The sequence below is a fragment of the Bartonella sp. CL266QHHD genome (assembly GCF_042195355.1).
GTDB lineage: Bacteria > Pseudomonadota > Alphaproteobacteria > Rhizobiales > Rhizobiaceae > Bartonella.
Window position 1 is genome coordinate 1 of record NZ_JBHIOD010000042.1, and the last position, 57,135, is coordinate 57,135.

General features: G+C 36.6%; 61 protein-coding genes, 1 tRNA gene and 4 pseudogenes (1 of these 66 only partly in view). 24 read left to right on the plus strand and 42 right to left on the minus strand.

Annotated features, from left to right (window positions below; all coding sequences use genetic code 11):
- From ACFIK7_RS05225 to ACFIK7_RS05305, 17 genes and pseudogenes are all read right to left on the minus strand, one after another.
- On the minus strand, positions 1-479 hold a 479-nt coding region (locus ACFIK7_RS05225; RefSeq protein ID WP_375663044.1), incomplete at its 3' end, for a phage terminase large subunit family protein.
- A gap of 39 nt (positions 480-518) precedes the next feature.
- A pseudogene (locus ACFIK7_RS05230) lies at positions 519-1,100 on the minus strand (hypothetical protein).
- 370 nt (positions 1,101-1,470) lie between these two features.
- Positions 1,471-2,052, minus strand: a pseudogene (locus ACFIK7_RS05235) (hypothetical protein).
- A gap of 3 nt (positions 2,053-2,055) precedes the next feature.
- A complete protein-coding gene (locus ACFIK7_RS05240) occupies positions 2,056-2,376 on the minus strand; it encodes a hypothetical protein (protein WP_273790989.1) in 321 nt (106 codons plus the stop codon).
- Positions 2,377-2,877: 501 nt separating this feature from the next.
- Positions 2,878-3,273 carry a type II toxin-antitoxin system HicB family antitoxin gene (locus ACFIK7_RS05245; protein ID WP_273790990.1) on the minus strand — a complete coding sequence of 132 codons (396 nt, stop codon included), beginning with the start codon at positions 3,271-3,273 and terminating at the stop codon, positions 2,878-2,880.
- A pseudogene (locus ACFIK7_RS05250) lies at positions 3,270-3,469 on the minus strand (type II toxin-antitoxin system HicA family toxin). Before ACFIK7_RS05250 ends, ACFIK7_RS05245 begins: the two are co-directional and overlap by 4 nt.
- A 67-nt stretch (positions 3,470-3,536) precedes the next feature.
- Complete coding sequence (locus ACFIK7_RS05255) at positions 3,537-4,073, minus strand: hypothetical protein (RefSeq protein ID WP_375631771.1); 537 nt, start codon at positions 4,071-4,073, stop codon at positions 3,537-3,539.
- A gap of 14 nt (positions 4,074-4,087) precedes the next feature.
- Positions 4,088-4,540 (minus strand): single-stranded DNA-binding protein, encoded by a 453-nt coding sequence (gene ssb, locus ACFIK7_RS05260; protein ID WP_375631773.1) that lies wholly within the window; start codon positions 4,538-4,540, stop codon positions 4,088-4,090.
- A gap of 141 nt (positions 4,541-4,681) precedes the next feature.
- Entirely contained in the window at positions 4,682-5,062 is a 381-nt protein-coding gene (locus ACFIK7_RS05265; RefSeq protein ID WP_375658270.1) for a helix-turn-helix domain-containing protein, read from the minus strand.
- 25 nt (positions 5,063-5,087) lie between these two features.
- Positions 5,088-5,954, minus strand: coding sequence for a DNA adenine methylase (locus ACFIK7_RS05270; RefSeq protein WP_375663045.1), 867 nt, complete (start codon positions 5,952-5,954; stop codon positions 5,088-5,090).
- A 104-nt stretch (positions 5,955-6,058) separates the two neighbouring features.
- Positions 6,059-6,577 carry a hypothetical protein gene (locus ACFIK7_RS05275; RefSeq protein WP_375663046.1) on the minus strand — a complete coding sequence of 173 codons (519 nt, stop codon included), beginning with the start codon at positions 6,575-6,577 and terminating at the stop codon, positions 6,059-6,061.
- A complete protein-coding gene (locus ACFIK7_RS05280; protein ID WP_375663047.1) occupies positions 6,564-6,911 on the minus strand; it encodes a hypothetical protein in 348 nt (115 codons plus the stop codon). The genes ACFIK7_RS05275 and ACFIK7_RS05280 overlap by 14 nt, the downstream gene beginning before the upstream one ends.
- Before the next feature lie 181 nt (positions 6,912-7,092).
- Positions 7,093-7,479 carry a hypothetical protein gene (locus ACFIK7_RS05285; RefSeq protein WP_273754097.1) on the minus strand — a complete coding sequence of 129 codons (387 nt, stop codon included), beginning with the start codon at positions 7,477-7,479 and terminating at the stop codon, positions 7,093-7,095.
- Complete coding sequence (locus ACFIK7_RS05290; RefSeq protein ID WP_375637867.1) at positions 7,463-8,674, minus strand: hypothetical protein; 1,212 nt, start codon at positions 8,672-8,674, stop codon at positions 7,463-7,465. Before ACFIK7_RS05290 ends, ACFIK7_RS05285 begins: the two co-directional genes overlap by 17 nt.
- Entirely contained in the window at positions 8,664-9,143 is a 480-nt protein-coding gene (locus ACFIK7_RS05295) for a crossover junction endodeoxyribonuclease RuvC (RefSeq protein WP_273790999.1), read from the minus strand. Before ACFIK7_RS05295 ends, ACFIK7_RS05290 begins: the two co-directional genes overlap by 11 nt.
- Before the next feature lie 81 nt (positions 9,144-9,224).
- Positions 9,225-9,662 (minus strand): hypothetical protein, encoded by a 438-nt coding sequence (locus ACFIK7_RS05300; RefSeq protein ID WP_273791000.1) that lies wholly within the window; start codon positions 9,660-9,662, stop codon positions 9,225-9,227.
- Between the two features lie 16 nt (positions 9,663-9,678).
- Positions 9,679-10,053: a hypothetical protein gene (locus ACFIK7_RS05305; protein WP_273791001.1), complete on the minus strand. Its 375-nt coding sequence runs from the start codon at positions 10,051-10,053 to the stop codon at positions 9,679-9,681.
- A gap of 83 nt (positions 10,054-10,136) precedes the next feature.
- On the opposite strand from ACFIK7_RS05305, the gene ACFIK7_RS05310 reads away from it, so the two are divergent.
- From ACFIK7_RS05310 to ACFIK7_RS05350, 9 genes are all read left to right on the plus strand, one after another.
- Entirely contained in the window at positions 10,137-10,754 is a 618-nt protein-coding gene (locus tag ACFIK7_RS05310) for a S24 family peptidase (RefSeq protein WP_273791002.1), read from the plus strand.
- Positions 10,755-10,998: 244 nt separating this feature from the next.
- Positions 10,999-11,373 carry a hypothetical protein gene (locus ACFIK7_RS05315; protein ID WP_375663048.1) on the plus strand — a complete coding sequence of 125 codons (375 nt, stop codon included), beginning with the start codon at positions 10,999-11,001 and terminating at the stop codon, positions 11,371-11,373.
- A gap of 63 nt (positions 11,374-11,436) precedes the next feature.
- Entirely contained in the window at positions 11,437-11,799 is a 363-nt protein-coding gene (locus ACFIK7_RS05320; protein ID WP_273791004.1) for an antA/AntB antirepressor family protein, read from the plus strand.
- A gap of 70 nt (positions 11,800-11,869) precedes the next feature.
- Positions 11,870-12,628, plus strand: coding sequence for an antA/AntB antirepressor family protein (locus ACFIK7_RS05325; protein WP_375663075.1), 759 nt, complete (start codon positions 11,870-11,872; stop codon positions 12,626-12,628).
- A 12-nt stretch (positions 12,629-12,640) separates the two neighbouring features.
- Positions 12,641-13,048, plus strand: a complete 408-nt coding sequence (locus ACFIK7_RS05330; protein WP_375643734.1) for a hypothetical protein — start codon at positions 12,641-12,643, stop codon at positions 13,046-13,048.
- 122 nt (positions 13,049-13,170) lie between these two features.
- Entirely contained in the window at positions 13,171-13,950 is a 780-nt protein-coding gene (locus tag ACFIK7_RS05335) for an ERF family protein (protein WP_375631107.1), read from the plus strand.
- A gap of 1 nt (position 13,951) precedes the next feature.
- Entirely contained in the window at positions 13,952-14,575 is a 624-nt protein-coding gene (locus ACFIK7_RS05340) for a lambda exonuclease family protein (protein WP_375663049.1), read from the plus strand.
- A 58-nt stretch (positions 14,576-14,633) separates the two neighbouring features.
- A complete protein-coding gene (locus ACFIK7_RS05345; RefSeq protein WP_375663050.1) occupies positions 14,634-15,122 on the plus strand; it encodes a DUF488 family protein in 489 nt (162 codons plus the stop codon).
- Between the two features lie 95 nt (positions 15,123-15,217).
- Positions 15,218-15,421, plus strand: coding sequence for an AlpA family transcriptional regulator (locus ACFIK7_RS05350; protein WP_005865986.1), 204 nt, complete (start codon positions 15,218-15,220; stop codon positions 15,419-15,421).
- A gap of 99 nt (positions 15,422-15,520) precedes the next feature.
- Here the strand turns inward: ACFIK7_RS05350 and ACFIK7_RS05355 are convergent.
- The 4 genes from ACFIK7_RS05355 to ACFIK7_RS05370 all read right to left on the minus strand — a co-directional run bounded on the left by ACFIK7_RS05355 (position 15,521) and on the right by ACFIK7_RS05370 (position 18,785).
- Positions 15,521-15,596 (minus strand) — tRNA-Thr (locus ACFIK7_RS05355).
- Between the two features lie 203 nt (positions 15,597-15,799).
- Entirely contained in the window at positions 15,800-17,158 is a 1,359-nt protein-coding gene (accC, locus tag ACFIK7_RS05360) for an acetyl-CoA carboxylase biotin carboxylase subunit (protein ID WP_273791007.1), read from the minus strand.
- A 14-nt stretch (positions 17,159-17,172) separates the two neighbouring features.
- Positions 17,173-17,670 carry an acetyl-CoA carboxylase biotin carboxyl carrier protein gene (gene accB, locus ACFIK7_RS05365; RefSeq protein WP_375643407.1) on the minus strand — a complete coding sequence of 166 codons (498 nt, stop codon included), beginning with the start codon at positions 17,668-17,670 and terminating at the stop codon, positions 17,173-17,175.
- A gap of 242 nt (positions 17,671-17,912) precedes the next feature.
- Positions 17,913-18,785, minus strand: coding sequence for a DsbA family protein (locus ACFIK7_RS05370; protein ID WP_273791009.1), 873 nt, complete (start codon positions 18,783-18,785; stop codon positions 17,913-17,915).
- Positions 18,786-19,129: 344 nt separating this feature from the next.
- Between ACFIK7_RS05370 and glpD the strand changes: the two genes are divergently transcribed.
- From glpD to cobT, 3 genes are all read left to right on the plus strand, one after another.
- Positions 19,130-20,659: a glycerol-3-phosphate dehydrogenase gene (gene glpD, locus ACFIK7_RS05375; protein ID WP_273791010.1), complete on the plus strand. Its 1,530-nt coding sequence runs from the start codon at positions 19,130-19,132 to the stop codon at positions 20,657-20,659.
- Positions 20,660-21,360: 701 nt separating this feature from the next.
- Positions 21,361-22,341 (plus strand): tRNA dihydrouridine(20/20a) synthase DusA, encoded by a 981-nt coding sequence (dusA, locus tag ACFIK7_RS05380; RefSeq protein WP_375663051.1) that lies wholly within the window; start codon positions 21,361-21,363, stop codon positions 22,339-22,341.
- Between the two features lie 393 nt (positions 22,342-22,734).
- Positions 22,735-23,742: a nicotinate-nucleotide--dimethylbenzimidazole phosphoribosyltransferase gene (gene cobT, locus ACFIK7_RS05385; RefSeq protein WP_375637612.1), complete on the plus strand. Its 1,008-nt coding sequence runs from the start codon at positions 22,735-22,737 to the stop codon at positions 23,740-23,742.
- 26 nt (positions 23,743-23,768) lie between these two features.
- Here the strand turns inward: cobT and ACFIK7_RS05390 are convergent, their stop codons facing one another.
- The 7 genes from ACFIK7_RS05390 to topA all read right to left on the minus strand — a co-directional run bounded on the left by ACFIK7_RS05390 (position 23,769) and on the right by topA (position 32,396).
- A complete protein-coding gene (locus ACFIK7_RS05390) occupies positions 23,769-24,260 on the minus strand; it encodes an Lrp/AsnC family transcriptional regulator (protein ID WP_015856433.1) in 492 nt (163 codons plus the stop codon).
- A gap of 21 nt (positions 24,261-24,281) precedes the next feature.
- Entirely contained in the window at positions 24,282-24,911 is a 630-nt protein-coding gene (locus tag ACFIK7_RS05395) for a uracil-DNA glycosylase family protein (protein ID WP_375637613.1), read from the minus strand.
- 28 nt (positions 24,912-24,939) lie between these two features.
- Complete coding sequence (locus tag ACFIK7_RS05400) at positions 24,940-25,503, minus strand: thermonuclease family protein (protein WP_375611942.1); 564 nt, start codon at positions 25,501-25,503, stop codon at positions 24,940-24,942.
- 331 nt (positions 25,504-25,834) lie between these two features.
- Positions 25,835-26,002 carry a 50S ribosomal protein L33 gene (gene rpmG / locus ACFIK7_RS05405; protein WP_004864083.1) on the minus strand — a complete coding sequence of 56 codons (168 nt, stop codon included), beginning with the start codon at positions 26,000-26,002 and terminating at the stop codon, positions 25,835-25,837.
- Between the two features lie 102 nt (positions 26,003-26,104).
- The gene (locus ACFIK7_RS05410; RefSeq protein ID WP_375663052.1) at positions 26,105-27,241 is read right to left on the minus strand and encodes an MFS transporter; all 1,137 of its coding nucleotides are present in this window, start codon (positions 27,239-27,241) and stop codon (positions 26,105-26,107) included.
- Positions 27,242-27,542: 301 nt separating this feature from the next.
- The gene (gene rnr / locus ACFIK7_RS05415; RefSeq protein WP_375663053.1) at positions 27,543-29,819 is read right to left on the minus strand and encodes a ribonuclease R; all 2,277 of its coding nucleotides are present in this window, start codon (positions 29,817-29,819) and stop codon (positions 27,543-27,545) included.
- A 3-nt stretch (positions 29,820-29,822) separates the two neighbouring features.
- Complete coding sequence (gene topA, locus ACFIK7_RS05420; RefSeq protein ID WP_375631116.1) at positions 29,823-32,396, minus strand: type I DNA topoisomerase; 2,574 nt, start codon at positions 32,394-32,396, stop codon at positions 29,823-29,825.
- Positions 32,397-32,657: 261 nt separating this feature from the next.
- Between topA and ACFIK7_RS05425 the strand changes: the two genes are divergently transcribed.
- Complete coding sequence (locus ACFIK7_RS05425; protein ID WP_005773510.1) at positions 32,658-32,864, plus strand: hypothetical protein; 207 nt, start codon at positions 32,658-32,660, stop codon at positions 32,862-32,864.
- On the opposite strand, the gene dprA is transcribed toward ACFIK7_RS05425, so the two are convergent.
- Genes dprA through ACFIK7_RS05445 form a run of 4 tightly spaced genes read right to left on the minus strand, consistent with a single transcriptional unit; the run spans position 32,794 to position 36,890 of the window.
- Positions 32,794-34,026 (minus strand): DNA-processing protein DprA, encoded by a 1,233-nt coding sequence (gene dprA / locus ACFIK7_RS05430; RefSeq protein ID WP_375637615.1) that lies wholly within the window; start codon positions 34,024-34,026, stop codon positions 32,794-32,796. The two genes, ACFIK7_RS05425 and dprA, sit on opposite strands and share 71 nt — an antisense overlap.
- Positions 33,983-34,615: a glycerol-3-phosphate 1-O-acyltransferase PlsY gene (gene plsY / locus ACFIK7_RS05435; RefSeq protein WP_273791019.1), complete on the minus strand. Its 633-nt coding sequence runs from the start codon at positions 34,613-34,615 to the stop codon at positions 33,983-33,985. Before plsY ends, dprA begins: the two co-directional genes overlap by 44 nt.
- An 11-nt stretch (positions 34,616-34,626) precedes the next feature.
- Positions 34,627-35,928 carry a dihydroorotase gene (locus ACFIK7_RS05440; RefSeq protein ID WP_375660767.1) on the minus strand — a complete coding sequence of 434 codons (1,302 nt, stop codon included), beginning with the start codon at positions 35,926-35,928 and terminating at the stop codon, positions 34,627-34,629.
- The gene (locus tag ACFIK7_RS05445) at positions 35,925-36,890 is read right to left on the minus strand and encodes an aspartate carbamoyltransferase catalytic subunit (RefSeq protein WP_375631119.1); all 966 of its coding nucleotides are present in this window, start codon (positions 36,888-36,890) and stop codon (positions 35,925-35,927) included. Before ACFIK7_RS05445 ends, ACFIK7_RS05440 begins: the two co-directional genes overlap by 4 nt.
- 125 nt (positions 36,891-37,015) lie before the next feature.
- Here ACFIK7_RS05445 and ACFIK7_RS05450 point away from each other — a divergent pair, with 125 nt between their 5' ends.
- Entirely contained in the window at positions 37,016-38,635 is a 1,620-nt protein-coding gene (locus tag ACFIK7_RS05450) for an acyl-CoA dehydrogenase family protein (RefSeq protein ID WP_273791022.1), read from the plus strand.
- Here the strand turns inward: ACFIK7_RS05450 and ruvX are convergent.
- Entirely contained in the window at positions 38,620-39,099 is a 480-nt protein-coding gene (gene ruvX / locus ACFIK7_RS05455; RefSeq protein ID WP_273791023.1) for a Holliday junction resolvase RuvX, read from the minus strand. The genes ACFIK7_RS05450 and ruvX overlap by 16 nt on opposite strands.
- A 147-nt stretch (positions 39,100-39,246) precedes the next feature.
- On the opposite strand from ruvX, the gene gatC reads away from it, so the two are divergent.
- Complete coding sequence (gene gatC, locus ACFIK7_RS05460) at positions 39,247-39,534, plus strand: Asp-tRNA(Asn)/Glu-tRNA(Gln) amidotransferase subunit GatC (RefSeq protein ID WP_273791024.1); 288 nt, start codon at positions 39,247-39,249, stop codon at positions 39,532-39,534.
- 31 nt (positions 39,535-39,565) lie between these two features.
- Positions 39,566-41,050, plus strand: coding sequence for an Asp-tRNA(Asn)/Glu-tRNA(Gln) amidotransferase subunit GatA (gene gatA / locus ACFIK7_RS05465; RefSeq protein WP_375631121.1), 1,485 nt, complete (start codon positions 39,566-39,568; stop codon positions 41,048-41,050).
- A gap of 96 nt (positions 41,051-41,146) precedes the next feature.
- On the opposite strand, the gene ACFIK7_RS05470 is transcribed toward gatA, so the two are convergent.
- The 5 genes from ACFIK7_RS05470 to ACFIK7_RS05490 all read right to left on the minus strand — a co-directional run bounded on the left by ACFIK7_RS05470 (position 41,147) and on the right by ACFIK7_RS05490 (position 46,005).
- Positions 41,147-41,857, minus strand: coding sequence for an ABC transporter ATP-binding protein (locus ACFIK7_RS05470; protein WP_273791026.1), 711 nt, complete (start codon positions 41,855-41,857; stop codon positions 41,147-41,149).
- Positions 41,844-42,626, minus strand: coding sequence for an ABC transporter ATP-binding protein (locus tag ACFIK7_RS05475; RefSeq protein ID WP_273791027.1), 783 nt, complete (start codon positions 42,624-42,626; stop codon positions 41,844-41,846). The genes ACFIK7_RS05470 and ACFIK7_RS05475 overlap by 14 nt, the downstream gene beginning before the upstream one ends.
- Complete coding sequence (locus ACFIK7_RS05480) at positions 42,623-43,681, minus strand: branched-chain amino acid ABC transporter permease (protein WP_273791028.1); 1,059 nt, start codon at positions 43,679-43,681, stop codon at positions 42,623-42,625. The genes ACFIK7_RS05475 and ACFIK7_RS05480 overlap by 4 nt, the downstream gene beginning before the upstream one ends.
- Entirely contained in the window at positions 43,681-44,757 is a 1,077-nt protein-coding gene (locus tag ACFIK7_RS05485; protein WP_273791029.1) for a branched-chain amino acid ABC transporter permease, read from the minus strand. The genes ACFIK7_RS05480 and ACFIK7_RS05485 overlap by 1 nt, the downstream gene beginning before the upstream one ends.
- 114 nt (positions 44,758-44,871) lie before the next feature.
- Positions 44,872-46,005, minus strand: coding sequence for an ABC transporter substrate-binding protein (locus tag ACFIK7_RS05490; protein WP_273791030.1), 1,134 nt, complete (start codon positions 46,003-46,005; stop codon positions 44,872-44,874).
- 323 nt (positions 46,006-46,328) lie between these two features.
- Between ACFIK7_RS05490 and ACFIK7_RS05495 the strand changes: the two genes are divergently transcribed.
- The 4 genes from ACFIK7_RS05495 (at position 46,329) to ACFIK7_RS05510 (ending at position 49,267) form a co-directional block, all read left to right on the plus strand.
- Positions 46,329-46,904 (plus strand): cold-shock protein, encoded by a 576-nt coding sequence (locus tag ACFIK7_RS05495; protein ID WP_273791031.1) that lies wholly within the window; start codon positions 46,329-46,331, stop codon positions 46,902-46,904.
- 251 nt (positions 46,905-47,155) lie between these two features.
- A complete protein-coding gene (locus ACFIK7_RS05500; protein WP_375660770.1) occupies positions 47,156-47,668 on the plus strand; it encodes a DUF192 domain-containing protein in 513 nt (170 codons plus the stop codon).
- The gene (locus tag ACFIK7_RS05505; RefSeq protein WP_273791033.1) at positions 47,665-48,438 is read left to right on the plus strand and encodes an alpha/beta fold hydrolase; all 774 of its coding nucleotides are present in this window, start codon (positions 47,665-47,667) and stop codon (positions 48,436-48,438) included. Before ACFIK7_RS05500 ends, ACFIK7_RS05505 begins: the two co-directional genes overlap by 4 nt.
- Positions 48,439-49,054: 616 nt before the next feature.
- Positions 49,055-49,267: a DUF3126 family protein gene (locus ACFIK7_RS05510; RefSeq protein ID WP_375643421.1), complete on the plus strand. Its 213-nt coding sequence runs from the start codon at positions 49,055-49,057 to the stop codon at positions 49,265-49,267.
- A gap of 43 nt (positions 49,268-49,310) precedes the next feature.
- On the opposite strand, the gene radC is transcribed toward ACFIK7_RS05510, so the two are convergent.
- From radC to sfsA, 3 genes are read right to left on the minus strand one after another with little or no spacing between them, the layout of a single operon-like run.
- Complete coding sequence (gene radC, locus ACFIK7_RS05515; protein WP_273791035.1) at positions 49,311-50,105, minus strand: DNA repair protein RadC; 795 nt, start codon at positions 50,103-50,105, stop codon at positions 49,311-49,313.
- A gap of 17 nt (positions 50,106-50,122) precedes the next feature.
- Positions 50,123-50,953 carry a type I methionyl aminopeptidase gene (gene map / locus ACFIK7_RS05520; RefSeq protein WP_375663054.1) on the minus strand — a complete coding sequence of 277 codons (831 nt, stop codon included), beginning with the start codon at positions 50,951-50,953 and terminating at the stop codon, positions 50,123-50,125.
- Entirely contained in the window at positions 50,946-51,662 is a 717-nt protein-coding gene (gene sfsA / locus ACFIK7_RS05525; RefSeq protein WP_375663055.1) for a DNA/RNA nuclease SfsA, read from the minus strand. Before sfsA ends, map begins: the two co-directional genes overlap by 8 nt.
- A gap of 278 nt (positions 51,663-51,940) precedes the next feature.
- On the opposite strand from sfsA, the pseudogene ACFIK7_RS05530 reads away from it, so the two are divergent.
- The 4 genes and pseudogenes from ACFIK7_RS05530 (at position 51,941) to ttcA (ending at position 55,527) form a co-directional block, all read left to right on the plus strand.
- Positions 51,941-52,778: pseudogene (locus ACFIK7_RS05530) on the plus strand (RNA methyltransferase).
- The gene (gene murI / locus ACFIK7_RS05535) at positions 52,771-53,598 is read left to right on the plus strand and encodes a glutamate racemase (RefSeq protein WP_273791039.1); all 828 of its coding nucleotides are present in this window, start codon (positions 52,771-52,773) and stop codon (positions 53,596-53,598) included. The pseudogene ACFIK7_RS05530 and the gene murI overlap by 8 nt, the downstream one beginning before the upstream one ends.
- 170 nt (positions 53,599-53,768) lie before the next feature.
- The gene (rpsD, locus tag ACFIK7_RS05540; RefSeq protein ID WP_273722651.1) at positions 53,769-54,386 is read left to right on the plus strand and encodes a 30S ribosomal protein S4; all 618 of its coding nucleotides are present in this window, start codon (positions 53,769-53,771) and stop codon (positions 54,384-54,386) included.
- A gap of 265 nt (positions 54,387-54,651) precedes the next feature.
- Positions 54,652-55,527: a tRNA 2-thiocytidine(32) synthetase TtcA gene (gene ttcA, locus ACFIK7_RS05545; protein ID WP_273791040.1), complete on the plus strand. Its 876-nt coding sequence runs from the start codon at positions 54,652-54,654 to the stop codon at positions 55,525-55,527.
- A 531-nt stretch (positions 55,528-56,058) separates the two neighbouring features.
- Here ttcA and rimO read toward each other — a convergent pair.
- On the minus strand, positions 56,059-57,135 hold the 3' portion of the coding sequence (rimO, locus tag ACFIK7_RS05550; RefSeq protein WP_375663056.1) for a 30S ribosomal protein S12 methylthiotransferase RimO. It continues 237 nt past the right edge of the window; the window shows 1,077 of its 1,314 coding nt (coding positions 238-1,314); its start codon lies off the right edge, out of view; its stop codon occupies positions 56,059-56,061.

Consider the following 57,135-nt stretch of genomic DNA (forward strand, 5'->3'; position numbering starts at 1 on the left):
TCCCATGTCAATTCGATTTCAGAAATCAGTTTCTTTTGTTTTCTGGCAATATATTTCATTGCTGTCTCTAACTGATCTTCTATACCAAATTCACGACGGTTCTGGATTTCTTCTGATTTCACCGTATCACTTTTGGCAATGCGTTCGCTTAAAGCAGGGCTTGCCATAATCATTTGGTCAAGACGGGTTTTGGACAATTTCTTCGCTGTCTCAACCGTTGGCGTCACATAAAGGACAGGTCCCGGACTATAATGAATGGCATAACCGCAAAAGTTCAATTCTGCTTCTGACATGCCGATCTGCGTCCCTTTCATGACAATTGTTATTTCAATTGGCACGTAAGAGGAAAGGTTATCCATGATTTCGCGCAAATAAGGGGTACGCTTTGTTCTCCAAAGCCCAGGCTCAGCACTTGCTACGGTGCTAAGGTATCTATTCCCGCCCATTGCGAAACCTTGTACGGTGGGTCTGGTTGTCATGCGTCATTGGCATTGGCGAAAAATTCTTCGACTGCATTGTCATCCATTATTCGTTTCTTGCAAGTTCTCTAACTCTGGAGAATGTGGATCATGACAAGGCACTGGAATATTAACCGCTTCAAGCAAAGCTGTTCTCATAGTGTAATCAATAGCACCAATAAGGCTGGCTGTATCACATCCAACTTGTGCAGCAATGCTTGCACCAAAACGATGAGGAAAATTCAACATATGACATTACGGTGCGCTCTTCCAAACTCACGAGCTGCCTTTTCATTTCTTCTCGATCAACAGTGGTTTCGCGTAGTCGTTCAAGGGCAATTTTTTCGCTTTCAAACGCAACTTGCATTCGCTCCAGTTTTATCTTGTATTCATTGGCTCCATCTGTGGAAGCTTGTTTGATCTTTGTCCGCGGTTGTCCATCAGGCGCTAAAAGTGAAGCAGGGCGCTTTGTTGGATTCTCATTCCAGATGGCTGTGGCAAGGGCTTCATTGACAGAACCATCTTCAAAAAGAGCCGTATCAAATTTACCTGTCTTTATCCGAGAAACCACCGCATTATGTGAAACACCCATCTCTTCGTAAACGCACGAACCGATATCCCCTCACGATACTTCTTATTCATAGTTGCTCCTTGCCTTGATTTTTTTCCCATCTTGAGGAATGGGGTTTTCGGCGTATCAGGATAAAGAAAGCTTTACGTAACGAACTGAAAAACGGGCTTCAATGCGATAAGGAGACATTTTACATATCATACTGTACACACTAAATTCGTTATTTATCAATGTGTTAAGTGTACAATGTACAGTCAAATTGAAAATTCTGTCGCTAGCGATAGTTCGCGCTCGCCTGCCCCGCAACAGATCCAACCCGCTGGGAAGTAGATTTTACATTGATTTTATTGTATTTTTTCTGAAAAAAACCAAAACGAAAGTGATAATCTGCTTTAAAAATTACAATTAAAGTGAGTAATGTGTTGACATAGCTTAAGAACATTATTTAGCTTTCTTATTGGCGGCATATTCTTGACGAGCAAGTTGGTACTGTATGCTTTTGATTAGTCTTTCATTGGCTTCGTTTACAATAGCACTTGCAATTTCTGGCTTGGACATCACTTTAGCAATTGAAGGTCCTTCTTGTTTTGCAATGGGGAATTGATCTCCGTCATCTCTTTGAAACACATTCCCTCCCATTTTCAATTCAACACGCTTTGGAAAATTCCCACCTTTGATAAAAGCATGGGGTAAGATTTCTTTCTTTCCAAACATTTTGTATGTTACGCTGTATTTTGTTTCTCTTGCTTGAAAAAATTTAAGAGGTATCGGTGTTCCAGAACCAATGATATCTGTCTCGAGAAACCTTGCTGTCGCTTTTTCTTTAATATACCCCCCCTTTTTTGACACGCTTTGATTGGGCAGATGAGATGTCGCAACTTGCTTTTCAGTAAAGCGTTCAACTTGTTTTGCTGCGGTGTTTAGAGCATTACGCAGAGCCCAGTTAAGGCGTGGTGCTTGAAGACTGGTGAAGGTATCTTTTGCCTGTTGAAGATACCATTTTTGGTGGATGATTAATTTCAACGTCTAAGCCTTTTTAGGGGTAGGTGTTGATGACTTGGAAGTTTTAGATTCCTTTGGTTTTTCGAGTGAGGTTTCCTCTGTCACTGGTTCAGATGATGTTTGTACAGCTTCTTGTTCTATTTTCTTAATTTGTTCAACCGCCTTGTCAGGTTTTGCTGTTGTCTTGACTCCAACAAAAGGTTTTACAGCATTAGCGCGCTTGAGACGTGCGTAGACTTGATTGGAAACTTCAACAAATGGATTATTGGGTGTTGATGGTTCAAATCGAACAGTGCTTTTATTGTCTCCAATAACACACATTGGCTTAGTGATGACAGCTTTCATCAGTGCTCCTTTTGAGTCATAATTAATGACATCATTAGTCAAATATTAATTTTTGTTATTTGAAAAATAGATTAGCCAGAACTAGCAAGAAAACAGGGCTTTCTAGCTACATTTCAAGTTCACATTTTACTGAATTTTTAAGGGATATTTTTGAATTTTAGACGCAATTCAACTAGTGCCGTGCTGTTATTCAATACTATTTTTTACACCATGTCAACAAAAAAATCTATATTTTTTATTTTAAAATAGAATATATAGATTTTTCTAAAACATTTTAGATTTTATAAATTATTGTGAAATTATTATAGGAGGGAAAGACAATGACAGGTCCAGAAATATTAGATGCCATGTATATAATATCAATGATAGTTATATCCCTCTTAACTATAGCGTTTTGTTTGCCTGCCGCCTTTTGATTTTCATTAATAGTTTTCGGATCATATGCAATTACACGCTTTTGCAAAAAAAATCGAGAGTGAGAAATTTTTCCAGATTGATGAGCTAAATATTAAGCTCGTGACGGGCTGCTGTTGCCAAAAAAGCAGATCTTGTTAAACCTCTCTCTTGTGCACAATTATCAATTGCACGTAAAAGCCCTCGTTCAATTGATATATTTGTGCGTACCACTTCTGCATCATTTTCAATAAAGGGGACTTGTATTAAAAAAGCTCCTTCTGACAAAGCTGTTTTGACAGATTCCCGTTGTATGACGTCTTCAAATTTTGAAGGAATAGGCACTCTATCTATATCTTCACAATAAAGTTGGAGTGCTTCTGTTGCATTTGCGATTAAATTTTCTTCCTCATCAGCAGCAGAAAAAAGTTCCTCAAAATCAGGAAACTGAACACCAAAAGCAGAGTCTTCATCTTTATGAACAAGAGCAAAAAATCTTTTCATTCTTCTTCTCCTTCTTTTAACCAGCCTGCTTGTTGTGCGATAGAACGTGCTGTACCAATCGGAAGATTTTTTTAGGATGTGGAACGATAACAACCTTATCATCTTTTTTAAATTTATGATGAGAACCTTTTACTTTGATAAGTTCAAAGCCATCACGCTTTAATTTTGCAATGATTTTTCGGCTATCTTGTTCCATTACCTAAACTTATAATGTGTAAATATATACACATTTTAATGATTTTTCATCTGATGTCAATTCTTTTTTAACGGCTAAAATGCTTATGAAGCGCATTAAGAACAATACGCAAAGAATTAACAAGATGTGTTAGCGATTGATCTTCTATAACAAGATATTGTAATGCAGCATAAAGATTATACTGTCTATAGAGGTGTTGTGTTTCTTTGATAATCTCTTTCGTCTCTTCATAACAATGAGTTGCTCTTTCAATCCACCGTTTTTGTGCCTCCTCATTTGATGAAGGAGTAAAGTTATCATAAATTGCATTAGGCAATCCTTTTGCACATAGGTAATTGTTTTTCACTTCAAGATATTTTTGCGCATCATCATATTGGTCTTGATTGATTTCGCCTTGCAAATAAAGCCGCCCGATATAGGTACCGGAAAGCGGACTTTTAGCCTCTTCTATGGTCAAGCCAAAGCGTTTGGCACGCATTTCAATTGCCAATTTATCCATGGGTTCATGCGGTGTTTTTGCTCGTGAGATGCGTCCGTTTGGTTCTCTGATACATCCTTTAATCCGTGGACGACCACGTTTTGCACGTTTTTTTCTTTTTGTCATATTTTTTTTTTCAATCAGAATGGGATAGCATTATTAAGAGATGTGCTATGATCAGCAGCACCTGAAGCGATGGCATAATGTTGAGAAGTAATGGGTGAAGGGGTAGGGGATGCTGATTGATCTTTCTTTGCATCAAGCAAATACAATTCGCCTTTGAATTGCGGTAAAATAATCTCTGTTGTGTAACGGTCATGCCCATTTTTATCTTGCCATTTGCGTGTCTGTAATTTGCCTTCTACGTAAACCTTTGAACCTTTGTTTAGATATTGAAGTGCAATTTTTGCCAAATGTGGATTAAAAATCATAACAGAATGCCATTCAGTCTTCTCTACTTTTTGATGTGTATTTTTATCTGTATAGCTTTCAGAAGTTACCATACGAAAATTAACCACTTCTGCTCCAGAATTCATTGTTTTGCTTTCGGGATTAGCACCAAGGCGCCCGATTAACGTCACTTTATTTAGCATATTTGTAGCCCCATTAGATTAGCAATTTATACATGAAAAATCCTAGCATAATTTGCATATTTATACAATTATTTCAAAAGGATAATATTAATTATTAACATATAACATTATGTTTTGTGATGTACGTATAAAATAAGGAGATCAAGGTATTTTATTTTGCAAGCAGCGTTTCTTTTCCGTTCTCACCATGAATTCCTTGAACACTGTTAGATCTTGTTGTGAAAGACACTTAAAATTTCTAACAAACGTGCTAATAATTTCACGGTTAAGTGGATCAGAAGAATTCATTATAAAATTCTTTCGGCAAATATCAGCCTCTTTTCTTAAAAGAGAAGCCATGTTTTGATCTAAAGCGTACAGCTTTATGATCTTTTCTTCCATTCCTACTGGAACAGATTTTTTGCCAATCTCAACAGAAGATAAAAATGCTACAGAGATGCCTAGTTTATCAGCCATATCTAAGAGCCTTTCAAAGTGATCAAGGCGAATTTTGCGTAAAGTTTTGCCAAATGGTGTAAGCATGTGATTAAAGCTCCTATTCATGCAATCAAGCTGCTTTGAGACGTGATATTGTGTTTTTTTCTAAGAATTGAGGCATTTTGATTTTTGGTGAAAAAATCATCAGTTCAGTAGCTTTCCTTTTCTCTTGTAGAGAATATTGTAAGCTAAATTCTATTGAGAGATATTGCCTATACAATAATTTAATTTCTTCAACGTTGTCATAAGTAATTAGCCAAGGTGCCGTCACATGTTGGGAGATGACATTCTCTAAATTGTAGTGATCATTAGCTTTGTAAAACCAAGTATAAAGACCTTTTCCTTTTTTAAAATAAGGAGGGTCCATATAAAAAAAGGTGTTTTCATCAGTTCCATAACACAGCAAAAATTCCCGTGCATTTAAACGAGTTAAATGTATTCTATCTTTTTGTTCACTTATGCGAAGAATGCGTTCAATTATATTCTCTTTGTTAAATCGGCAATCTATTTTATAGGCACCGCTTTGTCCTTTCCCTCCAATTGGTCCAGCATTTTTAATAATTCCAGATCTATTTGTGCGATTCAAAAAGAGTGCTGCAAATCCTGCGCTAAGCACATCTGCACTTGCAGGAGAAATTTCTTTTTGTATGTACCATTCTTCTAAGTTAATGGTCGTTGTATTGATTTTTTCTATTAATTCTTCTGTCTTGTGCAAAACGCAATACCAAAAGCTCCAAATGAACAGATCAATATCGTTAATGTGAATATCTTTAACATCACCATTAAAAAGAAGCTTTAGAGCAAGTCCGCACCCGCCAGCAAATGGCTCTCTATAGGAACAGCCATTTAATGCATTTTTCTCAAATATTTCTTTGACTTTTCCATACAGTGCAGCCTTACCGCCTGGATATCTCAATGGTGAGCAGACATGAGTCATTGTTACGCGCCTTTTTCAATGATTTTTTGATGTTTTTGTTGATTTCATCTATGAACGTTGAGAAGAGACAACGTAATCTGAACAGTTTTATAAAATCGGAAATTTTACTTTTGGTTTTTAACTGAGCACTGTAGTGTGTAAATAGATATATTTATTAAACTGCGTGTACGTAACATAAGGAAAAATACACAGACTAAAAAGGAATACCAAAGAGCAATATCTGAGTACCAAAGTACAGTATCCAATGGAAAAGAAAGCTTGTACTCCACGTACTTAGAAATGAAAGGTAAAGAAACAGTTTCCTTATAACTATTTGGGAAAATTAAAACGACAAGCGCTAAACTTATTAGCTTTAAAAGTCTGTGCATATACTGTTGTAAATCACGTGTTAATGTCTTCCAACCTGTTGTATTGCCGCGTTTGTATTTTGGATTGTTCTGCAACTCAAAAGGAATATGAGAATTGCATAAAATTGCAAAAACCGCTGTGACTATTACCAAAGAAACAGATGCGAATGTCAAAATACTTTGAATAAAGTAGGGATTTTTTTTAATTCCTAAAAAGCATAAAAATATAAAAGTTATAATGCCAAACAAGGCTCTTAGCTGTTTATCTGTAAACATATTTATTTCCTGCGGTTTTCGATAATTTTTTGATCTCTTTATTGATCTCGTCTATAAGAGGTTCGTAATTGAGAACGCTTTTCGGAATATTCCCACCGTAAACCCATGCTTTTACTTGCGCTTTGGTACTAAAATCCGCATTTTCTGGTGTGGTATAATACTGGCCGCCATCAAACTTTTCACATTCTCTTGTGCCATCTTCATGTTCGTAGAGGTTGTAAAAATACTCCTCTGCTCCATCCCCCCAAGGAACATAACCAACAGCTGTTGCAACAAACTCTTTTTGCATGGGTTGTTTACGCTTTTTTAAGAACAGGTCTTTTAATATTCTCATGTTTTTAGTCCATAATTTTACCAATTGGTCTATTTACCTAAAATTTGACCGTACAGAGCGTTTTATATTACAGATATGGTTTTATCGTAAAATCTTTAAATCGCTTTGTACGGTATCTTTTTGTCGATTTAAACACATACCTAATCGTAAAATGATCAGCACTTTTCACTAGTTTGCTGTTTTAAGCCGCTTTAGAATTGCTACTGTCATGACACTCTTCACTAGGCTTGCCTATTCTCATGAATGAAATGCGCTTGCCTCCTAAGGCTAGGTTACGCGTATTTTCAACTGCTGTAAAAACTCTCTCAGCAACACCATAAAGCCTGCTTTCTAAATCACGACAATACTGCGCAAGATCAGCACAAGAGGGGACAAAGGTTGTTGACATGCCTTTAGCTTCTCCACGTATAAGATTTTTAACAGCTTGCAACAAAGACCAGAGTGAAATGCCGTTAAGAGCTGCGATATAAGCCTTTGCACGCGCTTCTACATTTGAAACTTTTTGCATTGTCAAACCACCTTCAAGCACATCAAGAGCCTCTGCTATGTCTTCAACAGACGCTTTCACGGTAAGTAAGTTTTGAACAGTCTGATAAGCTTCTAAAGCTTGTTTCTCTAGGGTTGCTGTCAATTGAATGCCATTTCTCAAGGTCCATGGAAACTCCAGAGTTACACATTGCTCTATCTGTTGCACGGTATCTTGTAGAGGTGTCACTAAGCTGTGTTGCACCGATAAGATTACGGATTGTCTCTCCGGTACCACCACGAGTTCTTTGATCTTTTGAAAAGTTTCCATTGTTTCCACCATTGTTATTCGTGTTTTTCGTTTTTTCTAAATCCTCGATAGCCTTTCGCACCCAGTTACGCCATGTTGCTTGCCAATCGGTTTTGGTTGCATTTGCTCCGGCTTTTGAACGCCAATAATCTCTAAACTTTGCGATTTCGACTTTCACGCGCTCTGGAGGCAAGCCCTTTGCAATGGCAAAATCGTAATCGGGTTCAAAATCCGTAGGCAATCGACAGCCGCGATTAGCTTGCGCTCGTTTTGCTTTTTGGGAAACGTTCTCTTGCTCGTGAAAGGGAGGTTGGTTTTCTACACCCGTTGTGATTTGCTCTGATGTGCTCTCAACAGCAGCAACCTCTGTTGGCTCGTCAACCAAATCGATTGTTTCTAAATCTTCAGAACCAATTTCTTTTTTTGCTAAAACGATAGTTTTAGTTTTTTTATTATAACTGTTAATGTTATTGTTTATGTTATATATATAGGCATCATTAAGCATGTCGTAAGCATCATGCTTAGCATCCTTAAGCATACTCTTAGCATCATACTTAACAGATTTAGCATCATTAAGCATGGCTTTAGCATCATCACAAGCATCATTTGTATGTTTATCCCATCTTGCCTGCGCTGCTTTCTTTGCTCTCTCTGAGAACTTCTTTGACCGAGATGTCTTCGATACCTTATCTAAGCTTTCATTAGAGTTATTGAGTTCTTCTTCAACTTTTAAACTCCATAAACATCCATCGTCTAAACTTTCGATATGACCTATGCTTATTAAAACTTCTAACGCTTTAATAAACATTTTTACTGAACAGCCAGTGTAATTAGCCCAGACCTTCGTGTTATTTAAAAGCGGTTCTCCAGTATAAAGCATTTGCAAACGCAACTTTATATAAACATTGCATTCAATGGGAGATAAACAAGCAAGATCAAGAATCCACCTATCTGCAAACAGCCTCGTCCACGGTAATTTACTGGACATGTGTCCTCCCTTCTTTCATTAAATATAAAATTGCTAAAGCATCTGCTTCGTTGTCGTCTTTAGGCGTATGTCCTTTTGCACATACCGCCTTAATCATTTCTTCTTTTGAGGCATTGCCTTTTCCTGTTGTTGCCTTCTTAATTGTGCCAACAGGAATGCCTTCATATGGTATCTGATGATGTTCACACCACGCTGTTAAGGTTGCTAGAAAGCCTCCGTAAATATGAGAAGCGTCTGTATCCACATGCCGGCGCACCTCTTCAAAATACACTGCGTCAATTTCATCAACAGACCTCTTTAGTTCAGTAAGCCACCGTTTAAAGCGTAAATAACGCATACTACCGCCTTCAAAACGGCGTGGTTGAAAATCTTCTGTATCGCTTGTGATAAAACCATCCGCACCACGTATCGCCCAGCCTGTCTTGGTCCCTAGATCAAGACATAAAATGGTTTGTGCGTTAGTGATCATAATCCCCCCTTAAGGCTCTACGTATTTATATGTGCGCTATGACAGAGCGCGTAGTTATAAGTTTTAAAAAATTGGATTAACTCAATTCAGACACACACTGCACACATCATTTATTAATTCGATTTCTTCTTTTCTTTTTTCGATGAGTTTATCCCTTAAGAAATCAAGCCTATTTTTGACTAAGGCTATAAACAAGATCAGCTCATTTAAGCGATAAAAAGAAGACAACTCTTGAGAAAAATAATTATCAAACCAAGTTGTAAAAGCTTGCGTAAACACAGATAAAAACCATTGATTAAAATCATCGTACGGCAATAACGGAAAATATTTTCTATCATCACGCGCAAAGATACTATGCAGCATATAGACAAGACAACCTGTTGATGAGGGGTCTATGCTTATTTCAAAATATGCATCTTGAGTCGAAACGACACCATAATATATGTTTTTCTGTCCAATCTTATTAACAAGGTCAATCAACTGGACTTTGCTTATAGTGATCTGTGGGACATCTATCATCTCTAATCTTTCTTCTTTAAGAGTGTGTATGCTGCTGTTGCTGTTCATTATTATCTGTAGAGGCGGCACTCTGAGAAGATATTACTGTTTGTGATGTATTTGGTGTACTAACTTTCTCCACCAGATGAAGCGTATCTTTTCTTCGTTTTGTCATTGGACGAATAACTCTATGGGATTTACTCCCATAATTATGTAGGAACCAATCTAGCGTAACCCAAGATAGACCTTTGACTTTAGACAACTGAATAATTATATTCCAGTATTTTGGAGAAATACTATTGCGATCACGCATTTTACGCGCAGCCTCATAGCTACAACCAATTTCCTTTGCAAATTGGCGTATAGATCCCAAAGACTCAATCAAACTTTTGACATAAAAATCATTAACCATGACACATGCAGTACATTACGTACAATTTTAAATCAAGATAAAATCGTACACAATGAATTAAAAAAATAGTGGATAATGTACAAATGACTTATTTGCCAAAAGATAGACTTAAAATAGCGCGTAAGAATGCTGGATATGCGACACCAAGCGAAGCTGCGCGCGCTATACCAGCTCTTAATCAAAATACCCTAATTAGTCACGAAAATGGAAATCGTGGTATTTCGCGCCAAATAGCCGAACTCTATGGACAAGTATTTAATGTAGATCCGGGGTGGATTTTGTATGGCGAGTCTCCTCAAGAAAATCCTAACCTCAATATAAGTATTCCTCTCGTTTCATGGATTAGCGCTGGAGAACTAAGTGAGCAAGATGGGATAATGGATTTTTCAGATTATCCTATGACAGAGGCTGTTAATCTTCCTGCCGGTGAATGGATTGCTTTACGTGTAGATGGCGCATCTATGAATAAAATTAGCCCTCCAGATTCTATAATATTTGTAAATATGCGAGACAAAAAACTTGTACCTAATGCCTGCTATGTAATTGCAGATGAATCTGGACAAGCGACATATAAACGATATAGACCTAATGATGATCCTCCTTTTCAGCCTGCTTCATACGACAAAACAATAAAGGCTCCAAAACTTGAAGGCGCTATCTCTATAATAGGTCGTGTACGGCGCACTATTCTTGATATGTAAACATAATACGATTCTCTGTTCACGTTATCAATTAGATTGCCATCAACAGATTGAAGCAAGTTTGATTGATTTTTATCAGTAAACAGCAAACTTTTGATTCTCTAAATTATGCCGTGATTCGTCATTTTTTTATTTTTTAAAAAAATAGTACATTATGTACTTGACTGTATTTCGTGCATAGTGTACTAATATATCCATAAACCACGCACAAACAATCGCCAAGAGGCGTTAGGGAGGAAAAATTATGGATAAGCCAATTCTTATAAATTCTGATGAAATTTTATTAGTTGTCTATGGTGATGATCAAAACATTGGTCGATCGGGACCACTGGATAAAAGCCAAATTCTAAGCATTGTTGATGAGGCAGATGATGCAATCCAAATCTTTCGCATCAATCCTTCTGAAAGGAACTGTGAAGATATTTCTGAAGAAATCGAAGCGCCATATGTAAAAGAAAATATTGAACAACTAGAAGACGCTAGTGAGGTTCATAACTTTATACGTGAAAGTGATGTTTACAATAGACTTTTAGACGAGATCGCAGACGAAAAATATAATGATGAGATTTACGGTACTTACGAACAACAACACCGTTTGCGTCCTTGTGATGTGCTTTAAATTCTGAAGGGCGCATTTAAAAGCGCCCCCTTTAATCCATCAATAATTAATTAGAGTAAACTCATGAACACACATGACACTAATAAAGATAGTGAAGGATATCTCATACCTGAAAACGAGGTAGAAGACAAAATCGATTATGTCCAAATGGTCAATGCCCATGTAATGCATAGGCACTTACACTTGAAACAAGATTTTTCCACTTGGTTTAATGATTGTGTTGAAAAGCTTGATCTAAAAGAAGGCGTGGATTTGGTTTTTACAAAACAAGAATGGAACAGACAGAAGATTTGTCCAAAATCTGAAATAGAAACAGATAAAACCGATAATCATTACTTCAAAATTCACGCAGCAAGTAAAATCGCTAAAGCAGAGCGCCATAGAAACTATGGCAGAATATTATACCAAAACTTGTGTTTTCATTAATTAAGGGGGTGATGATGAAAAGCCTTATTATAACATCTGAAAAATATGAACTTTTTGAAAGGAGTTCATCATAAATACTCTCATAGAGATTAAAGAAAAAACCATTGATAAGGAAACTGTTCAGACAGTAAATGCACGTGATCTGCATGCATTCTTAGAGGCAAAACGTGACTTTTCCAATTGGATTAAGGACCGTATTACCAGATACAATTTTATAGAAGGACAAGACTTTGTAAAAAAACAAGATTTGCGGTCCCCAAAATTGGGGAGCGCAAAATCTAGAGCTGTTACAGCTATAGACTATCACCTCACATTAGACATGGCAAAAGAGCTCGCCATGGTAGAGCGTAATGAAAAAGGTAAACAAGCCCGTCAATATTTTATTGAATGTGAACGGCGTGCAAAGAAACCTTTAGACCTTGCAAATGCTTTAGAAGATCCTCTCTTTGTTAAGAAACTTCTTTTAGAAAGCGTCACACAATTAGAGACCTTAAAAAGTGAAGTGAGTATCCTTAAACCAAAAGCAGCTGCTCTTGAAAGTTTGCAACGTCACAACGGACTCTTCGGTCTTACAGAAGCCGCTAAAATACTCGAGATGCAACCAAAACAGTTCATTCTCTTCTTACAGCAAAAAGGGTGGATTTATAGACGTGCAGCAGGTGGAAATTTGCTTCCTTATCAAGACAAAATCCAAAAGAAACTTATGGATTGCCCAACCATTACACTTAAAACCGCAAATGGAATAGAAAAAGTCATTCCTTGCGCAAAAATCACAGCAAAAGGAATTGGTGTGCTGTCTCAAGAGCTTAAAAGACAAAGCATGCATTAAGAGGAGGTTATTATGATAAAAAAGAAATACGAACTGACAGACGCAACAATCGAAGTTAATGGCAGAACTCTCCACCGCATTCGCGCCTTACGAGACTTTGGAAACGTCGAGAAAGGCGATTTAGGGGGGGGTATAGAGCATGAGGGCAATTTAAGTCACGAAGGGGATTGCTGGGTTGGTGATAATGCATGGGTTTATGAAGGTGCCAGTGTTTATGATGATGCACAAATTTCTGATAATGTTCAAGTTTTTGGTAATGCAGAAGTTTACGAGGGTATACATTTTTATGGATATATAGAAGTTTACGGCGATGTACGTGTTTTTGGTAACTGCGATGCTATATACATTGCCAATGATGCAGGTGCTTATGGGTATGTTGATAATATTGACCTCACCTCAACTAGAGAACAAACCAGATGAAAAAATACCGACTACTAATCTTATAGTGTCTCTATAAGCCGTTTCTAACCACACAAACAACTTTTTAAAACATGCGTGATTCACGCCACAGGAGAATTGCGCTCAAATAGGAGGAAATCAAGATGAGTGAACTAAGTACCACACAAACGGAATTAGTGGAAACAACGAACGATTGTGAAATCAAACCTACAGCTATGGAGCTTCTTTTAGAAAGAGCTTTAGAAAATGATGTCGATATGGATCGTCTCAAGCGTCTTCTTGAATTGCGAGAACAAGAGATAAAACGACAAGAGCGCCAAAACTTTGTCCGTGATCTTTCGGCTATGCAAATGGAATACAAAAATATCGAACAAAACGCCATTAATACACATACTAAAAGCCTCTGTACCACGCTTGATAAATATATTGATGCTATCAAAGGACCTCTTGCAACACATCACTTTGCCTTGTTTTCTCGTATCAAAGACCAGAGTTCAAATGACATAACTGTAGAAATGACTTTAAAGCATATATCGGGCAATGAAATATCAACAGAAGGAACATTTCCTTTTGATGCTACAGGGAGCAAAAATAACATACAAGCGGGTGGTTCTACTCTCACCTACGCACGTAGATATCTCTTAGGCATGCTTCTTAATGTTGCAAGAAAAGAAGACGATACAGATGGCAACACGCTTCTTGCAGGTATATCTCCTGAACAAATGAATGAAATCAAAGAATTAATTAAAAAAATACAATCTGAAGAAAGTAAGCTTATCTCTTTCGTAGGAGCAAAAAATCTAACAGATATGTCTTATAAACACGCACAAATCGCTTTGTTTTCTTTGAAAAAAAAGCAACGTTCACAAATGAATAAAGCACAACAATCCTTACCACCACAAGAGCAACAAACGGCGGTGTGAGATGGAACAAAGAACAGCAGAATGGTTTCAAGCGCGCTTAGGAAAAGTCACCGCATCTAATGTTTACAACGTACTCAGTAAGACAGCTAAAGGTTTGCCTACAAGCAAATATGAAGATTACAAAACGAAACTCATGACAGAACGCTTAATAGGGGAAATAAGCCAATCTTATACAACACCTGCTATGCAATGGGGCATTGAACATGAAGAGAATGCCTTGAGAGAATATGAATTCATTTATGACGCAGAAGTCACAAGATGCGGGTTTATCCCACACCCAAAAATGGAAATGGCGGGGGCTAGTCCTGATGGGTTGATTGGAGAGGACGGTTTAATCGAAGTCAAATGTCCACAATCAACCACGCATTTGCGCTTCTTTATTTATGACGAAATCAAACCAGAATATCACGCACAGATGCAATTCCAAATGGCTTGTACAGGACGCAAATGGTGTGATTTCATGAGCTATAATCCAAACTTTGTAGGCAAATCTACTGGTTTGAGAATGAAAATCAAACGCATCCTCCGCGATGAGGAACACATTGAAGAGATTAATAAAGCTGTCGAAATCTTTTTAGGGGAAATAGAACAAGAGATGCAAAAGATTTTGACAAAAGCTGCTTAAACCTATGTGGGTGCTCTCTCCTCCCAGCACCCACACCCATTTACTAAGGAAATTAAACGTGTGTAACACCAAACATATTATCATACAGCCTGCTAAAGATGAGGAATTTTGTTTTTTTACCATTGGCTATGAAGGTAAGTCCCTTGAGGATTATCTTAGTTGTCTCATAGAAAACAATATCAAAACTTTATGTGATGTTCGTAAAAATCCAATAAGTAGAAAACACGGATTTTCGAAAAGACAATTAGAGAAAGCTGTGAGCAATATTGATATTGAATATATGCATATGCCTGAACTTGGAATTGCTTCTGAAAAACGAAGAAATTTGAAAACACAAAAAGATTATGACCGCCTTTTTGAAGATTATCAAAATACAACTCTCAAGAATAATTCTTGTTCAATAAACAAATTATATAAAATGTTTTTAAACAAAAAGCGCGTTGCAATCACCTGTTTTGAAGCCAATGTATGCATGTGTCATAGAGGACAACTCGCATTAGCTCTTACTCAATTGCCTGATTGGGAATATGAAATTAAGCACATCTAAAAAATAAACTTGCAAATTTTTAAAAGTTGGAGTGCTTCACATGCCTTCCAGCCCCCCACCCATTTAATTAACATAAAAAAGAGAAAGGTAATGAGATGATATTTGATGATGGAGATAGATATGTAACGACACGTGAGTGTGCACAGCTTTTTAGTGTATCCACAACAACGATTCGCAATTGGGTGCTTCAGGGGTTGTTTCCGGAGCCATATAAGCTAGGGAGAGCAGTGAGATGGAGAAAAAAAGAGATCTTAGCCTTCACTCCAAAGAAAAATAAGGAGCAAATAAGAACAAATTAGGTAAAATTATATAAACTGTAGAAGGTGGTCTAAAAGGTGGTCTGAAAATAGCTATTTAAAGAAAAAATCTATATATTTCAATATGTTTAAGAAATAAAATGGTGCCCCCAGAGAGACTCGAACTCCCGACCCCCTGATTACAAATCAGGTGCTCTACCAACTGAGCTATAAGGGCGTAACCATGTAGGGATTAGCACAAACTCACAAAAAGGAAAACAGAAAATTATCAAATTTTGTGCATATTAAGTGAAAACTATATAATAAATAAAAATAACTAACTTATTTCCTCTTTTACCACTTTTTACAGCAAGGTTGGCACTATCCTTATGTTGATATCTTATAGAATCTTTTATAAGAATGCACTATTTTGCTATCAAATTACGAATCTGAAGACTTTGATTGATGAGAAAGGTATTTTTCAAGCCAGTGAATATTATAATTACCATCAGCAACATCTTGATTATTAATAAGATCGCGAAAAAGAGGTAGTGTAGTTTTTATCCCATCGACGACAAATTCATCTAAAGCACGCCGTAAACGCATCATACATTCTAAACGGGTACGTCCATGAACAATCAGCTTTCCAATCATGCTATCATAGTAAGGAGGGATACGATAACCTGAATAAGCGCCTGAATCAACACGAATCCCTAAACCTCCAGGTGTATGAAAATGTGTAATGGTTCCAGGTGATGGCGTAAAGTTAATAGGATCTTCTGCATTAATACGGCATTCAATGGCATGACCAGAAAAACAGACTTCATCTTGTGTCACTGAAAGCTTACAGCCTGATGCAATATGGATTTGTTCATGGACTAAATCTATACCTGTAATTGCTTCAGTTACAGGATGTTCGACTTGTAAACGTGTATTCATTTCAATAAAATAAAATTCGCCATTTTCATAAAGAAATTCAATAGTACCAGCTCCACGATATCCAAGTTTGGCACAGGCATTTGCAACAATACTTCCAATTTTTTTCCGTTCTGTTTCATTAAGTGCAGGTGATGTAGCTTCTTCCCATACTTTTTGATGCCGTCGTTGAAGTGAACAATCGCGTTCTCCTAAATGAATAGCATTTCCCGCACCATCACCTATGACTTGAATTTCAATATGACGGGGTTTTTCTAAATATTTTTCTATGTAAACAGCGTCATCACCAAAAGCAGCTTTCGCTTCTGAACGTGTTGTTTTGAGAGCTATAGAAAATTCTTGTTCAGAATGAACAACCTTCATACCACGTCCACCACCACCGGCAGAAGCTTTGATAATAACTGGATAACCAATTTCACGAGCCGTGCGTAAAGCATCTGATTCTTCAGTGACGGCCCCATCTGAACCGGGAACTACAGGAATACCAAGTTTTTGGGCGGTTTTCTTTGCTTCGATTTTATCGCCCATGATTCGGATATGAGTAGCTGTTGGACCGATGAATGTAATATCATGGGCTTCTAGAACATCCGCAAATTTTGCATTTTCAGAAAGAAAACCATAACCTGGATGAACAGCATCAGCTCCTGTAATTTCACAAGCAGCAATAATTTGCTGAATACTCAAATAAGAATCGCGAGCGGGAGGAGGTCCAATACAAACACTTTCGTCAGCAAGACGAACATGCATTGCATCTGCATCAGCGGTAGAGTGAACAGCCACGGTTTTTATGCCAAGTTCTTTACATGCACGTAAAACGCGAAGAGCAATTTCTCCCCGATTAGCAATGAGGATTTTTCGAATCATGGTTGCCCCTCGCTTTATTCAACAATAATAAGTGGTTCACCAAATTCAACAGGTTGACCATCTTTGACAAGAACAGTGGTTACTGTGCCTGAGCGTGGTGATGAAATTTGATTCATTGTTTTCATGGCTTCAATAATAAGTAATGTCTCCCCTTCAGAAACATTTTGTCCTACTTCTACAAAAGGTTGCGCGCCTGGTGAAGGTGCAAGATAAGCTGTTCCAACCATGGGAGAGGTTATTGTGTTTTTTGATTTATCTTCTTGGATAGATTGTATAGGAGCTTCAGCTGTTGGAACTGGAGAAGATGTTACAGAAAAAGTAGGAGTAGAAACAGGAGCATAGATTGCTTGCTCAGAAGAAATTAAGGTATTTTGGCGTGAGACACAAATACGAAGCTCCCCTTGTTCAACTTCAATGTTCGTTAAATTTGTATCATTCAAAATTTCAGCAAGATCACGAATAATTTTCGTATCAATTGCGGTTTTTGCCGAATCCATTTTTTTTGTTGTCATTTTATTTCTAACTCCTTGATCAATGAAGATCGTCATTATCTCATTTTATGACCGAATATCTCTAGATTAGGGATGACATCTTTTGAGGCTTTAAAGATTTTTATTTCCTTTAAATTATTATACTTTGCAATTTAAAACTCGTATCTGCTTTACGCAAAATTGCACTTATAAGCCTGTTGTCAAAAAAGAGAAAGCATAAAATTACCTCATTTACAGTATTCTTTCTAAAATGGATCAGGAATTCACTGTGTATTGTCTATCGCTTGTTTTAGAATATCTTGTTTGGCTGCGCCAATGAATATTTTATTACCAATGATGTAAGAAGGTGTTCCCGTAATATGAAGTGTAGAGGCAATTTGAATATTTTCTTTAAAAGCGTTTTGCAGAGTGGGATCTTTTATTGCATTACGTAGTTTTTTTTCATCTGCTCCTAATGAAACAGCTACTTTAATAGCTTTAGCTTCATTTGCACGACCCTGATACATTAAAAGCGTTTTGTGAAACTGAGGATATTTCTCTGGAAATTGTTTTCGAAATGCGTAGGCAACAGTATGGGCTGCCATAGAATCAGAGCTTAAAATTGGTAAATCCTTGATAATAACCTTTAAATCTGGGTATTCTTTTATCAAGTCTTCTATATTTGAATAGGAAATTTTACAATATCCACAGTTGTAATCAAAAAAATTGACAAGCACTCTTTTACCATTTGGGTTTCCCAAAACAGCGTCATGAGGAGAATGAAAAATTTCTTTTTCTAACAAATGAATGACAGAAGTTTGTTTTTGGTTTTCGTATTCATTCTGTTTTTCCAGCTTATCTTGAAGAATAAGCTGCATTTCAATCATAATTTCTGGATGAGTAAGAAGGTACTCTCTGACAATTTGTTGAATATGATGAGAATCAGTATGTGGTATCATTTTTTCTTTAAGCTTAGATAAAAAGCTAGAATCTTCCAAAAGTTGTGTTTTAAGCTTTTCTAAGCTTAAATTATTTGCTGTTTTTGAGTGTGATGTTGCGTTTGATAAAGAAGGTAAAAAGATTAAAATACTCGACATAACTGGGACTAAAATTTTTGAAAGAAGTGTTATTTTCGAGTTTTGAGAGTGATAATTCATCTGTATACCTTCACATTTTCTAGGGTGTCATTGAGTGAACTATATGAAAAGCGCTCTCTATGTGCAATAAGCATTTAGCTATAGTGTGTCTTTAAGAATGAGAAAAAACATCAATTTTTCTCTAAAAAGATTTCATATGATGAACCTTGGTTTGGCAAGGATTATGTTTTGTAAAAGATAAAAAAAATCTCTTTAATTTGTCAAATGTTGTTTTGATGTATAAGGATATCAAAAGCTTTTTGTGCGTGTTTATTTTAGGAAAAAGTACGTTGATAATACAATGAAGAACACTTGTATTATTTTTTTCCTGTTGCTTTATTGAGTACTGAGAAAAAAATTAAATAATGAAAAGTGAAATTATGAAAACCACAACACATTATGAGCTGTTTATCATTGGGGGAGGGATAAACGGGTGTGGATTGGCAAGAGATGCAGCAGGACGCGGTTTTAAAGTGGGATTGGCTGAAATGAACGATCTTGCATCTGGGACCTCAAGTGCGTCAACAAAGCTTATTCATGGTGGGCTTCGTTATCTTGAACACTATGAGTTCAAACTTGTTCGTGAAGCATTGAAAGAACGCGAGATCATTTTACGCATGGCTCCACATATTGTGCGTCCTTTGCGTTTTCTCCTTCCTTATCATAAAGAATTGCGCCCTGCTTGGATGTTGCGTTTTGGACTTTTTATTTATGATTATTTAGGGAATTGGAATCAGAAATTGTGGCGCAGTAAAACGATTAATTTTTCACAAAAATTTTGCTCTACACTGAAGAAAGAATATCAGAGAGGTTTTGAATATTCTGATGCAAGAGTAGATGATGCGCGTTTAGTTATTGGCAATGCGCGTGATGCAGAAAAGAGGGGAGCTGATATAAAAGTACGAACAGAAGTTCTCTCTTTAAAAAAAGAAGACAATAAATGGCGTATCTTTCTTCAAGACAAGTTAAGTAGCAAAGAATATAGTGTCACAGCTTCTTATGTCGCGAATATGACAGGACCTTGGATTGATCATGTTTTGGCAAGCATATTAGATTGTAAAGAACATCCACCAGTACGGCTTGTTAGAGGTTCTCATATTTTGGTTCCCAAGCTTTATACTCATGATCGTGCTTATATTTTTCAAAATGGTGATGGGCGTATTATATTTGCTATTCCGTATCAAGAAGAGTTTACCTTGCTTGGAACAACAGATTGTAATTATCAAGGAGATCCGGCTGACGTTCATATTACTGATACAGAAATTGATTATATTTGTGCAGCAGCCAGTGAATATTTCATACAACCAGTGTTGCCTGAAACGATTGTCTGGTCTTACTCTGGAGTTCGTCCACTCTATGATGATGGAGCTTCAAAAGCACAAGAAATTACGCGCGATTATGTTTTAAAAGAAATGGGAACAGGAACAACACCAAAGATTCTTAATCTTTATGGTGGAAAGATTACAACTTATCGTAAGTTGGCTGAAGATGCGATGAAATTTGTTGAAAAAGAGCTTGGTAAAAAGGGAGCATCATGGACGGCTAAGGCAGTACTTCCAGGGGGTGATTTTCCCTATAACAAATTAGATACAATCGAAAATAGGATTGCTCTTTTGATGCCAGATTTAGATGCTTTTACACATCGCAGGCTTGCACGCTCCTACGGTACGGAAGCATTGGTGATCTTTGCACATGGTAAGGCAAATAAAGGAAAAAATTTTGGACATGGGCTTTATGAAGTAGAAGTAAAATGGTTGATGGAAAAAGAATGGGCTAAAGTATGTGAAGATGTGTTATGGCGTCGTTCAAAACTGGGTCTCCTATTTAATGAACAAGAGGTTGATACTCTTTCTTCCTATATGCAAAGCCAACAAGAGATTGAACAACTTTTATGATCATTTCATTTTACAGATTTTATCTGCAATATTGTAAAATATTTTTCTTAAAGAGGTACTGATATCAGTCATAGATATTAAAAAGGCAATGGCTGTCTATACCCTGATTTTAGTTTTTTTTGCAAGAATCATAAAATGGCAAAATTAGATAGAATATTTAGGATGAAATTTGTCTATCTTATAAAGTGAAATTCAAGAATGTTACCAAGAATAACTCATTGAAAAAAAATGATTTATAATTAGATTCATGTGAAATAAGGATTTTTATTCTTTCTTTAGGAGAAGATAAAGATACTTTCTGTAGCATTTATTTGCACAATAAGTTAAAAAAAATCTAAAGAAAATTAAATCTATTATAAAAAATTGTATAATGTGTTAGTTTAGCATTTATTATCTTAAATGCTGTGCTAAATCATGTAAGGATGGAGGCTTGATGAGCGTAAGAAGAACTTGTAAATGAGTTTTTTATATTATGGTGAAAATCTTCTTTTTTCATGTTTATATACCTGAACACTAATCTATGAGAAATGCAAAATTGTGTTTTATCATGATTGATTGTCGTAAACCTTGATATCAATTGAAAATAATGAACTGTTATTATACTCATGATAGTATAAGAGAATAAAATTTTCCGTAAACTAAAAGTAAGTATTTTTCTATGTATAAAGAGAGAGCTATAGGGACATGAGAGTAATACCCTCATGATATTTTACAACCTTCCATCGCCTATAAAATTTGCAGTAGCACCAATGCTGGACTGGACAGACCGACATTGCAGGTTTTTTTATCGTCTTTTAACGAAAAAAGCTCTCCTTTATACGGAAATGATGGTAGCAGATGCTGTCATTCATGGTGTTCGCGAACAATTGTTGGCTTTTAGCGATAAAGAACGTCCAGTTGCATTACAACTAGGGGGGGCTGATCCGAAAAAGTTAGCAGAAGCTGCACGAATTGCTGAGGATTTTGGCTACAACGAAATAAATCTTAATGTCGGGTGCCCATCAAATCGTGTTCAAGCAGGTGTTTTTGGGGCTTGTTTGATGTTACATCCAGACATTGTGGCAAATGCCGTGGAAGCGATGAAACGAGAGGTTACTATACCTGTAACTGTCAAATGTCGGATTGGAGTGGACGAACAAGATGAAGAGTTAGCGTTAGATCTTTTGGCTAATCAGGTTTGGAATGCTGGATGTGATGCGCTCTGGATACATGCACGCAAGGCATGGCTGCAAGGATTGAGTCCGAAAGAAAACCGTAATATTCCGCCCCTTAATTATGAAAGAGTTTACAAATTAAAACGTAAATATCCTCATAAATTCATTGGGATAAATGGTGGAATTAAATCGATTGATGAGATCAAAGAACACTTAACTTTCTGTGATGCTGTCATGGTTGGTCGCCAAGTTTATCATAATCCAGCTTTGTTAAAACATATTGATTGTGAACTCTATGGTGAGACGCAAAATAATCTGAGTGAGAGTGATCTTATTGAGGTTATGTGTGATTATGCAGCTAGACATATTGCATCGGGGGGGCGGCTTTCTCATGTGACACGTCACATGATTGGTTTATTTCATGGGCGGGGTGGGGCACGTCGATGGAGGCAAATATTATCAAATGATGCGACAAAACCAAATGCAGATATATGTATTTTAAAAGAAGCTTTTTATGCTCTCATTTAATAATAGCCTAATAATTAACATATATTAAAGTTGAGATCCTTTGCGTTTTGATGTCTTTGCGATAATTTTGATCTCTTCAATTTTATAAGTTTTTGAAAGTTTATAACTTTTATTATGCATAAGAATTGTTGGAATGTATATATTAAACGGCATGCTGATTATGCCTATTAAATAAAAAATAGGTTAAGGGTATCACTGTAAAGGTAATCATAAGATATTAATAACATTTTGAATCTTGCACGTTTGTTATTAGGGTTGAAAATAGAATGTAGAAATTATTGCTTTCATAGTATTTAACATTTTTAAAGCACTGTTAAAAAAACAATAAATTATTCATATCCTGTATATATGACGGGATTTTCATAAACATTGTAGATTTTAAAAGGTATCCTTATGACCGCTAGTCCATTTGATGATTTTCGTGCTTTGCTTACAAATTTACCTGTTGCTGATGAGTTTTCTATAATTTTGGCAAAAAAACGGCAAAAAGACTTAACAAAAGAGCAAGGAACATTAGGAAAACTAGGAGATATTGCTGTTTGGTATGCGGGGTGGAGGGGTACAGAAAAACCTATCGTAACGAGACCTTTGGTCGCTATTTTTTCTGGAAATCATGGTATTGTAGAGGAGAATATTACACCATTTCCACAATCTATGACACAAAAAATGGTAGAAAATTTTGCCTCTGGTGGAGCTGCTATCAATCAAATTTGTATTGCTTATGATCTTGGATTAAAAATATTTGATTTAGCATTGGAATATCCAACAATGAATATTACGAAGGATGCCGCAATGGATGAGCGGAGTGCGGCTGCTACAATGGCATTTGGAATGGAATCCATTGCGGGTGGAACAGATCTTTTATGTATTGGAGAAATGGGAATTGGAAACACAGCAATAGCTTCAGCTTTATGCTTAGCATTGTTTGGAGGGGAAGTGGAAGAATGGACAGGAAATGCTATGGAATCAGAAGGTGATTTTTATCAGCGTAAAATTGCAGCGGTTAAGACAGCTATTTCTTTGCACAAGGATTATTTCAATGATCCTTTTGAGATAATGCGTCGCTTAGGAGGACGTGAAATTGCTGCTATGGTTGGTGCTATTTTAGCAGCAAGAATAGAAAAAATACCCGTTATTTTAGATGGTTTTGTGGCAACAGCAGCTGCAGCGGTCCTTTATAAAATGCATCCAAAAGCTCTTGATCATACCCTTGTTGGACATGTTTCTTCTGAGACAGCTCATCGTAAACTTTTAAAAAAAATTGGCAAAGAACCACTTCTAGATTTGGGGATGCGTCTTGGTGAAGGGACAGGAGCAGCTATGGCAGCTGGTATTGTCAAAGCTGCTGTTTTAACACATGCACAAATGGTCGTTTTTCAACAAGAAAGTTTGAATGCCTAAAAGATCATGAGACGGATATAAAAATCTTAAGAGTTTTGTTCATGCGTCTTGTCGTGTAATTTAATATAATTAAGTGGAAGTTCCGTTGTATATTTAATCTGTTCCATTGCGAAAGAAGATGAGACATCACGGATATCAATTTTAGAAATTAATTTTTTATAAAAAAGATCATAAGCTTCAATGTTGGGCACAACAACACGCAATAAATAGTCAATATCTCCACTCATTCGATAAAATTCAATGACTTCACGGAATTCTTGCACAATTTTTGAAAAACGCTTAAACCATTCATGACTATGTGTGTTTGTGCGAATAGACACAAAAACAGTGACGTGTGCGTTTACTTTTTCAGGAGAAAGAACAGCAACACGACGCTGAATGACGCCATCTTCTTCAAGTTTTTGAATTCTACGCCAGCAAGGAGTGGTCGAAAGTCCCACTTTTTTAGCAATATCAGCAACAGAAAGTGTCGCATTTTCTTGCAAAAGATGTAAAATTTTTCGGTCAAGACGGTCCATATTTATTCTCAATATTTTAATTTATAAAAATTTACGCACTAAACAACGCAGATATACAATAAGCTCATCATTAAACCATGGATTTTTCTGTAACCAAGAAGTATTTCGCCATGATGGATGAGGCAAAGGCATAACATTATAGCCTCGAGGTTGGGGAATGGAAAGAATATTTCTCCAATCACCAACAGTTGCAGAAACGGTTTTATATTTTAATTCTGTAATGTGCCACTTTTGCGCATAACTGCCAATAGCAAGAACAAGCTTTATTTGAGGCATCGCTTGAAATATCTTTTCATGCCATATTTCTCGACATTCACGTCTTGGTGGTAAATCAGCTTTATTTTTGTCATAGCCTGGAAAACAAAATCCCATAGGAACAATAGCAAAAAGAGATCTATTATAAAATTCTTCTTTCGTGACACCCAGCCAATTACGCAATTTTTCGCCAGAACGATCATTAAAAGGGATAGAAGTTTCATGGACACGCAACCCTGGTGCTTGGCCTGCAATTGCAATCGAAGCGGTATCGGATAAATAAACGACAGGGTTTGGTTCATGAGGAAGAGGAGGAAAATAATGGGGTTGTTGGACGCAAACACGACAGGAATAGATCTCTTTTTCAAGTTTGATAATTTGGCTACATTGTTTCATTGGTAAATAAAATTAAAAAATATTTTTCTTATTCTGTGCGAGGATTTGCTTTGCGCCATTCTTTTGGTCGTTGAAAACTTGATGCCCATATTCCTTTCTTTTTCTTTCTAGCTTCTTGCTCTTCTTTGGGGTATTCATAATAATTTACAGCCCAACCATTATGTACAAGTGTTGCGTTGATATTGCTAACTTGTTTTGTTTTACATGTTGCAAGAATACGGCGATATTTATCTGTTTTTTGCCAGTGACATGTAACAGTTTGATTTTTTAATAGTTTTTCTAAATATTTCTTTGCCTCAAGCCCACAAGGGTAGCGTGCTTCTTTTTTTCCACAAAATTGGTGGAGTTCAGGAGCATCAATTCCAGCTAGTCGAATCTTAATTGAAGAAATCATAATGGTATCGCCATCAATGATTAATGCATTTCCTTCAACAGTGTTTTGAGAAGAAAATTTTTCTTTTTGAGGCAACAGCTGAGTTTTCTTAAAATAAGTTGACATAATGATAAGAATGCTAGCAGCGACAAAAATACTGAAACCGATAACTTTTAGATTAAAGCTTCTTAGATTAAAATGAGAAAAAGATTTTTTCATGAAATAAAGAAACTGCTAACATTATTATAACTCTATTTTAGTATTGTTTATAATTGACCCGAGAAACTTTATTCATATGACGAAACAGTGTTTCGTTTTAATGACAAAATTTTCATTAGATATCACAATAATCAAATACTCATACAGAATATATGTAAGCAACTTAAATAATAAATCAACTTATCCAAATCCGTACAAAACATACAAAGTTTAAAGTAAACTTTTTAAACTTAAGGAAATAAAAAAACACCCCTCAAAAAATAACTTTGAAGAGCAATACTCCAACATTTCTTTTGGAGTATAAAATCTATCAATTTAATAATAATTTTATTTATTTAATTTTTGTTTCTTTAAATTCAACGTGCTTTTTTACAACTGGATCATATTTACGCTTGCTCATTTTATCTGTCATTGTACGGCTGTTTTTCTTTGTTACATAGAAAAAACCAGTATCTGCAGTTGATAAAAGCTTGATCTTAATGGTTGCTGCTTTAGCCATAATGTAAATACCCTATTTATACTGAAAAAATATTATTTCTGTCAAAACTTATTTCCGACATCATCAGATTTTCCGGCAACACTACGGATGTTCTCAAAAAAGTCAAGAGCTGATTAATTTTCTCATAAGTTGGACAAACACCAAAATGACATATAAACCGAAAAAAACAGCCATGGCTATTGAAAAACCAAAGGGTTTAAAGATATCCATGGATTTTCCGATAAAGGTCGGTCCGATGAGCATACCAATTCCATAACAAAAAATAAAAGCAGAATTAGCAGCAGCAAGCTCTTGCCCCTTGAGACGGGCTCCTAAATGTGCAAGACTAATTGTATAAAGGCTCGCTGATACACCACCCAGAAAAAACAAATCAAGCATCAGAATCCATGGATATTGAAGAATCCATGGTACTATAAAAGTTCCTATAAAACCTAAAATAGCGCAACTCATCAGCGGGTAGCGTCGATCTTTGGCGTAGTCGCTTATAATGCTGATAGGAATTAAGAGGAAAATATTCCCAAGTGCAAGGGTTGCCATAAAATGTGCTGCTTCATTCTCATTATAACCAATGGATAAACTAAAGGGTATTATAAGAGTTAATACGCCCATTTGAATGGCCCCGTAAACAAGGACCGCCATCATTGCACTTGGAACGTGAAAAAGATAACGAAAAAATGGCATATATTGATTTTTTTGAAATTCTGGACTTAATTTCCAAGCGGTAAGAATTGGTATAGTAGCAAGTATAATAAGGCTATATCCAACAGCAAAAGGAATAAATCCTTGTGTTCCCACTTTTGCTAGCAGCGTTAGACCTATTATAAACCCTAATCCTAAGACAATAGCATAAATAGAAAGGATCAAACCGCGTTTTTTGGGGGGAGCATAACTGTTGATCCAAAACTCTGATAGGATAAACATAACTGTCATGCTGAAATGTAATATAAACTTTAAAATAAACCAAATCCATATGGGATCAAAAAAATAGAATCCTAAAAAACTTAAAGATCCTATCGCCATCATAAGCAATATTGTTTGAGCGATTCCTAAGCATAAGGCAATTCGAGACGTAAAAATAGCTGCAATAATTGTGGCGATTCCACCAACTGTTCCACTATAGCCGATTGTACTGTTGGAAAGTCCTTTCTCTGCCATAAGAAGAGAGACAAGTTGTGTTCCCATTGCCAATGCTGTTCCAACAGTGCCAATGGTTGCAATAGCGGCAATAATTGCACGCAAAGAATTATTTTGAGAGTCAAAAGGTTTTTTTTCATGAGAATGGCTTAAGGTACTCTTGTTTATTTAAACAATGAAAAGATGAGCTGAAATGAAAGGGAGCCAAAAATATCCTTTGCAGTTTCTCTCATTTTCTAAGTATAAAAAACTGCAAGATTTTTATATGGTTATTATAGACTTAACAATAAAATTTATCCTCTTGTATACTAAAGAAAGAAGATTGTACATATAAATATTATATAATATAAGTCATTTCTTAAATTGAATTTATTATTCATATTATATTCAATGGAGGGCAAGAAGCTTAATTTTTTCTTTTCCCATAAAAAGTATACTTTTGTTTTTTTAATTTGTTTTTATGGTAGGATGTCGGTGAAAATTTTATTGGACGAGGTTTTGTTAACAGTTCAAAGCATAAAGCGCCAGCAAAAGGTTGTACCGTTATAAGTTTTACTTCTACAACATCACTGAGCTGATAGCCTTTATGGCTACGCTGTCCTACAAGAGCATGTTGTGCTTCATCAAAATGATAATAATCATTTTTAAGTGTAGAAATATGGACAAAACCATCTGTATTGAGTTTATCAAGTGAGATAAAAAGACCTGCTTTTGTAACTCCGGAAATGCGGCCTGTAAAAATACGACCGATTTTATTCGTTAAATAGTGAGCAACAAGCCGATCAATCGTTTCTCTTTCAGCCATCATTGCACGGCGTTCGTATAAAGAAACTTGCGTAGCAATTTCTGCAAGATTTTGTTCTTGTGTATCTGTTAATTGATCATTTCCTAATTTGAGAGCTTTAATGAGTGCTCGATGAATAATGAGATCAGCATAACGACGGATTGGTGATGTAAAATGTGTATAGTTTTGCAAATTCAAACCAAAATGGCCACTATTTTTAGGGTTGTACTCTGCTTGTGATTGTGAACGCAAAATAACTTGATTGACTAGTTCTTGTTGTTGAGTATGAGCGACCTTTTCTAAAATTCTATTAAGGCGCGCTGAGGTAAGTTCGCTTCCGCGGGAGAGTGGTATCCCCAAACTTTGAAGAAAGCTCCGAAGTATTTCTTGCTTAGCAAGAGAAGGTTTTTCATGAATACGATAAATGAGCGGCTGGTGATGTTGTTTTAATGTTTCAGAAGCTGCAATATTAGCTTGTATCATAAACTCTTCAATTAAACGATGCGCTTCTAATTGTGTTTCACTCACAACATCTTTTATGCATCCATTTTGATCAAGAATAATCTTTTTTTCTGCAATTTCTAATTCTAGTGGTTGGCGACGATTTCTCGCAGCTTTAAGGCATGCATAGGCTTCCCATAAGGGGTGCAAAATGCTCTCAAAAAGAGGGGTTATTTTTTCATTTATATTACCTTCAATTGCCAATTGTACTTCTTGATAAGAAAGTTTGGCTCTTACACGAATCATAGTACGATGAAAACTATGTTTTCGTTTATTACCGTTTGCATCAAAAATCATACGAACGGCTAAAGCTGGTCTTTCTTTTCCTTCACGAAGAGAACATAAATCATGAGAAAGGCGTTCAGGTAACATTGGCACAACGGTATCGGGAAAATAAACAGAATTTCCACGTTTCAATGCTTCTTTATCTAAAGCGCTTCCTGTTTTGATATAGTAAGAAACATCTGCAATGGCCACAATAATAATCCAACCATCATTATTTGCTGGGTCTTTATCCTTGGTTGCATAAACTGCATCATCATGGTCTTTTGCATCTGGTGGATCAATTGTAATAAAGGGTAATTGTCGCCAATCTTCACGATTATCCATATTGGCAGCTTTGATATGTTTGGCTTGCTCAAGAACACTTTCAGGAAAAATATAAGGAATTCCTTTCGAAAGAAGCGCTATCATTGAGAGTGTTTTCTCACTCTTAATGTGCCCTAAAACATTCTTTATTTTTGCGCTCTTTAATCCGTAACCAGTATTTTTTTTTATTTCGACTTCAACGAGATCACCAATTTGAATCTTCATTTCTGGAGACATTTCAACAATGAGTTCATTGGTTTTGCGGTCTATAGGATCAAGGCGCCATTGATTATTTTCCAATTTTCGTACAATAGCAAATGCGCTTTTGGGAGATACATCAATTTTACGAATAATTCGTCCCGTATAAGGATAGCTTGAGCTTTCAGAATTTTTATTTCGAAAAACTTTTACAAGAATATGATCTCCAACACCAATATTACTTCCTGTTATGTGATGAAAAGAGTGTATTTCAATATTGGGCTTTGGAGAATCTTCCCATTCAAGAGGTTGTGCAATAAAACTTCCATCTTTATCACGTCCGCTAATTTTTACTAAAGAAACAGGGGGTAATTTTCCTTTGTTTATTGCTCTTTTGTGGTGTTTAGATATGAGATTTTGATCCTTTAACTCACGTAACATATCTCTAAGCCAGATACGAGAATCGCCTTTTAAGTTAAAAGCTTTAGCGATTTCTCGTTTACTTGAGTGGTTAGGATTCTCAATTATAAAGGAAAGGATTGCTTCCTTATTGGGAAAAGTTTTCCCCTTGAATGAAGAGAGATATTTTATGTTTTTTTCACCTTTAGCCAAAATTTATGTCTCTTTTATTTTTGCTTTTGTTTTAGAAGAAGCTCTTTTTGAAGTTGTTTTTTTACTCGATGCTTTAACCGATATAAGTTCTAGTGCCTCTGGAAGTGTTACACTAATGGGATCTTTATCTTTTGGCAATGTTGCATTAATTTTACCCCAATTGACATAAGGACCATAACGCCCGTTGCGCACGGTAATGGTTCCTCCTTCTGGATGCTCTCCTAATGTTGCCAATGCTTCAGGTGTTGTTCTGCTTTGCTTGGTTTTGTTTTCTTGTTGTTCTGCCAATACTGTAACAGCGCGATTGATACCAATATCAAAAACTTCATCTGCATGAAGAAGGCGCGCAGATTTTCCGTTATGGCTAAGATAGGGACCATATCGTCCAATCGTAGCCGTGATTATTTTTCCAGTTTCAGGATGAATGCCAATTTCACGGGGAAGGGATAGTAAAGCCAAGGCTTTATCAAGGGTTACATTTTCTGCCTGCCACTCTTTTGGTAGTCCTGCACGCTTAACTTCTTTGCTTTCACCAAGTTGAATATAGGGTCCAAACCGGCCATTGCGAAGAGAGATATCTTTTCCTGTTTCAGGGTCAATACCAAGTATAACAGGTTCATCATTGCGTACAGCTTCATTATCTTCTCCAGTATCTGTACCAAGTTGGCGTGTGTATTTACATTCGGGATAATTGGAACAGCCAACAAAAGCACCATAACGACCGAGTTTTAATGATAATTGACCATTTTTACAAAGAGGACAGGAACGCACATCACTTCCATCTTCGCGTTCAGGAAAGGCGAGAGGTGCTAATGTTACATTTAAAACATCAAGGACATTGGTTATACGGAGTTCTTGGATATTGCTAATAGATGCATTAAATCCATCCCAAAAATCCCTTAAGACGTCTTTCCAAGAAAGTTTGCCGTCAGATATAAGATCCAGCTTTTCTTCAAGATCTGCTGTGAAACCATATTCTACATAGCGATTAAAGAAATTTTCAAGAAAGGCCGTAACAATACGTCCCTTAGCATCGGGAATAAGCTTTCGTTTATCAATGACAATATATCCACGGTCACACAATGTCGCCAATGTGGAGGCATAAGTCGAAGGACGACCAATTCCTAACTCCTCAAGCTTTTTAATTAATGAAGCTTCAGAATAACGAGAAGGGGGCTCTGTGGTATGTTGTACGGATTCAACTTTTTCTTTTGTAAGTGCTTCACCAGTGTTTATTTGTGGTAAACGTGTTGTTTCATTTTCTTCATTATTTTCTTCGTCTCGTTGATCCGTGTAGACGGAAATAAAGCCATCAAAGCGAATAACAGATCCTGTTGCTCGTAGATTTGCACGGTTTTCTCCTTGCTGTGCTTCAATTTCAACGGTTGTACGTTCAATGTCAGCAGAACGCATTTGGCTGGCAATAGCACGCTTCCATATCAGCTCATAGAGCTTTGCTTGATCGCTATCGAGAAAATTACGGACTTGACTAGGATTGCGTTGAAAATCTGTTGGACGGATCGCTTCGTGTGCTTCCTGTGCATTTTTTGCCTTTGTTGAATAAAAACGTGGTTTTTCAGGAATATAGTCTTTACCGAAAGTTTCATGAATAACTTTTCGTGCTGAATCAATAGCTTCTGGTGCTATTTGCACACCATCGGTACGCATATAAGTAATCAGCCCTGCCGTTTCACCATTAATTTCAATGCCTTCATAAAGCTTTTGGGCAATTTGCATAGTGCGAGAAGCTGAAAATCCTAATTTTGAAGAAGCTGCTTGTTGTAGTGTGGAGGTTGTAAATGGAGGAAAAGGATTTCTCTTTGTAGGTTTTGCTTCAACACTGAGTGTATGATATTGGGCTTGCTCCAACATAAGGCGAATTTGGTCTGCTTGTTCTTGAGATTGAATATCAAGCTTGCCTATTTTTCTTTGATTAAACATTGTCAATCTTGCTTGGAAACTATCATTTCGGATGGTTTTTAACTGTGTTGTAATGGACCAATAATCTTCTTTGATAAAATGTTCTATTTCTGATTCACGATCACAAATAATACGCAAAGCAACCGATTGAACGCGTCCTGCTGAACGGGCACCAGGAAGTTTCCGCCATAAAACAGGTGAAAGTGTAAAACCAACGAGATAATCAAGAGCGCGACGTGCAAGATAAGCATCTACAAGTGATGTATCAATATCACGTGGATTGTTCATAGCATCAAGCACAGACTTTTTGGTGATGGCATTGAAGACAACTCTTTTAATAGGTTTATCTTTTAAAACTTTTTTTTGACGGAGAACATCCAGAATATGCCATGAAATAGCTTCCCCTTCACGATCAGGGTCTGTTGCTAATATAAGGCTATCGGCTTCTTTAACGGCTTTTGCTATTTCATTTAAACGTTTAGCGGCAGCAGAATCTATATCCCATTTCATAGAAAAATCTTGATCCGGTAAAACAGAACCATCTTTTGCAGGCAAATCACGAACATGTCCAAATGATGCGACAACTTTGTATTGAGATCCAAGATATTTATTAATTGTTTTTGCTTTTGCTGGAGATTCAACGATAACGATATTCATAATTTTACCCAAATATTGAAATAAAAATTTTTTTATAAACGCCTTTTACGCGAATAGCTAATGCCAATTGCTTAAGAGCACATAAAAAAATATTAGCCATATAAAAAACATGAATATTGTACAACTTATGATTGTCATTATTAGAATACACCCTATATAGAATTACACGATTTATTTTCCACTGTTATTACAAAAACATACGGCGAAATACTAAGACGTCTATTGAGAGGTAGGAGGGGAAATGCTCAAGGATAGAGGATTATGTTTATAAATCATTTAAAAGTTATCCAATATATTACAGACATGTCAAAGCAAATGAATCAGATGGCGCGTCAGGCGCATAGTCCGCTTTTAGCATTGCTTTTGGATATGGTTGCCAAAGAAGGGCAAAGCATTATTAATAGTGCTGAGGCTCTTGGGGAAGATCAAGATTCGACAATGACACACAACCACCAGAGTGTCGAATAAGCTTTCCAGCAAGGTCGAGTTCTACCAACAAGAGGTAGAGAGCTGGGAGTGAAACACCTGAGTGGATACTAAGTGTGTCTAAATCGATTGGCGTTGTTGAAAGAGCGGAGAGAACTGCTGCGCGTGCTGCATTGTCATCTGCTGAAGAGAGACCGCTGTTTTTTTCATCTGCTAAATTAAAATTCTCCTTTTCAAGTTGTAAAGAGGATGGTTCCTCAAAAAAATTGAGTTGCGAATTTGGAAGCGGTGAAATTAATGGCGTAAGTGTTTCTATAATGTCAGAAGGATGTGTGGTGAGTAGAGCACCGTCTTTGATAAGATTGTTTGTACCAACAGATCTTGGATCAAGTGGAGAACCGGGAATGGCAAAAATTAACCGTCCCATTTCAGCTGCTTGACGTGCGGTAATTAAGGACCCTGAGCGCAGGGCTGCCTCTACAACCAAGAGACCAAGTGATAGAGCTGCAATAATACGGTTTCTTCTTGGAAAATCGATAGCACGCGGCTTCCAAGAAATGGGCATTTCGCTGATGATGGCTCCACCGTTGGCGATAATATCTTCGTGCAACTTTTTATTTTCAGGAGGATAGATATGATCAATTCCTCCAGCCATGACTGCAACAGTTCCTGTTTTTAAACTTGCTTGATGCGCAACGCTATCAATTCCACGAGCGAGACCAGAAATTGTTACAAAGTCTGCTTCTCCGAGAAAACGCGCAAATTGAGCCGTAAGCTTTTTCCCAGCAGCTGAAGCATTTCGAGAACCTATAATTCCAATAGAAGTTTTTTGAAAAATTGAAATATTACCTTTGATAGCAATAAGCGGCGGAGGGGCTTCTGTAACCTTAAGAAAAGCTGGATAGTCTGGTTCGCCCATACCGATGAACCGAATATCTAATCTTTCAGCTTCTTGCATTTCTTTTTCTGCATCTTCTAAGCTTGCTATTTTTATAGATACAGAACCACCACCTTTTCTACTAAGCTCTGGCAGCGCTGCCAGAGCATTTTCTGCTGTTTTATAATGATCAATGAGATTGCGAAAACTAACAGCTCCAATATTTTCACTGCGCAACAACCGTAACCAGCTTAGACGTTGACGATCAGTAAGCAGGATTCCTTTATTTATCTCCGTGTTGCGTACCAATCTTACTTTCTTCCCCAATTAATAATCTACTGATATTTGCAGAATGTTTTATAAACACAAATACGCTCATCACAATCAGCATACAATAGAAATAAGAAGCGGAAAAATAAAAAACAAATATCGGTGTGATCGTAACAGCAATAAGCGCAGATAATGAAGAATAACGCATGAGAAGAAAAATCGCACTCCATACAATAATAAAAATAATTGCTGCGGGCCAATAGATTCCTAAACAGACCCCTAGATAGGTAGCAACACCTTTGCCACCTTTAAATTTAAGCCATACGGGGAAAAGATGTCCTAAGAAAGTAAAAAAACCCGCTAGAGAAACAAGTATACTATTGTCTAGCGGATTACTAAAAAACTTTATAATCAAAACAACGATAGTTCCTTTTAACATATCACAAAGAAGTGTTAGAGCAGCAAGCTTTTTATTTCCTGTTCGTAAAACATTTGTTGCTCCAATATTGCCGGAACCGATTGTTCTTATATCACCAATTTTGAACAATCTCGTAAAAAGAAGACCAAATGGAATCGAGCCAATGAGATAAGATATGAGGAAAATAAACCATGGAGTGGACTGAAAAAATATTTCTGCTTCATTCATTAAGAATCTCATTAAGTTTGTTGATCAAGTTTAAAAACGGATTTCCCTTTCACAAAGGTCTGGAGCACACGTCCTTGAAAACGTGCATTATCAAAAGGGGTATTTTTTGAACGTGAATAGAGCTTCTCTTTCGAAACAACCCATGGTTCTTCAAGATCAACCACAATAAAGTCTGCATGAGCACCTTTTTTGAGTGTTCCTGCATTGAGTCCAAAGAGCTTTGCAGGCGCCGTTGACAAAAGTTCCGTTATCCGTAGAAGAGATAGGCTCTCATCATGATAAAGGCGTAAGGCTGCGCTCAATAAGGTCTCCATACCAATAGCGCCAACTGCCGCGTCATTAAATGGTAAATGTTTTTTGTCGATACTCTGAGGATCATGAGAAGAGACAATAACATCTACAGTCCCATCCTTTATTGCTTCAATCATTGCTATACGGTCTTCTTCTGTACGCAATGGGGGCATTAAGCGAAAAGAGGTGCGATATTCACCAATGTCATTTTCATTGAAAGATAAATGATTAATAGATACACCCGCTGAAATTTTCTCACTGCGTTTTTTACCTAAACGAAGTGCATCAGCAGAGAGTGCTGTCGATATTTGAGCGGCATGATAGCGTGTTTGCGTTAATACTGCTAATCGCAGATCTCTTTCAAGTGGAATAACTTCTGCTTCGCGAGGGATGCCAGAAAGACCAAGCCAACTGGCAAGCAGTCCTTCATTCATCACACCTTGCCCTGTAAGATCTTTATCTTGCGTTTCATGCATCAATGGAACATCAAAATCGCGTGCATAAGTCATTGCACGCCGCATAACAGATGAATTTTGAAGTGTTTTTTTGCCTTCACTAAAAGCAACGGCTCCTGCATCTTTGAGCAAACCAAATTCGGTTATTTCTTGTCCGTTGAAACCTTGTGTGATTGAAGCAACGGGATAAATATTGACCAATGAGATTTCCTGTGCTGTATGCGTAATAAATTTAATCAGAGCAATATTATCAATAACTGGATGCGTGTTTGGCATCATAAGAAAGGAAGTAATACCACCTGCTGCGGCCGCTTGACTTGCTGATGCAATTGTTTCACAATGCTCATTCCCTAATTCTCCAACAAAAACGCGCGCATCAACGAGTCCAGGGAGAATTGCTTTGTTTTGTGCGTTAATAACTTCTGCTTCTTCAGGGAATCCCTGATTCAGAGCTTCTTTTCCAGCGGCTATAATTCGTCCATTTTCAACAATAACTGTACCAATTTCATCGATTGTGCGCGAAGGATCAATAATACGAGCATTTTGAAAAACAATTGGTTTTATCATTTTTTTTCTCCACTGATCTTTGCGCGTGAATCTAATAAAGCCTCCATGACAGCCATACGCACTGCAATTCCCATTTCTACTTGTGTATGAATCATACTTTGTGGTCCATCTGCTATGTCGGATGCAATCTCTACACCACGGTTTAATGGGCCAGGATGCAGAATAATAGAATCATTTTTGGCATAGGCTAAATTTTCTTTATGTAAGCCAAAATAATGGAAATATTCACGCGTAGAGGGAATAAAAGAGCCTGTCATCCGTTCATGCTGTAAGCGCAACATCATGATAACGTCAGCATTTTTAAGACCTTCTTTCATCGTGTTAAAAACCTCAACACTCATATGAGCGATTTCTGCGGGTAAGAGTGTTGAGGGAGCAACAGCACGAACACGAGCACCCAAAGCATTAAGACACAAGATATTGGAACGGGCAACACGTGAGTGTAAGATATCTCCGCAAATCGCAACAGTTAATCCTTCAATACGACCTTTTGCCCTTTTAATGGTTAGAGCATCTAATAAAGCTTGGGTTGGATGTTCATGAGCACCATCACCTGCATTAATAACACAACAATCAACTTTTTGCGCTAATAAAGCTGCCGCTCCTGCACTGTTATGGCGAAAAACCAGTATATCTGGCTTCATTGCATTGAGAGTTGTAGCTGTATCAAGTAATGTTTCTCCCTTTTTTACAGATGAGTTGCCGATCGCAAGACTCATCACATGTGCACCTAGCCTTTTACCCGCTAATTCAAAAGAAGATTGTGTTCGCGTAGAGGCTTCAAAAAAGAGATTAATTTGAGTCCGTCCATGCAAAGTAGATTTTATTTTATCAATTTTGTTAGAAAGGATAACATTTGCTTCTGCACGATCAAGCAATGTATTAAGATCTTGTACACTCAGATCTTTAATAGCTAAAAGATGTTGATGAGGGAAAAGTGGAAAAAAATTATCTTGAATCATAGCATTCTTCTTTATCTCTCTCTAAACAGGTTAAACAAGCATTTGTTTGAATATGATAAATGTTTCTTAACTCTAAAAAGACAAATAGTCTATGATATGAATGATTTGAATGTAGGAATATACCTATGAGTGCTGTATCTGCGCAAAATACTCGTCGAAAAAATACATTTCTTAGCGATACGCTTATGTTTCGTATTGCTTCTACTTTGCCTAAGTTTTTGTTAGCAAGTTTTGAAGAAATAGGGGATTTTGCCGCGAGTCGAGAAGCATGGAAACTTTCTTGCTTAGCGAATCATTATAAGCCTTTATTATGCTATAATGATGAATGGGGGCAACCAACGGAAAAATTAGAGATCCATTCTTCCTATCAAGCTCTTCAACAATATTCTAGACAAGCAGGTTTGGTTACCTCACTTTGGGAAAATGCGAGTTCAGAAAATGGAGTACGCTATCAAGCGCGTGCGATTCGTTTAGCTTTATCTGCTGGTTTAGAAACAGGACATTTGAATGAAGTTATCATAACGAGTGCAGCTATTGCTGTTTTAATTAGTGATATTGAGCTCTTCAAAAAATGGCAAAATGTACTTTTATCACGCCAATATGATTCTTCATCAAAGCCTATTCATCATAAAAAGGCTGCTTCTCTAACTTGTGCATTTGACGATATTGAAAAATACGCTTTCAATTTTCCAAGTGTTAAGAAAATTTCTTTCGATGAAAGTATGGAACGTGATCTATATCGTTTAAATGTTGTAAAAACCAATGTTATTAATCCTACCGCTGACGGATATCTTGTTAGTGCAGATTTAAATGGTCATTTAAGTTGTTTTTTTATTCCACGCATACAAGAAAATGGCGCATTAAATGGATCTATATCGATTCGTCATTTAATTCAGCGTTCTGGAGAACTTTTAACACCAGAGGGGGTTGTCGATTTCCAAGGCAGTTATGGCTGGCTTTTGGGAAATGCTGGAGAAGGGCTTAAAGTTATTAAAGATATCGAGACGATGATGCGTTTCGATCAATCTGTCATATCGGCAGGTGTTTTACGAGCGGCTCTTCAATTTGGTATAGATTTTTTCCGGAAAAAAATGCCCAATCAGCCGTTACCTCCACTGACAGAACGTATTTTTGCAGATATTGCATTAGATATAGCTGCCTCACAAGCATTGGTTTTGCGTTTAGCGAGAGCATTTGACAATGCAGCAAATGACCGTTCTGAAGCCGCTTTTGCCCGTATTATGACACCTATTATTGCTTATCATGTAAGTCAATTGGTTGTGCCTATTATTGGTGAAATTATTGCACAACTTGGTATTGAAAGTTTTATAGAGAATAATCCATTATCACAAATGTTGCATAATGGGCCTGCGCGAATTGTGAGAAATAGTTCTGCTAATCAATTGGTAAAGGATGCCATTCTTATTGCTGAAAAAGCACCGGGATTGTTTCAGAAATTGTTGGAAAAAATTGCTCTTGATATTGGGCCAGCGGGACCCCGAGCAATTGAAATCATTAAGTCAGCAGGTGATATGGCATCAGCAAATGAAGGTGCAGGAAGGTTTTTTGTTGAACAGGTAGCTTATGCAGCAGCAGCAGCAGCATTACGTTCTACAGACATAGAACATGTTGCAAATGCCTATATGGAAAGCCGCCTTGGGGGACAATGGAGATCTTCTTACGGGATGCTCATTGCACGATATAATGCAGGGCATTTGCTCAATGTCCTCTATCCTTCCATATGATGAAAGTGTTGAATTCTATTGAGAGCACCTTGCAATATAAAAGCGGCGGCTGCCGAATCAATACGGCTTGCTCTTTTAGCGCGCGATACATTCATTTCTAAAAGAGACCGTTCCGCAGCAATTGTTGATAAACGTTCGTCCCAAAAAACAAATGGAATTTTTGTATAAGCTTTCATATTGCTCACAAAAGCTCTGGTTGCTTGAACACGAGAGCCACTGCTTCCATTCATGTTAAGAGGTAAGCCAATGATAATAACGCCTACATTTTCACGGTCAAAAATTTTAATAAGTGTGTAAGCATCTTCTGTAAATTTTTTTCGCTGTAGTACAGGACGCGGATTTGAGACAGTCAGCCCCATATCAGAAATGGCAATTCCGATAGTTTTTGTCCCTAAATCTAAGCCTGCTATTGTTTGTCTAGGCAAAAGATGTGTTATAACTTCATCTATATTAATAACAGTCATAAGGGTATAATACGTTTTTTAATGTTTCAGATCTATAGTTATATTCTTTATTCATGTTATCTAATATTCTTGCACTTACAAGTGCAGCCTTGTATAGCCAGAATAAAGATCAATAAATAAACAAAAAAGCAGAAAGGCGTAAAGAGTATGTCTGTTGATCAAGAGACAGTCAAGCGGATAGCACATTTAGCAAGGATTGCCCTCCACGATGATGAGATAGAACCTGTGACAAAAAAATTCAATGCTATTTTAGGTTTTGTAGAACAATTGAATGAAGTTGATGTCAGTGGAATTGAGCCATTAACATCTGTGATGCCGATGACTCTACGAATGCGTGAAGATAGTGTTACAGATGGTGATAAAGCAGCAGATATTGTAGCCAATGCTCCTGTTACAGAAGAAAATTTTTTTCTTGTCTCAAAAATTGTTGAGTAATTTTTTATATTTTTGAAATTTGAGAACCAATATGACTGATTTAACAACCCTCACAATTGCGCAAGCTCGTGATGCTTTAACAAAGAAAAATCTCAAAGCAACAGAATTAACGGAAGCTTATTTACAAGCAATAGAATTAGCTAATCCAATTTTGAATGCTTATGTAACAATAACAGCAGAACAGGCAATGAAAATGGCTGCTGAATCAGACAGTCGCTTAGCGAAAGGGCAGGGAGGGCTTTTAGAAGGAATCCCCTTGGGGATTAAAGATCTTTTTGCAACCTATGGTGTTCATACTCAAGCCTGTTCACATATCCTTGATGGTTTTAAACCGCACTATGAATCAACTGTCACAGCTAATTTATGGCAAGACGGTGCTGTGATGTTAGGAAAACTTAATATGGATGAGTTTGCTATGGGCTCATCTAACGAAACATCATATTATGGCCCCGTTATTAGTCCATGGAGAAAAAAAGGCTCGAATGAAAAACTCGTACCCGGTGGTTCATCGGGAGGATCTTCTGCCGCTGTTGCTGCACAAATTTGTGCTGGGGCAACAGCAACAGATACAGGTGGCTCAATACGTCAACCAGCAGCTTTTACTGGAACTGTAGGAATAAAGCCAACTTATGGACGTTGTTCGCGATGGGGCGTTGTCGCGTTTGCTTCATCTCTTGATCAAGCTGGACCTGTTGCCAGAGATGTTCGTGATTGTGCTATCTTACTCAGATCAATGGCCTCTTTTGATGAAAAAGATTCTACTTCCGTCAATTTACCAGTTCCTGATTATGAAAGTTATCTTGGTCAATCAATCAAAGGAATGAAAATAGGTATTCCAAAAGAATATCATGTGGATGGAATGTCTCCAGAAATTATTGAGCTTTGGCAAAAAGGAATAAATTGGTTAAAAGAAGCAGGTGCTGAGATTAAGGATATTTCTTTGCCTCATACAAAATATGCTCTACCTTCTTATTACATTATAGCTCCTGCAGAAGCCTCTTCTAATTTAGCGCGTTATGATGGTGTGCGTTTTGGTTTGCGCATGCCTGGAAAAGACATCATTGAGATGTATGAAAATACACGTTCTGTTGGTTTTGGTAATGAAGTTAAGCGGCGTATTTTGGTGGGGACTTATGTCCTTTCATCTGGTTATTATGATGCCTGTTATCTAAGAGCTCAAAAAGTAAGAACACTCGTAAAACGTGATTTTGATCAATGTTTTGCTTCAGGCATTGATGCTATTTTGACACCAGCAACACCAACACCTGCTTTTGGTATTGCTGATGAAAAAATAAAAACTGATGCTGTAGCAATGTATCTTAATGATATTTTTACGGTACCAGTTAATATGGCTGGTTTACCAGGAATTTCTGTTCCTGCTGGTCTGTCATCAAATGGTTTACCTCTAGGATTGCAATTGATTGGTAAACCTTTTTCTGAAGAAGTCATTTTTCAGATAGCGCATATTATTGAACAAGAAGCAGGAATATTCAGTGCAGAAAAATGGTGGATGTAATAGTCAAAATTCACAAAGGAGCATTTCTCATCCTTAATGAGAAATGCTTTTTTAGAAGGTGGAGGGAATGAGCTCTATTTCCTTAATTCGTAGTCTTTATCCACCAAGATAGGCTTCTTTAACACGCGAATCAGAGAGCATAGTTTTTCCTTCACCGTGAAATAAAATATGTCCTACCTCTAAAATATAAGCATAGTCAGCTATGGAAAGTGCAGCAAATGCATTTTGTTCAATAAGAAGAACAGTTTTTCCCATATCATTAATTTTTCGAATAATAGAAAAAATTTCTCGAACGAGAAGTGGCGCTAACCCCAACGAGGGTTCATCTAATATGACCATATCAGGATTGCTCATGAGTGCACGGCCCACAGCAACCATCTGTTGTTCACCACCTGACATTGTTCCTCCCAACTGTTTTGCTCTTTCACGTAGGCGCGGAAAAAGGTCAAATATCCATTCAATATCACGGGAAATTCCCTGCTTATCGTGACGAATATAAGCACCTAGATGAAGATTCTCTAAAACAGTGAGATGGGGCATGATACGTCGTCCTTCAGGACTTAGAGCAATCCCTAATCGCAAAATCTCTTCTGGTGATTTTTTAATAATAGATTTGCCATTATAGGTAATTTCTCCATAAACAGAGCGATTAAGTCCTGTAATAGAACGTACAATACTGCTTTTTCCTGCACCATTGGCTCCAATTAAAGTGACAATACTGCCCCGCTTTATGGACATAGAAAGATTTTGGACAGCTTTAATGGCGCCATAATGAACGTAAAGATTTTTTATTTTAAGAATATCCATAAACATCTCCGCCAAGATAAGCTTCAATAACTTTAGGGTTATTACGAATTTCATCTGGTGTACCATTGGCAATGCAACAGCCATATTCCATAACCAAAATATGTTGGCAAAGCCCCATAACCACTTTCATATCGTGCTCAATAAGAAGAATTGTAAGATCAAAGTCTTTTTGCACTTTTGCGATGAATTTTCTAAGATCTTCACTTTCTTGTGGATTCATGCCAGCAACAGGTTCATCAAGAAGAAGCAATTTGGGCTTTGTGGCTAACGCGCGTGCAATTTCTAGACGTCGTTGCACACCATAAGGTAAAGCTGTTGCCGATTGATTGGCAAGGTGATCAAGTTGTAGCTGTTCAAGGAGCTCCAAGGAATTTTTATAAACTTCCTTCTTTTCTTTCATTGCTTTTGAAAAAAATAGAGCTGAAGAAAACCAAGGATATTTTTGTCGAACATGCGCTCCTACCATAACATTCTGCAAAACCGTTAACCCTGAAAAAAGACGAATATTTTGAAATGTTCTGGCAATATGGCTTCTACAGATAATATAAGGAGACGCTCCAGAAATTTTTTTCTCATCAAAAAGAATGATGCCGCTTGTAGGAGCATAAAATCCAGAAATCATATTGAAAACTGTTGTTTTTCCAGCACCATTGGGACCAATTAACCCAGTAATACTTCCTCGTTTAATTGCCATATTAACATTATTTACAGCAACTAATCCGCCAAAACGCATTACAATATTATTGAGTGAAAGGATGTTGTCGTTCATAGCTTTCCCTCAGTATTAGAAAGCTTTTTGCGTGTCAAAAAGCTATAAATTCCATTCCATGAGAATTCTCGTTGTCCCATTAACCCTTTTCTCCAAAACAAGATAATTACCAGCAATAAAAGAGAAAAAACAACCATACGAAGTCCTGGGGTTTCTGGAATATGTATAAAACCTAAGTCAAATGGACTTTCAATAATACGAAGCCATTCAAGCATTACTGTAATAATAATGCTGCCAATAATGCTCCCTGTAATTGAACCGAGACCACCAGCAACAACAATCATCAAAATATTAAAAGTCAAAAGAAAATTAAACATTTTTGGATCAATGGTTGAAATAAGAGCCGCCATTAATGCGCCACCTATACCTGCAAAAAACGCTCCAACAGTAAAAGAAAAACTACGGTAGAAAAAAGCGTTAATTCCCATAGTTTTCGCAGCTATTTCATCATCACGGATAGCACGTAATACGTTACCAGTATTGCTTTGCAGTAAGAGGACAATAAAGAGAACAGTAAATGCTAGCCAACCGTAGTTCCACCATAATGTTGCATTTTGAGGTATTCCTTTGATTCCCAAAGAGCCATTTGTGAGCGATGTTGCGTTCGTAATGACAATGCGAATAATTTCTGCAAAACCTAATGTTGCAATTCCAAGATAATCACCACCAAGACGCAATATTGGTAAAGCAATCAATAAACCTACAACTGCAGCACACAAACCACTTACAACAACAGCGATAAAAAAAGGTAACTGTAAATGGTATAATGGTTCAGCAATAGGATCAAGAATCCACATCATTTCTTTTTGTTCAGGGGAAAGAAGTAAAATTGCGCAAACATAAGCACCAATAGCCATAAATCCAGCATGTCCAAGAGAAAACATACCTGTGAAACCGTAAATCAAATTAAGCGAAATTGCCAATATCGCATTAATAGCAATCAGATTTATGATACGAAGCGTATAGTCATTAAAATGGCTATCAGCATAAAATAAAAAACCTATAAAAACGAAAATACTTATACACGATAAAACAGTTGTCGCTGACTTCGCCATTAGATTTTCTCCTGACTTCTTTTACCCATTAATCCTGTGGGCAATATCAATAAAATCAGAATCAATAAAATGAAAGCGAAGGCATCTCGATATCCAGATAGCGCGGGAAAAAATGCGATAATCATAATTTCAATAAACCCTAATAACAATCCTCCCAACATTGCACCTGGTATCGAACCAATACCTCCGATAACAGCAGCGATAAATGCTTTGAGACCAGGAAGAACACCCATATAAGGCTGAATTTGAGGATAACGTAAAGACCACATAATGCCTGCTATGGCGGCAAGAGCTGAGCCTATTCCAAATGTAAACGCAATAACTTTATTGACAGATACACCCATCAAACGTGTTGTTTCAATATCATGGGAGATTGCGCGCATAGCAAGACCCGGTTTTGTTTTATGGATAATCCATAATAGTAATAAAATAAGAATTAATGACACAAAGGGAACGATCAAAGACATGGGAGCAATTCTGATGATACCATCTGCTCCTGATCCTAGATGCCATAAAAATGGTGTTACAAGAAAATCTGGCTGTTGTACACCTTTCGGAACACCACTAAAGAGTACAGTAGCAAGATTTTCAATAAAAAAAGAAACACCGATTGCACCGATAAGTGCTGAAATGCGCGGAGCATGGCGTAGAGGTTTATAAGCAAATTGATCAACAGCAACACCCACAGCACTTGTAATAAAAATGGAAAAACAAAGAGCTAAAACCCAAATCGGTGTAAAATCTTGTGGGGAAATTTTAAAATAATAAACAAATCCTAGCGCAAGAATTAAAAAAGTAGCAATCCAATAAATTGGAGGACGCCTTTTAAAGCCTATAAAGACCGAATAATAAACAAGAGCAGCAAGGAACAAAAGAAGAAAAGCTGCCCAAGCAGGCATAAAGCCAATTGTGGAAAAGAAAACAAAATATGCTCCCAGCATAAAGATATCACCGTGAGCAAAATTAATGAGTCTCAGTATACCGTAGACCATGGTGTAGCCAATAGCAATAAGCCCATAAAGAGATCCCAATGCCAGTGCATTAAAAAAGTACTGGATGAACATTTCAGTGCTCATCTCTCATCCTTCCACATTTGTTAATTTACATAGGACAATAAGAAATTTCTAAGTTTTTGGTTGAGAAAAAGATCCTCAACCAATTCTTGCATTTTAATAAGTACAACTTTTTAATTAAAAAGCAGGTTTAACTTCTTCTAAATAAACACGTTTTCCATCCTGTATTTTAATGATACCAATAGGAATTTTAGGATTATGATTTTCATCCATTGACATATCCCCAAAGGGGGTAGGAAAATCTTTTAATTGGCTAAGTGCGATAGTAATTTTTTCACGATCAGTGCTACCAGCATTTTCAATAGCCTTCATGAACATCATATAACTCGTGTATCCCAAAACAGAATTGATATTTGGTTCTTTGTCAGGGTAAGCTTTTTTCCATTCTTTTGTGAATTCTTGCGCAGCTACTGACATATTTGGCATATCCTCACTATAGGGAAGTGTCGTATGTAAGAAACCTTCTGCAGCTTTTCCTGCAATCGTAATGGTTTCTGGATTATCCATAGCATCTCCACCCATAATTTGAAACTTAGCCCCTAATTCTCGTGCTTGTTTCATGATGATAGCACCTTCAGAAAAGTAAGATGGAATGAATAAGATATCAGGTTTCTGGGCGATAATTTGCGTGAGAACAGCTGAAAAGTCCTGATCTCCAGAATTATAATTTAAATTTGAGATAACTTCACCACCTAATTTTTTGAAAGCACGCGTAAAATAACTTGCAAGACCAATAGCATAATCGCTTGAAATATCTTTAAGGATAGCAGCCTTTTTTGCGTGTAAAGTTTGGCTTACATAAGTTGCGATTCCTACTCCTTGATAGGAATCAATAAAGCAAGCACGAAAGTAATATTTTTTACCCTGTGTAACAAGGGGACTTGTTGAGGACGTTGCAATGGTTGGAGTCTTTGCCTTTTCAGATATTTCACCACCTGCTAACGAGAGCGAAGAACCATAGCTACCAATGATTCCACTCACTTTTTCACTTGCTGTTAAACGCATAACAGCATTAGCCGCTTCTACTTTATCAGACTTATTATCAATAATAACAAGTTCTACTTTACGTCCTAAAATTTCTGGAACTTTTTTATGGGCTAATTCTATACCTCTAATTTCAAGCTGACCTCCAAATGCATTTTGACCACTTAATGGAAGATAAACACCAATCTTAATAGGTTCACTCGCATAAACATTTGCTGTAAATGCCATAAATGCTGCGATTATCGTAAGGATTTTCTTCAATTGCATTGCGCATTTTCCTTAATTGAATTGTCGTTTTTTCACCTTATATTGAACTTCTTCATCATGCAAGTTACACATTAATCAAAATATCATTATGTAAAAAAACTTTTATATGACCTCTTTTGTAGGGCACTTCTTGTAAGGTATGTAAAGTGTACAATCAAATAGTTTTATAAATATTCATGTTGATATTCTCTGACATTAACATAGAAGATACGACAATGTGGGGAAATCTTATCTTGGGGCTTGCGTGTTGATACAAGAGCAATGTTTACTTAAACCTAGAGAATCAATATCGTACAATTTATAAGCTACAGGATCACGTTATTATGACGAGTAAGGATGCATTAAAGGATTGTTCCCCATCTGAGGATAGTATAGGTGCTTGTGGGGAGATTATCGAAATCAGTGGTGTCATTAAGTGGTTTGATGGTAGTAAGGGGTATGGATTTATTGTACCTGATTTACCTCATTTCCCCGATATATTATTGCATGTTACAGTAATGCGAAGGGATGGTTTTCAAACAGCTTTGGAGGGAGCTAAAGTCATTTGTGCTGTGGAAAAAACTGAACGAGGATTAAAGTGCGTTCAGGTGAAATCCATAGATTGTTCTTCAGCAATTCATCCATCAGAAGTTCCAGCCCGTACCCATGTTGTTGTTACTCCAGAAAGTGGACTAGAACGAGCAATTGTTAAATGGTTTAATCGTGACAAAGGATACGGTTTTCTTAGCCGTGGGCAAGGAACGGAAGATATTTTTATTCATATGGAAACATTGCGCCGTTTTGGTTTAGCAGAGCTTCGTTCCGGTCAAGTTGTTCTTGTACGTTTTGGTAAAGGAGAAAAAGGTTTAATGACAGCAGAGATTTATCCGGATATAGGCATTCCTTTAGCTACGCATTAAATTTCAAGAGTGAAATCAGTATGTTTTCTGTATTTTTAAAGGTGATTGTTTCATAAATTGCTATAGAAGTAGATTTTTAAAGAAAATATAGCTCTCGTGAATCTATAAACCAAATGAAGGAAATTGTGCATATTACGTTGAAAGAAACTAGAAAATAACAAGGAAGCAATTCTCTTGTTTTTTGACTTTTAAACTCTGGTACTTTTTATTTTATAAACAAAATTTAAAATTTTTCTGTGGTGGAGACAAGAATGTTAAAGCCTTTTAAAAAGGGGCATATTGCTTTATTGGTGATGCTTTTTATGCTAGATATGCGTGTTGTTGTAGCAAAGGAGCCCATAGAGATTCCTGTGCATCCGATTCCTTTAGAAATACATACAAAGCAAGGTCCGGTTTTTTATAAGGTAGAGATTGCTTTTACGCCATCTCAAGCAGCAGCTGGTTTAATGTATCGAACTGATTTTCCACGCGATCGTGCAATGCTCTTTAAGCAGCTAAAAAGTTCCCAATCGGGAGATGAACAGAAAATTTTTATGTGGATGGCAAATACCCCTTTACCCTTAGATATGATTTTTTTAAACTCTGAGGGAATTATTGTATCGATTGTTGAAAATACTTCTCCATTTTCAACAAAGACCATTTCATCAGAAGTTCCTGCAGCTTTTGCACTTGAGATTAACGCTGGTGAAGTTTCTGAAAAAAAGATACAAAAAGGGCAACGTGTTATTCATCCTGTACTTTGTGGAAAGTGCAATAAAAAATGACCGCTGAAGATATTCGTTTTTTTGAATATAATGGTTTGCGATTTGCTTATCGAGAAGAAGGGCAGGGCGCGCCTATTTTGTTGATCCATGGTTTTGGATCTTCTGCACGGGTGAATTGGTATGCAACGGGTTGGTTTCGTATTCTCACTGAAGCAGGATATCGTGTTATTGCTCTTGATAATCGCGGTCACGGAGATTCAGTTAAAAGTTATGATCCTGTCTTTTATACACCTCAAGCTATGGCTGGCGACGCTGTAAAGTTACTACAGCATTTAGAGTTATCTAAAGCTCATGTTATGGGATATTCTATGGGGGCTCGTATTAGTGCTTTTATGGCTCTTTTGCATCCAACATATGTACACAGTGTTATTTTTGGTGGTTTAGGTATTGGTATGGTGACGGGAGCAGGAAATTGGGAGCCCGTTGCTGAGGCCCTTTTAGCAGAAGATATTTCCACCATTACCAATGCACGCGGTTTAATGTTCCGTAAATTTGCAGATCAAACGAAAAGCGATAGACGTGCTCTTGCTGCTTGTATCATTACATCAAAACAGGAGTTAACGGCGTCTGAAGTTTACAAAATCAAACAACCAGCACTTGTTGCTGTTGGTTCATTAGATGAAATTGGCGGTGCTGCAGAGCCATTGGCAGCCTTGTTGCCTTGTGGTGAAGCTATATCAATTCCTGATCGAGATCATATGCTTGCTGTAGGCGATAAAGTTTATAAAAAAGGTGTTATCGATTTTCTTTCTCGTTATCCTATAAAATAAGAATTCTTCATAGCTTTTAGAATTTACAGAAATACCCAATATTTTTATGTCGTATAAATTAAAAAAGCTTATTTAAAAATCTTTCTTTTGTGACATAAGTTTTTATAAATAATGAAAAGAAAAATAAACTCTTATTAGATTATTTTGTATATTTTTCAGAGATGTAACTCTTCTAAGATTAGATAATTATACTTTAAAAGTTATTAAAAAGAATTATTTTTGCATGATGTAATAAATATTTTTTGCTAAAAAATGTAGTTTTAAATAAAAAAATATTGTTATTTATATTTTTTATAAAAGGAACAAAATTATAAATTATTGATCAATTTATTCTTACGAATATGCATTCTAAATACAGATGCTAAAATTGGAGATAAAGTAAAATTATTAAAAATATACAGTTTTTTTGCCATTTTTTAATCTATACGGGTATATTTAATAATGATAGACTCTTTTTGTAAACGTTCTTTATAAATTTATAAAGAACGTTGTAAATATATGTAACATTAAGTAAATATTCAGATTATGCTTTTTTACTGACTTTACAGAATCATAAGAGTGTCTTATTTGCGCGACACGCAATTATTTTAATCGTTTCAAAAAACAGGAGAGCATAGTGAATGCTGATGAAATAAAAAAACTTGATAATTATTTTAAAAATATATTCCAAAACTCAGCATTGCAAGTCAGAGCACGGCCTAAAAAGAGTGATTCTTGTGAGGTTTATATGGGAGATGAGTTTTTAGGCATTATCTATCGAGATGAAGATGAAGAAGAGCTCTCCTATAATTTCTCAATGGCTATATTAGATATTGATTTAGAAAATTGATTTGTTATTCATAGTTGAATGAAGTCTTTTTATCCCATAAGATTTATATAAGTTTTAACGCTTTAAAGCTCGTATGGTTATTTCGTGCAATAATAAGATGGTCATGGATAATAATGCCTAATGCATTTGCTGCATCTTTTAATCTATATGTCATTGTTATATCTGCATCAGAGGGGGTGGAATCGCCAGAAGGGTGATTGTGGACTAAGATAAGTCCTGAGGCGGATAACTCTAAAGCGCGAGAAATAACTTCACGAGGATAAACAGGGGTATGATCAATGGTTCCAGTTTGTTGCACCTCATCAGCAAGCAAGCCGTTTTTCTTATCAAGAAATAAAATACGAAATTGTTCACGTGTTTCGTGAGCCATAACAGCTTTACAATAAGCTAAAACTTTATCCCATGATGAAAAAATATCGCGTTTAAACAATTGCGCACGAGCAAGACGTCCAGCAACATCTGAAATAATTTTTAAATCAATTGCAGTGGCGGGACCACATCCTGGAATTTCTTGAAGTCGGTGAATGTCCGCTCCCAACACATCAGCTAATGAACCAAAACGCGCTATCAAATTTTTAGCTATGGGTTTTGTGTTTGCACGGGGTATTGTGCGAAAAAGCAATAATTCAAGATACTCATAATCTTCAATTGCATTTCCTTTTGACTTTAAATAGCGCTTCCGAAGACGTTCACGATGTCCTTGATAATGTTTATGAAGCTGTGCGTTTTTCTGAGGCTCTTCACTTTTTCTTTCTGATACTGGGGTGAGTGGAGAACTCGATGTTAATGCAAAGTGATTACTTTGAGTACCTTCCTTTTGATTTAATTTTTTAGCCATAACATCTCTACGTTGCGTTAGGTATGCGAATTTGGAATATAAAAAATATTTTTAGGAGATTGCGTAAATATTTCATATCCTTCATTTGTCACACCAATTGTATGTTCATATTGTGCTGTCAGAGAACGGTCACGGGTAACAGCAGTCCAACCGTCAGATAAAATCTTAACTTGTGGTTTACCAAGATTAATCATAGGCTCAATTGTAAACATCATACCTTGTTTTAATTCGACTCCTTCTCTAGGGTTTCCATAATGGAGGATATTGGGAGCATCATGAAAAAGCTGGCCGATACCATGTCCGCAAAAGTCTCTCACAATTGAACAGCGTTCGGATTCTGCATACTGTTGAATGGCTGCCCCGATATCACCTGTCGTTGCTCCAGGCTTAACGACAGCGATTCCTTTCATAAGACTTTCATAGGTTATTTTTAGCAAGCGTTCTGCTGCACGCCTAATTTTTCCAACAGGATACATTCGGCTTGAATCCCCATGCCAACCATCAAGGATAAAGGTTACATCAACATTTACAATATCACCTTCTTGCAAAGGTCTTTTATTGGGAATGCCATGGCAGACAACGTGATTGATAGATGTACAGCATGAATGGCTGTATCCATGATAATTTAGATCAGCAGGAAGTGCTCCTCGCTTAGCTCCAAAAACGAATACAAAATCATCAATTTCTTGCGTAGTAACGCCCGGCTTAATAATATCCGTAAGCGCATCAAGGCATTCTGCAGCAATACGACCAACTTCACGCATTTTAGCAAAAGCATAATCATCGAAAATGCGGATTTTTCCATTAAATTTTAAAGGGATTTTATTATATTCGATATACTCAGTCATTGTTTCTTCTATTTTCTATTTTTACTCTCTGAATCGGAAAAATGCCTTCTACACTTACATGACACTTTACAGCATAACATTCTACCCCTGATTTTAATGCTAAATCAAACTTACGTCCATAGAGTGGACCAAGATCATGACAAATTGTAAAAGCTGTGCAATCTTCTCGTTGAATAATATAAAGCATAGCAGCTCGTTTTCCTTGTTGTACAACTCCTATGAGCTCATCAAGGTGACGTGCACCACGTTTTGTTTCGCTATCAGGAAATTCTGCTAATCCTTTCTGACGAATAAAATGAACATTTTTGACTTCTAGGTAACAATCAGGAAGAATGTCATCTTGTAAAAGAAAGTCAATTCGTGATTGTGTCCCATAGCGTTGTTCTTTTAAAATTGTTTTATATCCACTTAATTCTGGTAGTAATCCGTTTTGAATTGCCTCTAACGCAAGCTTATTGGGTAAAGAAGTATTAATGCCAACCAAAGTCTTATCGGCTTCAATAATTTCTAATTGATAGGCATATTTTCGTTTGATGTCGTTATGATAAGAAAGCCAAATATTGGAGTTGAAAGCTGTTAATCCAAGCATTGATCCTGTATTAGGTACAGACACGGTGAGGACATGCTGATCATCTTGTTGAACATCTGCAAGGAAACGTTTATAACGACGGATAAGCTTTGCAGGAAAAAGTTTGGGAATAAAGTGCATATCCCTTTTTAGGATTTATGATTTCATAATTCAACTGAGATTATGATTTGCAGGGGCTGTTTCCTATTAAAAGTAGATAAAATTGATGTAAAAAACGCTACGATATCGTTCACTTTAATGGCTTTTAAAATTTATTATTAGGTTTAGAAACTATTATCTTTGAATGAAAAGATAACATTGTCTATAATTTATTATTAAACAGCATTAGAGTATTGTGAAAAAGGTTTCGTAAAAAATAGTGGAGAGGGAGATAGTTTAAGTGAAACTAGGTAAGATTGATGGCAGGAACGAATAAGAATCGTGAAAATTTAACAAATGGTCCCATTATTATTTTAGTTGAACCGCAGCTTCCTGAAAACATTGGTATGGTCGCAAGGGCAATGGCGAATTTTGGGCTTTCTAAGCTTCGATTAGTCAAACCTCGAGAAATGTTTCCAAATGAAAAAGCTAGAGCTGCTGCAAGTAAAGCTGATCATGTCATTAACAATGCTGTGATTTTTAACACATTGCGTGATTCAATTGCAGATTTACACTATGTTTTTGCCACAACAGCACGTGAAAGATGTGGATTTAAAACTGTAAAAAGTGCTGTCGAAGCAGCAAGCGTATTACGTCAGCGTGAAAGTATCGGACATAAGACAGGTATTGTCTTTGGAAGAGAGAGATGGGGACTAGAAAATGATGAAATCAGCCTTGTTGATGAAATTATTACTTTTCCAGTTAATCCTGCTTTTGCGTCACTTAATATTGCGCAAGCGGTTCTTTTAATGTCTTACGAATGGATGAAAACTGGTTTAGAGAATGTCAGCGATACGGCATTTCGTGCCGCAGAGATGGAACCTGCAAATAAAACAATATTTCATGGTTTTTTATCTCAGTTAGAAGAGGCTTTGAATATCCGTGGGTATTTTAGACCCCCAGAACGCAAAGAAGTAATGATTGCAAATTTGCGCTCTGTTTTTACGCGCGCTAACTTTAGTGAACCTGAGGTTCGTTTATTGCGAGGCATTATATCTTCTTTGGATCATTTTTCGCCACAATATCCACGAGGGAGTAGAGCACCTGAAGAACGTGATCGTAAAAAAATTAAAAATAAGTGTGAAAACTAATGGATGAACGACCTGTTCTTTTTTTTGATAGCGGTATTGGTGGTTTAACAGTGTTTAGGGAAGCGCGTATTCTTATTCCTGAAATGCAATTTATCTATGTTGCTGATGATGCAGGATTTCCTTATGGAAATTGGAAAGAAAATATTTTGAAAGAGCGTATTTTGAAGATTTTTACAAATCTTTTAACACGCTACAATCCAGCTTTATGTGTGATTGCTTGCAACACTGTTTCTACACTGATGATAGCAGATTTACGACAGAATTTTCCTCATGTCCCTTTTGTAGGAACGGTTCCTGCAATTAAATCAGCTGCAGAACAAACAAAATCTGGTTTTATTTCCGTATTAGCGACTCCTGGAACAGTTAAACGTGCTTATACAAATGAATTAATTAACTCTTTTGCTGGACAGTGTCATGTTCAGCTTGTGGGAAGTAAAAAGCTGGCTGGACTTGCTGAAGATTATTTACGGGGAAAATCTATCGATTCAGAAGAGTTAAGAAAAGAAATCCTGCCATGTTTTGTGGAAAAAAATGGACAATATACGGATGTTATTGTTTTAGCCTGCACACATTATCCTTTTTTGATTAATTTCTTTCGTGAACATGCTTTATGGTCCGTTGAGTGGATTGATCCGGCGAAAGCGATCGCCAAACATATCAGATCTTTATTACCATTGTCGGGAGAAATACACCATCAATATATAAAGAAATATCAAGATTTTGCGTTGTTGACATCGAAAAATATCACTTCTTTAACGGAGAATTTGTTTAAAGGATTTGGCTTAAAACTCATGAAAGGAGTTGACTTTGGGTTACGAGACCAATAATGATGATCTGGCTATTTTTTCAAGAAAATAGCATTAATTGACGTGTCCCGTGGATAACTTTGCATATTGATATGTTAAGGTATTCTGTCAGTCTTTAGTATTTAAAGGCAGAGGAGGGCGCGTTTCCTTGGGATCTTAAGATCTCGTGTTTTATTTTATAAGGAAATGCGATGAGTAAACGCGAAACAACAAAGTATAAAATTGACCGTCGTATGGGAGAAAATATTTGGGGGCGTCCAAAATCTCCTGTCAATCGTCGTGATTATGGTCCAGGTCAGCATGGACAGCGTCGGAAAGGAAAACTTTCTGACTATGGGGTGCAGTTGCGCGCTAAACAGAAATTGAAAGGGTTTTATGGAGATATTTCAGAAAAACAATTTCATAAAACCTATGAAGAGGCTGCTCGTCGACGGGGCGATACTGGCGAAAATCTTATCGGTCTGTTAGAATCACGTTTGGATGCTGTTGTTTATCGTGCAAAATTCGTACCTACGATTTTTGCTTCTCGCCAATTTATCAATCACGGTCATGTTAATGTCAATGGGCGGCGCACAAACATTCAATCTTATCGTTGTAAACCAGGTGATGTTATTGAGGTTCGGGAAAAATCGAAACAACTTGTTTTAGTGTTAGAATCAGTGCAATTGGCAGAACGTGATGTCCCTGATTATATTGAAGCAGATCATAAACAGATGAAAGCAACCTTTACGCGTATTCCTGCTTTTGCAGATGTTCCTTATGCTGTGCAAATGGAACCTAATTTGGTTGTTGAATTTTATTCTCGATAATTTTTCTGTAAGAGAAATTGTTTCTCTCTTCTAGTATGATAACTTCAAAATATTGTGTTATTCTTACAATATTTGAAGTTAATAAGTTCTTTTTGTAAATGGTTCTATATTAAGTTTATTGCTATGTTTTATAGTCATAAATTTGTATAGTTCCATTTCTTTTTTGTGTATCTAATTTATAAATTCAAAAAACATAGATGTAAGCTTGCTTTAATATTTTTTTATCTTTGCAAAACGAGCTGTTTATTGTGCAGGATATGGTATTATGAATGATGTTCCAGTTGAATATCAAGTAATAGAAGAAAACGAAGGGAGAGATGATCCTTTAATAAGCGAAGCAGATAATTGTCATCCAATGTTTCGTGTTGCTCCTTCAAGCGTAGAATTTAATAAATTACGCAAACGACTTTTACGTCATATGCGACAAGCTTTGGATGATTTTTCTATGCTCTCTACAGGAGAAAAATGGCTTGTTGCTTTATCGGGTGGAAAAGACTCTTATGGTTTATTAGCGCTTCTTTTAGACTTAAAGTGGCGAGGTCTTTTATCCGTTGAAATTCTTGCCTGTAATCTTGATCAAGGGCAACCAGGATTCCCTAAGCATATTCTTCCAGACTTTTTAAGTTCTTATAAAATTCCATATCGTATTGAATATCAGGATACTTATTCCATTGTTACAGATAAATTGGCAGAGTCGCAGACATATTGTTCACTTTGTTCTCGATTACGACGTGGTAATCTCTATCGTATTGCACGTGAAGAGGGATGTTCTGCATTAGTTTTAGGTCATCATCGTGATGATGTTTTAGAAACATTTTTTATGAATTTGTTTCACGGTGGCCGATTAGCTGCCATGCCTGGAAAACTTAAAAATGATGAAGGAGATCTTTTTGTGTTACGTCCTCTTGTTTATGCTGCTGAGGAAGATATGGAAAAATTTTCTCAAGCAATGCAATTTCCGATTATTCCTTGTAATCTTTGCGGTAGTCAAGATGGTTTGCAACGTAATGCAATGAAAGAAATGCTGAAAAATATAGAAAGACAAATGCCAGGACGTAAAGATACGATGATTCGCGCTTTAACAAATGTACGCCCAAGTCATTTGCTTGATAAGAAATTCTTTGATTTTAAAACGTGTTAATAAAAATTAGATATTTAAAAAATAAGTTCAAAGAGTTTAAGATAAGATACTTATTTATAATGATAATTTATTGTTTTTTAATTTAAATACCGTCAGATTGTTTTGTTTCAAATTCTCTTATATTGCATCTATAAAAAACATCTGCCTGCATATCACAAAGGAAATTCTCGTGTGCATCAAACTCTCTTGAAAAAATTTTCCTTTCACTAACCAATGACTGTCGCAATATCAAAAATAGGAAAATAGTACGGTTGTTGATTTGCTCTTTTGTTAATTAAAAATGGTGAACCTTGTGGATTTTATTTTATTCTGTTGCGCCGCCGTCACCGTCATTTAAGGCATTAAATTAAGAGAATATATAACTGCTTGATATTTTGGGAGTGTATAGCAAACACTCAGGGCAAGAATTGCTCGTAAATTCTCATGAAGTGAGTTACATAAGTGATCAAGTTTGATTGTGAGTAGCTGACCTTTTATAAACCAATGCTGATAGAAATCTTCATCATTGAGGACAGAGAAGGAGTTAAATTTTTAAACGGCTATACCATAAAGGTCATAGGCATCCGATTGTTCGATTTTAACGGTGACAAATTCACCAACACGCAGTGGGCGTCGTGATGATATATGGACAACACCATCTATTTCTGGCGCATCGTACTGACTACGTCCTTTGGCAACTTTTCCTTGACTTTCATCAATAAGAACTTGGAGTCTTTTTCCAATTTTTTTCTTTAAAAGATATGTAGAAATTTGTTGTTGTTTTGCCATAAAACGATGCCAGCGGTTTTCTTTCACCTCTTCAGGAATATTTTCTAATCCCAAATCATTTGCGGCAGCTCCTTTTACTTCTTCATATTTAAAGCACCCAGCGCGTTCAATTTTTGCTTCTTCTAGCCATTCTAGAAGTATATTAAAATCTTCATTCGTTTCACCAGGAAAACCAACAATAAATGTTGATCGCAAAGTAAGATCTGGACAGATTTTCCGCCATTTTTCAATTCTACGGTTTGTTTTTTCCATAAGTGCGGGACGCTTCATGTGACGCAAAACAGCCGGTGATGCATGCTGAAAAGGAATATCCAGATAAGGAAGAATTTTTTTTGCAGCCATAAGTTCGATAACTTCATCAACATGGGGATAAGGATAAACGTAATGCATACGTATCCAAATACCCATATCGCCTAGTTCGCGACAAAGATCAAAGAATTTCGTTTTGATTGTACGATCTTTCCAAGAATTTTCGAGATATTTAAGATCAACACCATAAGCACTCGTATCTTGTGAAATAACCAAAAGTTCTTTTACACCCGCTTGCACGAGTTTTTCAGCTTCACGAAGAACATCGCTGATGGGACGTGAAGTGAGATTACCACGCAGAGTAGGGATGATACAAAAACTACACTGGTTAGAGCATCCTTCAGAAATCTTTAAGTAGGCGTAATGGCGAGGTGTTAAACGAATACCTTGGGGAGGAACTAAATCAAGAAAAGGATCATGAATTGGAGGAATTGCTGTATGAACAGCTTCTATAACGCTTTCATAAGCTTGCGGTCTTGTAATAGCCAATACATTAGGATATGTTTGGCGAATAGCATCAGGATCAGCACC

Coding starts and splice junctions, on each gene's coding strand:
- ACFIK7_RS05280 (WP_375663047.1), bottom strand. CDS start 6,911: ATGAGAATATTAAAAGACCTGTTCTTAAAAAAGCGTAAACAACCCATG.
- ACFIK7_RS05440 (WP_375660767.1), bottom strand. CDS start 35,928: ATGATAAAACCAATTGTTTTTCAAAATGCTCGTATTATTGATCCTTCG.
- ACFIK7_RS05330 (WP_375643734.1), top strand. CDS start 12,641: ATGATAAAAAAGAAATACGAACTGACAGACGCAACAATCGAAGTTAAT.
- ttcA (WP_273791040.1), top strand. CDS start 54,652: ATGAATGATGTTCCAGTTGAATATCAAGTAATAGAAGAAAACGAAGGG.
- ACFIK7_RS05480 (WP_273791028.1), bottom strand. CDS start 43,681: ATGGCGAAGTCAGCGACAACTGTTTTATCGTGTATAAGTATTTTCGTT.
- gatC (WP_273791024.1), top strand. CDS start 39,247: ATGTCTGTTGATCAAGAGACAGTCAAGCGGATAGCACATTTAGCAAGG.
- radC (WP_273791035.1), bottom strand. CDS start 50,105: ATGGCTAAAAAATTAAATCAAAAGGAAGGTACTCAAAGTAATCACTTT.
- ACFIK7_RS05290 (WP_375637867.1), bottom strand. CDS start 8,674: ATGTCCAGTAAATTACCGTGGACGAGGCTGTTTGCAGATAGGTGGATT.
- ACFIK7_RS05315 (WP_375663048.1), top strand. CDS start 10,999: ATGGATAAGCCAATTCTTATAAATTCTGATGAAATTTTATTAGTTGTC.
- ACFIK7_RS05275 (WP_375663046.1), bottom strand. CDS start 6,577: ATGTTTACAGATAAACAGCTAAGAGCCTTGTTTGGCATTATAACTTTT.
- ACFIK7_RS05255 (WP_375631771.1), bottom strand. CDS start 4,073: ATGACAAAAAGAAAAAAACGTGCAAAACGTGGTCGTCCACGGATTAAA.
- ACFIK7_RS05470 (WP_273791026.1), bottom strand. CDS start 41,857: ATGGATATTCTTAAAATAAAAAATCTTTACGTTCATTATGGCGCCATT.
- ACFIK7_RS05320 (WP_273791004.1), top strand. CDS start 11,437: ATGAACACACATGACACTAATAAAGATAGTGAAGGATATCTCATACCT.
- ACFIK7_RS05240 (WP_273790989.1), bottom strand. CDS start 2,376: ATGAAAGCTGTCATCACTAAGCCAATGTGTGTTATTGGAGACAATAAA.
- murI (WP_273791039.1), top strand. CDS start 52,771: ATGGATGAACGACCTGTTCTTTTTTTTGATAGCGGTATTGGTGGTTTA.
- rpsD (WP_273722651.1), top strand. CDS start 53,769: ATGAGTAAACGCGAAACAACAAAGTATAAAATTGACCGTCGTATGGGA.
- ACFIK7_RS05245 (WP_273790990.1), bottom strand. CDS start 3,273: ATGAAAAGATTTTTTGCTCTTGTTCATAAAGATGAAGACTCTGCTTTT.
- rpmG (WP_004864083.1), bottom strand. CDS start 26,002: ATGGCTAAAGCAGCAACCATTAAGATCAAGCTTTTATCAACTGCAGAT.
- ACFIK7_RS05340 (WP_375663049.1), top strand. CDS start 13,952: ATGGAACAAAGAACAGCAGAATGGTTTCAAGCGCGCTTAGGAAAAGTC.
- dusA (WP_375663051.1), top strand. CDS start 21,361: ATGATATTTTACAACCTTCCATCGCCTATAAAATTTGCAGTAGCACCA.
- ACFIK7_RS05265 (WP_375658270.1), bottom strand. CDS start 5,062: ATGCTTACACCATTTGGCAAAACTTTACGCAAAATTCGCCTTGATCAC.
- ACFIK7_RS05485 (WP_273791029.1), bottom strand. CDS start 44,757: ATGAGCACTGAAATGTTCATCCAGTACTTTTTTAATGCACTGGCATTG.
- ACFIK7_RS05335 (WP_375631107.1), top strand. CDS start 13,171: ATGAGTGAACTAAGTACCACACAAACGGAATTAGTGGAAACAACGAAC.
- topA (WP_375631116.1), bottom strand. CDS start 32,396: ATGAATATCGTTATCGTTGAATCTCCAGCAAAAGCAAAAACAATTAAT.
- accB (WP_375643407.1), bottom strand. CDS start 17,670: ATGACAACAAAAAAAATGGATTCGGCAAAAACCGCAATTGATACGAAA.
- sfsA (WP_375663055.1), bottom strand. CDS start 51,662: ATGCACTTTATTCCCAAACTTTTTCCTGCAAAGCTTATCCGTCGTTAT.
- ACFIK7_RS05445 (WP_375631119.1), bottom strand. CDS start 36,890: ATGATTCAAGATAATTTTTTTCCACTTTTCCCTCATCAACATCTTTTA.
- ACFIK7_RS05305 (WP_273791001.1), bottom strand. CDS start 10,053: ATGGTTAATGATTTTTATGTCAAAAGTTTGATTGAGTCTTTGGGATCT.
- ACFIK7_RS05495 (WP_273791031.1), top strand. CDS start 46,329: ATGACGAGTAAGGATGCATTAAAGGATTGTTCCCCATCTGAGGATAGT.
- cobT (WP_375637612.1), top strand. CDS start 22,735: ATGACCGCTAGTCCATTTGATGATTTTCGTGCTTTGCTTACAAATTTA.
- ACFIK7_RS05500 (WP_375660770.1), top strand. CDS start 47,156: ATGTTAAAGCCTTTTAAAAAGGGGCATATTGCTTTATTGGTGATGCTT.
- ACFIK7_RS05295 (WP_273790999.1), bottom strand. CDS start 9,143: ATGATCACTAACGCACAAACCATTTTATGTCTTGATCTAGGGACCAAG.
- ruvX (WP_273791023.1), bottom strand. CDS start 39,099: ATGACTGTTATTAATATAGATGAAGTTATAACACATCTTTTGCCTAGA.
- ACFIK7_RS05270 (WP_375663045.1), bottom strand. CDS start 5,954: ATGACTCATGTCTGCTCACCATTGAGATATCCAGGCGGTAAGGCTGCA.
- ACFIK7_RS05400 (WP_375611942.1), bottom strand. CDS start 25,503: ATGAAAAAATCTTTTTCTCATTTTAATCTAAGAAGCTTTAATCTAAAA.
- ACFIK7_RS05370 (WP_273791009.1), bottom strand. CDS start 18,785: ATGAATTATCACTCTCAAAACTCGAAAATAACACTTCTTTCAAAAATT.
- ACFIK7_RS05390 (WP_015856433.1), bottom strand. CDS start 24,260: ATGGACCGTCTTGACCGAAAAATTTTACATCTTTTGCAAGAAAATGCG.
- ACFIK7_RS05395 (WP_375637613.1), bottom strand. CDS start 24,911: ATGAAACAATGTAGCCAAATTATCAAACTTGAAAAAGAGATCTATTCC.
- ACFIK7_RS05350 (WP_005865986.1), top strand. CDS start 15,218: ATGATATTTGATGATGGAGATAGATATGTAACGACACGTGAGTGTGCA.
- glpD (WP_273791010.1), top strand. CDS start 19,130: ATGAAAAGTGAAATTATGAAAACCACAACACATTATGAGCTGTTTATC.
- ACFIK7_RS05425 (WP_005773510.1), top strand. CDS start 32,658: ATGTTTATAAATCATTTAAAAGTTATCCAATATATTACAGACATGTCA.
- ssb (WP_375631773.1), bottom strand. CDS start 4,540: ATGCTAAATAAAGTGACGTTAATCGGGCGCCTTGGTGCTAATCCCGAA.
- ACFIK7_RS05505 (WP_273791033.1), top strand. CDS start 47,665: ATGACCGCTGAAGATATTCGTTTTTTTGAATATAATGGTTTGCGATTT.
- ACFIK7_RS05450 (WP_273791022.1), top strand. CDS start 37,016: ATGAGTGCTGTATCTGCGCAAAATACTCGTCGAAAAAATACATTTCTT.
- ACFIK7_RS05310 (WP_273791002.1), top strand. CDS start 10,137: ATGACTTATTTGCCAAAAGATAGACTTAAAATAGCGCGTAAGAATGCT.
- ACFIK7_RS05490 (WP_273791030.1), bottom strand. CDS start 46,005: ATGCAATTGAAGAAAATCCTTACGATAATCGCAGCATTTATGGCATTT.
- gatA (WP_375631121.1), top strand. CDS start 39,566: ATGACTGATTTAACAACCCTCACAATTGCGCAAGCTCGTGATGCTTTA.
- map (WP_375663054.1), bottom strand. CDS start 50,953: ATGACTGAGTATATCGAATATAATAAAATCCCTTTAAAATTTAATGGA.
- ACFIK7_RS05475 (WP_273791027.1), bottom strand. CDS start 42,626: ATGAACGACAACATCCTTTCACTCAATAATATTGTAATGCGTTTTGGC.
- ACFIK7_RS05300 (WP_273791000.1), bottom strand. CDS start 9,662: ATGATAGATGTCCCACAGATCACTATAAGCAAAGTCCAGTTGATTGAC.
- plsY (WP_273791019.1), bottom strand. CDS start 34,615: ATGAATGAAGCAGAAATATTTTTTCAGTCCACTCCATGGTTTATTTTC.
- accC (WP_273791007.1), bottom strand. CDS start 17,158: ATGATTCGAAAAATCCTCATTGCTAATCGGGGAGAAATTGCTCTTCGC.